Source organism: Azospirillum rugosum (assembly GCF_017876155.1).
GTDB classification, from domain to species: domain Bacteria; phylum Pseudomonadota; class Alphaproteobacteria; order Azospirillales; family Azospirillaceae; genus Azospirillum; species Azospirillum rugosum.
This window is the reverse complement of the sequence record NZ_JAGINP010000025.1, coordinates 1-56768: the sequence shown is the minus strand read 5'-3', so window position 1 is coordinate 56768 and position 56768 is coordinate 1. Positions and strand designations below refer to the sequence as shown.

Here is a 56768-nt window from a genome sequence, read left to right as displayed (position 1 = left end):
GAGGCCGCGCGGATCGTCCGCCGTTTCTCCGGCCTGGCAATGGCCGCGGTGGCCGTGCTGGTGCTCGCCGGCGCGGTGTTGAGCGTGCTCCAGTTGGCGGAGCCGCGCGCCATCGTCGACACCCCCTACGGCCAGATCTGGCTGGGCAAGATGGTCTGCGTGCTGGTGATGCTGGTGCTGGCCGCGGTGAACCGGCTGAGGCTGACGCCGGATTTGGCGCCGGGTTTGGAGGCCGCCGGCCCGGCCGCCGCGGCGCGGCTGCGCGGCAGCCTGTTCACGGAGATGGTGGCGGCGGCGCTGGTCCTGCTGTTCACCGCCGGGCTGGGAACGACCCCGCCGCCGCGCACGCGGGGTGAGGTCGCGGAGGCTGAATCCACCGGTTTTTCAACCGTGGTCACGGTGAAGGGGCGCCCGGCGCTGATCACCGTGACGCCGGCCCGGCCGGGGCCGAACCGCCTCGCCGTCCAGATAGAACAGGCGGACGGCACGCCGCTGGACGCGCAGGAGGTCTCCGCCGAACTCGCCCTGCCCTCGGCCGGGATCGAGCCGATCAGCCGAGTCCTGGGGAAAGCTGGGCCGGGGATTTACGCGGCGGACGGCGTGGAACTGCCACTGGCGGGCGAGTGGGCCGTGCGGGTGGACGCGCTGGTCAGCGATTTCGAAAAGGCGCTGTACCGGACGGAGGTGACGGTGCGGTGAGGTGGGGTGGGGGGTGGTCGCGTTGGGCCCCCACCCTAACCCTCCCCCACCTTCGGCGAGGGAGGGGACTGCCGCCGCTCTGCGACTAAAGCCCCTCCCCCCGCGAAGTGGGGGGAGGTTGGGAGGGGGGCCCAACGCAACCACTCCCCCAACACCCCCCTACTCCGGCAACACCACCGCGTCGTCCGCGCGGAAGGCGACGCGGGCGGGTTGGCCGGGGGTGAAGGGGGGCTCCGTGCCCACATGCGGGATCTGGACGGTGATGTCGCCCTCCAGGAAGGCGTTGATGAAGGCGCCTTCAAAGTCGCGGTGGGTGACGCGCGACTCCAGCACATTCTCCGCGCCCGTCCCGGCGGCGACCCGCTCCGGGCGGACGAACAGGGTGGCGCGGTCGCCGGGCCGGAGGTTGCGCGGGTTGCGGCCGACCAACCGGCCGTGGGGGGTGTCGAGCGCCGCGCGGTTACCGTCGGCGTCGGCCACCGTGCCGGTGAAGCGGTTGCTCTCCCCCACGAAGGAGGCGACGAAGGCCGTTTCCGGATGGTCGTAGACGCTGCGGCCGTCGCCCACCTGCTCCAGCACGCCCTTCGACATCACGCCGATGCGGTCGGACATGGTCAGGGCCTCGCCCTGGTCGTGGGTGATGTAGATGAAGGTGACGCCGGTGCGCTTCTGGAGGTCGCGCAGCTCCGCCCGCATGTGCTGGCGCAGCTTCAGGTCCAGCGCCGACAGCGGCTCGTCGAGCAGGAGCACGGCGGGCTCCACGGCCAGCGCGCGGGCGATGGCGATGCGCTGGCGCTGGCCGCCGGACAGTTCCGTCACCTTCTTGTCCGCCGTCTCCGGCAGGGCCACGAGGTCGAGGAGCTGCTGAACGCGCTTCTTGCGGTCGGCGGCGGGAATGCCGCGCACCTCCAGCCCGAAGCCGATGTTCTCCGCCACCGTCATCAGCGGGAACAGGGCGAGGTTCTGGAAGATCAGCGCGGTCGGGCGCTTGTTCGGGCCGATGCCGCGCATGTCGCGCCCGCCGATGCGGATCGCACCCTCCGTCGGCTCCATGAAGCCGGAGATCATGCGCAGGATCGTGGTCTTCCCGCAGCCGGACGGCCCCAGGAAGCTGAAGAACTCCCCGGCGCGGATGCCCAGGGAGACGTTGCGGACCGCGGTGACCGCGCCGAACCGCATGGTGACGGAGTCGAGCTGGACGTCCTGGCTCATGCCTGTCTCGAAATGCCCTCAAAGCTCCCTCCCCCGCCCCGGGGGAGGGTTGGGGTGGGGGTCGACCGAGGATCAAGGCGCTGATCCTTGTGCGACCCTCACCCGACGCCTGCGGCGTCACCCTCTCCCGGGACGGGAGAGGGTTGTTCGGCGTCACGCCGCCAGGAAGCGGTCCTGGTATTCGTTGCGGATGGAGACGTACCAGGCTTCCTGGATCGGCCACCACCACAGCTTCTGCAGCGCGTCGCCTGGGTAGGCGTCGGCGAAGAACTGCTTGTTGAGGTCGGTCAGGTGCGCCTCCGCCCCCACGGCGGTGCTGGAGATGCCGGAGTTGTTGGTGTAGAGCGCGCCGGCCTGCGGCGTGTAGAACCAGTTGATCCAGGCGTAGGCCTGCTCCAGGTTCTCCGCCTTCTTCGGGATGGCGAAGCCTTCCATCCAGGCGAGCGCGCCTTCCTTCGGCGCGATGAAGCGGACCGGCAGGCCTTCCTTGCGCAGCGCCACGGCCGTGCTGTCCCAGGTCTGGCCGATGACGCAGCCGTTGGTGCGGAAGGCGCCCTGGGCCTCGTTCTCGTTCGACCAGAACTGGCCGACCGCCTTCTTGTTCGCGGTCGCCACCTTCAGGATCGCGTCGAAGTTGGCGCGGGCCTTCGCCTCGTCCTTGAACTGCTCCCGGATGGGGTGGGGCAGCTTGCCCTGGCCTTCCAGCCACAGGCCGATGCCGATCAGCGAGGAGTGGCCGCGCACGGTGGCCTTGCCGGCGAATTCCGGCTTCCAGATGTCGCCGTAGCTGGCGGTGCCGTAGGCCAGCGGGGCCTTGTTCATGTCGTAGGCGATCGCCTCCGTCCCCCAGTCGGCCGGGGCGAAGTAGCGCTTGCCGCCGACCACGCCGCCCATGCCGGCGGAGCCCTCGACCGAGGACTTCAGGCAGCCGTCCCACTTGACCTTCGATTCGTCCAGCGGCTGCACGAGGTCGAACTCGACGTAGTTCGGCACGCGGTCCACCGTCGGGTGGATGATGTCGAAGCCGGCGCCGCCCGTGGCCTTCAGCTGGTTCAGCAGCTCGTCGTTGGTGCCGTATTCGGTCAGCGTCGCCTTGACGCCGGTCTTCTTCTCGAAGTCAGCCAGCATGTCCGGGCTGATGTAGCCGGCCCAGGAGAAGATCTTCAGCGACCCCGACGCGGCGCGGCCCTCGCGCAGGATGAAGGGACCGACCGACGCGACGCCCGCGGCGGCGGCGGCGCCTTGCAGCAGCAGGCGGCGGGTGAAGCCCTTGGCGGCGCGCTGGGTGGCGGCGCTCGACCGGATTTCCTTGCTTGTATTTTCCTTGCCTTCGGCCATGGCTCCCTCACTCCCTTTTCTTGTCCGGAGGGCAACTGTGCCGCGATCTTCGGCGGGCGTCCATGGCTCAAGCGGGAGCGGAGCCAAACTTCATCGTGCTGTAACGGGAGGTTGGGCCAAGTGGGTGTCTACATGACGTAGAAGCGCGCCTTCACCACCACGCCGCCGGTGCCGCAGACCACCGTGCGGTTGCGGCCGCTGTTCTTGGCGAAGTAGAGCGACTCGTCGGCGCGGGCCAGCAGGTCGGCGACCGACTCGGTGCCCTGCGCCGGGCACATGCCGATGCTGACGGTGAAGGAGAAGGGCACGCCCTCCGCCGTCGTCACCATCAGGTTGGAGGTCGCCAGCCGCACCTCCTCCGCCTTGGCTATGGCCGACTCTACGTCGCCGGCGGGCAGGACCATGCAGAACTCCTCCCCGCCCATGCGGCCGACGAAGCCGCCGGGCGGCACGTGGGCCGCGCAGGTCTCGGCGAAGCGCTTCAGCGCGAGGTCGCCGTTGGAATGGCCGTGGGTGTCGTTGATCGCCTTGAAATGGTCGATGTCGAAAAGCGCGATGGAGAAGGGGGAGCCGTCGTCACGGGCCAGGCGGTAGTCCTGCTCCAGCCGCTCCATGAAGCGGCGGCGGTTCAGCACGCCGGTCAGGTAGTCGGTGTTCAGCATCTCCGCCATCACCCGGTGGGTGCGGGTGATGCGCTCCCCCGCGCGCACGCGGGCGCGCAGCATGGGCATGTCGATGGGCTTGGTCAGGAACTCGTCCGCACCCGCGTCGAACGCCTCGATCCGGCGCTGGATGTCGTCGTCGGCGGTCATCAGGATGCAGAAGGTGCGGTGCTGGTCGTCCTCCGCCCGGATCAGCCAGCACAGCTCCAACCCGTCCATGCGCGGCATTTCCAGGTCGGTGATCAGGATGTGGATGTCGTTGCGGTGGTAGAGATCCAACGCCTCCTGGCCGTCGCGCGCGACCAGGACATGGTAGCCGGAGGCTTCGAGGTGGTCCTTCAGGATCTTCCGGACAACCGCGGAGTCATCGGCGATGAGGACGTTCGTCTCCATGGTTGCGTGAAAACCCCCGGGCCATCAACCGCTGCACCGGGTGTTTACCGCGAATTTGGCTAAAGTCCTACGCTTTTCGGCGGAGGCGGGTTGTGGAAGCCCGGGAGACGCTCAGCTTTCCAGCATGCGGCGCAGCAGTTCCACGTCCTCCGCGAAGGCGGGGTCGGTGGTCCGCAGCTCCTCCACCTTCTTCACGGCGTGCATGACGGTGGTGTGGTCGCGGCCGCCGAACTTGCGCCCGATCTCCGGCAAGGAGCGGGCGGTCAGCTGCTTGGCGAGGTACATGGCGACCTGCCGCGGCCGGGCGACGGCGCGGGCGCGGCGGGCCGAATGCATGTCGGCGACGCGGATGTTGAAGTGCTCCGCCACGCGCTTCTGGATCTCGTCGATGGTGACGCGGCGGTCGTTGGCGCGCAGCAGGTCGTGCAGCACCTCCTGCGTCGATTCCAGCGAGATGGCGCGGCCGACCAGCTCCGCGTGCGCGACGATGCGGTTCAGCGCCCCTTCCAGCTCGCGCACGTTGGAGGTGATCTTGTGCGCCAGGAACTCCAGCACCTTCAGCGGGATGGCCGCGTTCAGCGCGTCCGCCTTGGCCTGGAGGATGCCGAGCCGCAGCTCGTAGGTGGTTGGGTGGATGTCCGCCACGAGGCCCCAGCCGAGGCGGGAGCGCAGCCGCTCCTCCATGCCTTCCAGGTCCGACGGGCTCTTGTCGGCGGAGATGATGACCTGCCGGTTCTGGTCGACCAGCGCGTTGAAGGTGTGGAAGAACTCTTCCTGGGTGCTGTCCTTGCCGCTGATGAACTGGACGTCGTCGATCATCAGCACGTCCACCGAGCGGAACTGCTGCTTGAAGGCCATGGTGTCCTTGAAGCGCAGCGCCCGGATGAACTGGTACATGAACTTTTCTGCCGACAGGTAGATCACCTTGCGGTTCGGGTCGTTGCGGCGGATCTGCCAGGCGATGGCGTGCATCAGGTGGGTCTTGCCGAGCCCGACCCCGCCGTAGAGGAACAGCGGGTTGAAGGTGACCGAGGTCGCGTCGGCGACCCGGCGGGCGGCGGCGTGGGCCAGCTCGTTCGGCTTGCCCACCACGAAATTCTCAAACGTGAAGCGCGGGTCGAGCGGCGCGGAGATGTCCGTGCGGTCCTCCAGCACCGAGGCGACCGCCGTCGGCGACTCGTCGGAGAAGGCCGGCGACGGCGGGGCCGCCCCATAGGACCCGCTGGTGTAGGAGTTCGGCTGAACCAGGGCGGAGCTGAGCCGCGCCGGGGCGGGCGCCGCGTCGTTCCCCTCAATGTCCTCGCCATCGTCGTCCGCCGCGAGCGCGGCCGGCGCGTTGGCCGCGGCCACCACGACGTCGATGGACTGGACCTCCGGATTCTCGCCGGACCACAGGTTGCGGATGCGGTCGGCGTAGTGGGTCAGCACCCAGTCGCGCATGAAGCGCGTGGGCACCACGATGCGGACCTCGCCACCCCGGATGCCAGCGAAGGAGAGCGGCTGCAGCCAGCTGCGGTAGGCGATCTCGCCCACCTCGTCCTTGAGGCGGCCCCGGATGCGGGCCCACTGTTGATCCAACGACGCGCCGACCGACATGCTTTCCCTACCCCGCTCCTTTCCCCCGGACGGCCACCGCCGTCACGGCCACTGGTCGAACGGGGCCAAGCCAACCGTCGGACCCCCGCTTCCAAGCCACGATCGCTTGGCCCCAGTCGCCGGGCCCCACATTGCGGGCCAAGGCTGAAACCAACACACCCGAAACCCAAACGCCCATCAAGCGAAGACGAAACCGCTCCCCATCCGCGCCGTTGGCGCGTGTCATCCGCGCCACACGTGTCATATGCGCAACAGTCGGACCGGAATATCGGACCTGTCCGTCTCCGCAAGCCTCTGCGCGCAAGCCCCCTGGCAAGCCACAGAGCACGCCCCTGGGCACGCCTTGGGACGGAGCACCCGCCCGCGGCGCCGGTTTTCCGGCGCTCGTTTCCCCGAACCCTTCCGGCCGTTCCTTAAGGTAAGCTCCGCCGTACGGATTGTTCCTCTCCGGAAGACTCCAACGGTGGATGCCTCCTAACTGGACGGCAACACTATCCCTTCGGCGAAACCCGGAGGTCCGCCTTCCCAACGCCAAGTTTTAAGAAGAGGGCCGCTGTTGAAACGCCGGTTGACTCGCGGTCGACTCAGCGCCTTGCGGCATCGAACGTCTCCGTTCCTTGATGGACGGCAAAAGACTTTGCGATCGGCATCACCTCGCCATCCCCGACGGATCGAAAGTCTAATCAGACTCCCCATCCGAGGCAATGGGACAGAAAGCGAACGGTCCAAAATGCCACAATCGTTCGAGCAACAACCGCCGTTCGAACAATAACCCATGAATCGTCACCCAATGATTCCTGGCCAGTTCTGCCGGAAATCCGGGTGTAATTCATGGATTGCAGGCTCTGAAAACGCAAAAAGCCGCGCCCATACCTGGTGCGCGGCTTAATGACGCTGAGAGTACTCAGAGAGCCTTGATGCGGGCCGACAGGCGCGACAGCTTGCGCGACACCGTGTTCTTGTGCAGAACGCCCTTGGAGGCGCCGCGCATCAGTTCCGGCTGGGCGGCCTTGAAGGCCTCCGCGGCCTCAGCCTTGTTGCCGGTCTCGATCGCCGATTCGACCTTCTTCACGAAGGTGCGGATGCGGCTCACGCGGTTACGGTTGATCTCCGTACGACGCGCGGTTTGACGAATGCGCTTTTCAGCAGACTTATGATTGGCCATGAAAACCCTACTCCGGACGACACGCCTGTCCCAGTGCGAGGGGGCCTTATACGCTCCACCCGAATGAGAGTCAAGGCGCGCACCGACACTGTTTTCGCCCAAATGAAACGAGGCGAGATCTTGGTGGTGACATGCCCCTCCCCCGCTATATGCGGGGGAGGATGCGGCTCTAATCAGCGATGCTTCCAGTCCGGCTGGCGCTTCTCGGCGAAGGCGGCCATGCCTTCCTTCTGGTCTTCGGTGGCGAAGGTGGAGTGGAAGAGTCGCCGTTCGACCTTCACGCCCTCGGACAGCGTCGTCTCGTAAGCGGCGTTGACGGCGTCCTTGGCCATCATGACGACCGGGCGCGAGAGCTTGGCGATCTTTTCGGCGACGCGGACGGCCTCGTCCACCAGGTCGGCGGCCGGGATGACGCGGCTGACGAGGCCGGCGCGCTCGGCTTCCGCGGCGTCCATCAGGCGGCCGGTCAGGCACATCTCCATGGCCTTGGACTTGCCGACGAAGCGGGTCAGGCGCTGCGTGCCGCCGGCGCCGGGGATGGTGCCGATGGTGATCTCCGGCTGGCCGAACTTGGCGGTGTCCGCGGCCAGGATGAAGTCGGCCATCATGGCCAGCTCGCAGCCGCCGCCCAGCGCGTAGCCGGCGACCGCGGCGATGGTCGGCTTGCGGGTCTTGGCCAGCCGTTCCCACTTCGCGGTGATGAAGTTGGACTTGTAGACGTCCATGTAGGAGAAGCCCTGCATCTCCTTGATGTCGGCGCCGGCGGCGAAGGCCTTTTCCGACCCGGTCACCACGATGGCGCCGATGGCGTCGTCCGCCTCCAGCGCGTCGAGCGCCTGGCCCAGTTCGGTTACCAGCTGGTCGGACAGGGCGTTCAGCGCCTTCGGCCGGTTCAGCGTGATCAGCCCGACGGGGCCGCGGGTCTCCACGAGGATCGTTTCGTACGGCATGTTGCAGCTTGCTCCCGGTGTGTCTGCCCCTCCCGAACGGGGGCGTTATGATTGGTGTAGGTTGGGGTTCAGTGCGGCATCAGCGAGAAGCGCACGGTCGTGACGCCGGCCCGGCTTGATGCCTGGGCCTGGGCCGCGCCCGGTTCGACGAACTCCAGACGCAGTTCCTCCCCGTCGCGCAGGAAGCGCGTGCCGGCCGCCGCAGCCTGGGGGGCGGCTTTCCAGCCGAGCTGCGGCATGGTCTGGTTGTAGAAGGCCAGCACCGCCTTGCGGTCCACGCGCCCGGCCATCACCGATTGGGCGATGCGCCCGCCCGGCTTGTCGAAGACCAGCGGCTCCTCCTCCGCGGGGGCGAGGCCCGGCATCACCGGCACGTCGCCCATCCCTGTGAGGAAACGAGGGGATTCGGAAGCCCAGGCGGGCAGCGGATGTCCGGCCAGGCCCGCGATGGCGGGGCCGGCGAGGAGGAAGGCGGCGAGCGCCGCCCGGGCGGTGGCCGATGGAGCCGTCATGGACTCCACGTATATCAGCGCTGGCGCTGCGGACAATAGAAAGTCGAGCGCCCGGCCTGCACGATCCGCTGGATTCCGCCGGTCCTGGCCACATCGCACGTGCAGCCCGGGCAGGGCTGGCCCTCGCGGTCGTAGACCGAGAACTGGTGCTGGAAATAGCCCAGCTCCCCCGACGCCTGCCGGTAGTCGCGCAAGGAGGAGCCGCCGGCCGCGATGGCGCGGCCCAGCACCTCGCGGATGGCCGTCGCCAGCCGGTCCGCCTTGGCGCCGGTGACGGTGGCGGCGATGCGCGTCGGGCTGATCCGGCTGAGGAACAGCGCTTCCGACACATAGATGTTGCCGAGCCCCGCAACGACCGTCTGGTCGAGCAGTGCCGCCTTGATGCTGGTCATCCGGCCGGCCAGCCGTTCGGCCAGCACCGGGCCGGAGAACTCGTTGCCCAGCGGCTCCGGCCCCAGGCTGCGCAGCAACGGGTGCCCGGCCAGCGTTTCCGCCGTGGCGAGGTCCATCAGGCCGAAGCGGCGGGCGTCGTTGAAGGTGACCACCGTGCCGGCGTCGGTTTCCAGCACCACATGGTCGTGCGCGCCGTATTCGGCCGGCCGTTCCGGCGTGATGATCATCCGCCCGGACATGCCGAGATGGGCGATCAGCACCGTGCCGTCGTCCAGATGGACCAGGATGTATTTGGCGCGCCGGCGCACCGACTCGACGCGGCGGCCGGTCAGCCGCGCGCAGAAGTCCGGCGGGAACGGAAAGCGCAGGTTCGGCCGGCGCTGGAGCACCTGGACGAGCACCCGCCCTTCCAGATGGGGGGCGAGGCCGCGGCAGACGGTTTCGACTTCGGGAAGCTCGGGCATGGTCCGCAAGTGTGGGGAGGGTGAGGGGGTGACGCAAGTGGGGTGGGGTGTGGGGGTGGATGGGAAGTGGTTGAAGTTGGGCCCCCACCCTAACCCTCCCCCACTTCGCGGGGGAGGGGATTGCTCCTCCCCCCGTCGAAGATGGGGGGAGGTTGGGAGGGGGGCCCAGTGCGACCACTCTCCCGCCCCTCCCCACCCACTTGACACACGCCACCCGCCACTTGACACAATCGCTCCGTCACAGCGTCAAGCACGGCGCCCCAATCGCCCGCCGCCGGCTGGCGGAACAGGGTGGCGGAGGGGTACCAGGGGGAGTCCGGGCGGTCGCGCAGCCAGCGCCAGTCGGCGGCGTGGCCCAGCAGGACCCAGGCGGGGTGGCCCAGCGCGCCGGCCATGTGGGCGGTCACGTTGTCGATGGTGACCACCAGATCGGTGGCGGCGATCCGCGCGGCGAGGCCGTCCAGGTCGTCGCGCAGGTCGAGGCCTGGGGGGATGGCGATGTCGATGCCCTCCGCCGCCAGCGCCGCCACTTCGCCCGCCCAGTCGCCGTATTGCAGAACGACCATGCGCGCGCCGGCCGCATGCAGCGCCCGCGCCAGATCGGGCAGCGGAATGTTCCGGCTGCGGCCCCATTTCGGGTTGGTGGTGTGCCAGGCGATGCCGACCAGCGGCTTGCCCCTCTTGTCCGCTGGCCCGTCCGCGGCCCGCATCGCGGCCGTGCGTGCCGGATCCGCAACGAGGTAAGGATGCAGGCGCCGGAAGTCCGCGGCGTCGCGCAGCAGCAGGCGCGGCAGGCTGCCGGACGGGATTTGCGCGGCGATGTCCGGGGACGACAGGCGCGGGTCCGGCGGGGTGGTGCGCGCAACGACCTCCACCGCCGGCAGGGACCGGGCGAGCAGCGGGGCCAGACGCGCGTCGCACTCCAGCCGGCAGCGCACGCCGGCTTGCGTCAACAGGGGCAGCAGGGCGGCGAATTGCAGCTCGTCGCCGACGCCCTGCTCCCCCCAGACGAGCAGGCGCCCCTCCCCCAGCGGCTCGCCGGTCCAGGCGGGTTGCGGGAAGCGCGGCGGCTGGCCCGGCGCCTGAACCGCCCAACGGTCCTCCCAGGCGTCCCAGCCTTCGGCGAAGCGGCCCAGCGTCAGCAGGGCGGTGGCGCGCGCCAGCCGGGCGTCGGCCAGGTCGGGCGTCACGGCCAGCGCGGCGTCGGCCTGCTCCAGCGCCTCGGCCGGGCGGCCGGCGAGCATCAGGGCGTCGCCGAGGTTGTTCCGGATGGCGGACGAGGCCGGTTGCAGCGTGGCCGCGATCCGCAGCGCCGCCAGCGCGCCGTCCGCGGCGCCTTGGCCCTTCAGGACGCTGGCGCGGTTGTTCCACAGCTCCGCCCCCGCAGGGTCCAGGGCCAGCCCGCGTTCGTAGGCGTGATGCGCCCCGGCGAGACGACCGGCGACCTTGTGCCGGGTGCCGAGTCGGTCCCACAGGCTGGGCCGCGCCGGGTCGAGGCGCAGCGCGCGCCGCAGCGCCTGCTCCCCCGCCTCTCCCGGTTCGACGCCGAGCCGTTCGGCCAGGTCGCGCAGCAGCGCCGGGTCGCCGGGCGCCAGCAGGGCGGCGCGGCGCAGCTCGGCCAGCGCCGGCGCCGACTGCCCAAGCCAGTCCAGCGCCTGGGCGAGGTTGACGCGCAGGTCGGGGTCGAGCGGCTGGAGGTCGATGGCCGCGCGCAACGCCCGCTCCGCAAGGTCCGGCCGGGCGCCGTCCTTCAGCCGGCGCAGCGCGAAGCCGTTGAGCGGAACGACCCGCGTGGGATCGAGCCGCGCCGCGCGGATCAGGCAATCGGTGGCCGGCTCGACGCGGCCGAGCGCCTCCAGCAGGGTGCCGAGGTTGCTGTGGTAGTCGGGGACGGTCCCGTCGCCCTCGATCGCCCGCTCGATCAGGGCGCAGGCCTCCTCCAGCCGTTCCCCTTGCGCGAGCAGGAGGCCGCGCAGGTGCAGGGCCGGCGGGTGGCCGGGGACGGCGTCGAGGATGCGCTGGTACAGGGCGTCGGCCTCGGCCAGGCGCCCGGCCTGCTGGTGGTCGAAGGCGATGAGCAGAGCCTCCTGGACCGTCGCCATTCCCCTCCCCGCTTCCCTCGTCGCTGTGGGCCGATCCCCGGCGGGAACCCTGGCGAAGCCGGGCGCGGGGGTCAAGCCCGCGAAAAAAGCGCGTTTTGCCGCCCTGTCACGGTCACGCCCCGGCTGGCGCGCGCTCAGGCGCCGCGCTATGTTGCGCGCCATGACCGATCCGCACACCCCTCCCGACCCGAAGAATGCTTCCGCAAACGCTTCCACCCCCGCTTCCTCCCCTGGGGTGGGGCCGGAAGGGAACTGGTTCGGGTACAAGCCCGTGGACCCGGACGCCAAGTCCGGCCTGGTCCGCGCCGTGTTCGACAGCGTGGCCGGCCGTTACGACCTGATGAACGACCTGATGTCGGGCGGCATCCATCGGCTGTGGAAGGACACGCTGATGGAGATGGTCGCGCCGAAGGCCGACATGACGCTGCTGGACGTGGCGGGCGGCACCGGCGACATCGCCTTCCGCTTCCTGCAACGGGGCGGCGGGCGGGCCGTGGTGTGCGACATCACCGAGTCGATGGTCCGGGTCGGGCGCGACCGCTCCTTCGACCGCGGCATCCTGGCCGGCGTGGACTGGACGGTGGGCGACGCGGAAAAGCTGCCCATCGCCTCCCGATCGGTGGATGCCTACACCATTGCGTTCGGCCTGCGGAACGTTACGCGCATCGACGCCGCGCTTTCCGAGGCGCGTCGCGTGTTGAAGCCCGGCGGAAAGTTCTTCTGCCTGGAGTTCAGCCACGTGGTCCTGCCGGTGTTGCGCGAGGTCTACGACCTCTATTCCTTCAACGTCCTGCCCAAGCTCGGCCGCATGGTGGCCGGCGACGAGGACAGCTACCGCTATCTGGTGGAGAGCATCCGCCGCTTCCCCGAGCAGCAGGCGCTGGTCAAGCGGATCGAGGCGGCCGGCTTCGGCGCCGTGCGCGTGCGCAACCTGACGGGCGGCATCGCCGCGATCCATTCCGGCTGGCGGATCTGACCGGTGTTCCGGACCGTCCGCAACCTCGTCCGCCTGTTCGGCATCGCCCGCACGGTGGCCCGCTACAACGCGCTGCCGGAGACGCTGTCGGACCATTCGCCCGGCATCGCGATGTTCTGGCGCTGGGTCGGCAACCGGAAGGAACCGGGCCGCGTCGGCCAGCGCCTCGCCCGCGCGCTGGCGGAGCTGGGGCCGACCTACATCAAGCTGGGGCAGCTGCTCTCCACCCGCTCCGACCTGGTGGGGGAGCGGACGGCGCTTGACCTGGCGGAGCTGCAGGACAAGCTGCCGCCCTTCCCCGGCGCCAAGGCCCGCGCCATCGTGGAGGAGGAGCTGGGCGCCCCCATCGCGGCGCTGTTCCAGAGCTTCGACGAGACGCCGGTCGCCGCGGCCTCCATCGCGCAGGTGCACTTCGCGGTGACCGCCGACGGGCGCGAGGTGGCCGTGAAGGTGCTGCGGCCGGGCATCGAGCACGCCTTCGAGCGGGACATCGACCTGTTCTACTGGCTGGCCGAGCTGGCCGTCCTGGTCATGCCCAAGCTGAAGCGGCTGCGCCCGCGCGAGGTGGTGGACACCTTCGCCCGCACCTCCCGCCTGGAGATGGAGCTGCGGATGGAAGCCGCGGCGGCGTCGGAGCTGGCCGCCAACTTCAAGGGCGACCCGACCTTCAACGTGCCGGCCATCGACTGGGACCGCACCGCGCGGCGCGTCCTGACGCTGGAGCGCATCCGCGGCGTCAAGGTGGACGAGTACGACCGGCTGGAGGCGATGGGCTTCGACCGGGACGAGATCCTGGCCAAGGCGTCGGCCAGCTTCTTCAACCAGGTGTTCCGCGACGGCTTCTTCCACGCCGACCTGCACCCCGGCAACCTGTTCGTGGACGAGAACGGCAACATCGCCGCCGTCGATTTCGGCATCATGGGCCGGCTGGACCGGGCGACGCGGACCTACCTCGCCGACATGCTCATCGGCTTCCTGACTGGCGACTACCGCCGCGTGGCGCAGGTTCATTTCGACGCCGGATACGTCCCGCGCCACCAGTCGATCGAGGTCTTCACCCAGGCCTGCCGCGCCATCGGCGAGCCGTTGCAGAACAAGCCGCTGAACGAGATCTCCGTCGGGCGGCTGCTGGCGCAGCTGTTTGCGGTGACGGAACAGTTCGAGATGGAAACGCAGCCGCAGCTGCTGCTCCTCCAGAAGAGCATGCTGACCGCGGAGGGCGTGGGCCGCATCCTGAACCCCAAGATCAACATGTGGGAGCTGGCGCGCCCGCTGATCGAGGAGTGGATGCGCGAGAACCGCGGGCCGGAGGCGCAGATCCTCGACGACCTGGAGGCCGCCGTGGTGACCATCCGCCGCCTGCCGCACCTGGTGCGCCGGGCCGAGGAGGCCGCCACCCAGATCGCCGACGGGGGCTTGCGCCTGCACCCGAACTCCATCCTCTTCATGCTTGAACGCTGGGTGGAGCGGCGGCTGAGCGAGCGCATCGCGATCTGGGCGATCCTCGCGCTGCTGGCGGTCATCGCGGTGGAGCTGCTGTAGGCATTGGCCAAAATCGGAGGGGGTGCGACCGCTCGCCCCTCCCCCCTTGGGCGCGCTTGACCGGACGTTGCGGGAGCCGGACACTGAATGGTGTCGCAACCGGAAGCGGAGGCTGCCCATGGCCCGCGACGAATTCCAGGCGCTCCTCACCTACGTCCAGACCGACCAGCTTCACCCGCACCGCCCGCACAGCGGCGCGCTGGAGAAGCCGCCCCCCGTCGTCACCATCGCGCGCGACCACGGCGCGGGCGGCGACGTCATCGCGCCGAAGGTGGCGGCGGCGCTGGAGGTCCCCTGCTTCGACAAGGAAATTCTCGACGCCGTGGTGGCGGCGGCCAAGTCCGACCCCGCCCTGATGCGGCAGCTGGACGAAAAGCTGCCGGAGCGCGCCGGCATGTTCCTCTACGCCAGCCTGATGGGGCTGCACGACCCGCTGTCGGAGTACCAGCAGCTGCTGACCCGCGTGGTCAACGGCATCGCCTTCCGCGGCGGCGTGATCGTCGGGCGCGGCGCGCACCTGCTGCTGCGCGGGGCGCGGTGTTTCCGCGTGCGGATCGTCGGCTCCGACGAGGTCTGCGCCCGGCGGCTGGCCGGCGGCGACGCGGACAAGGTGGAGGCGATGCTGGCCGAGCTGCGCAAGGTCAACACCACCCGCGCCAAGTTCTTCAAGGAGACCTTCAAGGTCACCAACAACGACCCGCTGCAATACGACCTGATCGTCAACACCGACCACTTCGTCAGCCTGGACGCCGTGGCCGACCTGATCGTGCAGGGCTACCGGGCGCATGGGGAGCAGAGGTAAGGATTCTCGGGGGTGTGCTCCGTTTTCACGGATTGCGCGGATTTTTACACGGATTTCATGGATGATTTTGCTTGCTGATCGCCGGCTTTCTCGAATGGCCCGAGCGTCGGCACGCCAAATCAAAAAATCCCGAAAATCCGCGCCCAAATCCGCGAAATCCGTGAAGAATGAGCAGTTTCCTCACCGCTCCTCCACCCACCACGACTCGATGAGCGGGCCGTACAAAGGCGTCACCGCCGGGCGTTTCAGGCGGGACCAGCGGGCCATGCGGTCCACCGGGCTGTGGAACAGCGGCACCATGTAGTGCCCCCACAGCAGCACGCGGTCGAGCGCGCGGACGCGGGCGACGAGGTCGTCGCGGGTGCGGGCCTCGGCGATGGAGGCGGCGATGGCGTCCACCACCGGGTCGCGGATGCCGGCGAGGTTGCGGCTGCCGGGCTGGTCCGCGGCGGCCGAGCCATAGTAGTAGAGCTGCTCGTTGCCCGGCGAGAGGGTGGACACCCACCAGCGCACGGTCATGTCGAAATCGAAATTGTCCAGCCGCGCCTGGTACTGCGCGTTGTCCACCGCCCGCACCGACGCGGCGATGCCCAGCCGTTCCAGGGAGCGGGCGAACTCCAGCGCCACCCGCTCGTCGGCGGGGGTGCCCAGCAGGATCTCGAAGGCGAAGGGCTGGCCCGCCGCGTTCACCAGCCGCCCGTCGCGGACGCGCCAGCCCGCCTCCCCCAGCAGCCGCAGGGCCTCGCGCAGGTTGGCGCGGGCGCCGGCCGGGCCGGTCCCATCGCTCTGCGGCAGGGCGAAGGGCTGGGTGAAGAGCGACGGCGGCAGCCGGTCGCGGAAGGGCTCCAGGACGGCGAGTTCGCGGCCGGATGGCACCCCCACCGCCGCCAGTTCGGAGTTGGGATAGTGGCTCGCCGTGCGGAGCAGCGCGCCGTGGAACAGCGTCTTGCCGATCCAGGCGAAGTCGGTGGCGAGGCCCAGCGCTTGCCGGACGCGGACGTCCTGGAACAGCGGCCGGCGCGTGTTGAAGATCAGGCCGCGGGCGAACTCCGGCCGGTGGTGCGGCAGTTCCTCCAGGACGATGCGGCCGTCGCGCAGGGCCGGGCCGTCGTAGCCGGTGGCCCATTTGCCGGGGTCCGACTCGCGCCGCACGTCGCCCTCCCCCGCCTTGAAGGCCTCCAGCGCCACGGTGTCGTCGCGGTAATAGGTGAAATCCAGGGCGTCGACGTTGAACAGCCCGCGCCGGGTCGGCAGGTCGCGGCCCCAATAGTCGCGCACCCGCTCGTACACGATGCGCCGGCCGGCATCGACCAGGGCCACGCGGTAGGGGCCGCTGCCCATGGGCGGGTCCAGCGTCGTCCGCTCGAACTCCTTGCCCGCCCACCAGGCCTTCGAATGGATCGGCATCAGCCCCATCAGCAGCGGCATCTCGCGGTCGAGCGTGCCGTCGGGGTTGGGGGAAAAGGTGAAGCGCACGGTGCGGTCGTCCGGAGCCTCGGCGGTTGCGACCTTGGCGTAGAACTGGCGGCGGTTGGGCGTGCCGTGGACCCGCTGCACCTCCAGGGAAAAGAGAACGTCGGCGGCCGTCACCGGCGTGCCGTCGTGCCAGCGCGCGGCCGGGTTCAGGTGGAAGGTGGCCGCGCCGCGGTCCTCCGGCACCTCCAGGCTTTCGGCCAGCAGGCCGTAGAGGGAGAATGGCTCGTCCCAGGAGCGGACCAGCATCGTCTCGAACACGAAACCGAGCCCCAGGGCGGGAACCCCCTTCACCACATGCGGGTTCAGGGTGTCGAAGCCGCCGGTGACCGCCTGCCGCAGCACGCCCCCTTTGGGCGCGTCCGGGTTGACGTAGCCGAAATGAGCGAAGCCCGGCGGCAGGGCGAGGTCGCCGTGCATGGCGATCCCGTGCGTGACGATTCCATGATCGGGGTCCGAAGTGGTGTGACCACTCCCCCCAGACACCGTTTCGGCCTGGACCGGCAGGGAGACAATGGCGAGAAAAAGCAGCGAAAGAAGGGTTGGACGCATTCCATGAGGCTCGTCCCTTTGACGCACCCGCGCAAGTGTCTTTGACTTATGCCCGCTTCTGCCTAAACTCCGCGCGCGCGGCGTCGGGAGGTACGGCCGACGTCCTCAATCCAATCCCGCGCATTCCGCTATTGCAGTCGAAGGATAGTTTCCATGGATCTCAGCAAGGTTCCGGTCGGCAAGAACGCCCCGTGGGACGTGAACGTGGTCATCGAGATCCCGTTGCGCGGCGAGCCGGTGAAGTACGAGATCGACAAGGAGTCGGGCGCGATGTTCGTCGACCGCTTCCTGCACACGGCCATGTACTACCCCTGCAACTACGGCTTCATCCCGCACACCCTGTCCGGCGACGGCGACCCGGTGGACGTCTGCGTGGTCGGCCGCCATTCGGTCATCCCGGGCGCCGTCCTGCGCTCGCGCCCGATCGGCGTGCTGTACATGGAGGACGAGGGCGGCGAGGACGAGAAGCTGCTGGCCGTTCCGGTCGACAAGCTGCACCCGTTCTACAGCAACGTGAAGTCCTACAAGGACCTGCCGGAGATCACCACCGAGCAGATCGCCCACTTCTTCCAGCACTACAAGGACCTGGAGAAGGGCAAGTGGGTCAAGATCCTGCGCTGGGGCGACGAGCAGGAAGCCGCCAAGAAGATCCAGGAAGGCATGGAGCGCGCCGCCGCCGCCACCAAGGGCCAGCCGGGCCCCGTCGTCTGATCGGGCTTGGTTTGATCGACTTGTAAAGCAGGACGAGGTTGCATGGACCGGATCCGCGTCGTCGAGGGCGACATCACCCGCCAGACGGTGGACGCCATCGTCAACGCCGCCAACGCCGCCCTGAAGGCCGGCGGCGGCGTTGACGGGGCGATCCACCGCGCCGCGGGGCCGGACCTGCAACGCGAACTGGACGGGATCGGCGGTTGCCCCACGGGCGACTGCCGCCTGTCGCGGGGCTACAACCTGCCCGCCCCGCACATCATCCACTGCGTCGGGCCCGTGTGGCACGGCGGCGGTTCGGACGAGGAACGGCTTCTGGAGAGCTGCTACCGCTCGGCGCTGGCCTTGGCCCGCCGGCACGGGATCCGGACGCTCGCCTTCCCGGCCATCAGCACCGGCATCTACGGCTTCCCCAAGCAACGCGCCGCGGAGATCGCGGTGGCGGTGGTGCGGGATGAGTTGGCGATAGACGACGCGATCGAAGAGGTGCGGTTCGTGGTGTTCGATGCGGAGACGGCGGGGATTTACCGGGCGCTGGTGTAGGGGTTGGATTTTTGCGGGCGAACTGGTTTTACACGGATTTCGCGGATTTGAGCACGGATGATACAGATTTTTGTTTATTGATGTCTTCGTAGGTTGGGTGAAGCGCCAGCGCAACCCAACTCGCCACTCTAAAAGCATGCCGACATGGTGACGTTGGAAAGAGAAATCAGATCTTCTTTTGTGATCTGTTGAGACGCCTTCCCCAAAATGCCGTTACTATTAAGCTCACTCATTCTGTTTTTGCAAAAATTCCGAAAACTCTCGCCACCTGTCGTACTTTGTAATTTCTTGAACTCGGAATTCAAGAGTGCCCTGCTCGGCACAAGGCTTTCCCTAGAAATCCCGAACGTCTCCGACGTGAAGTCGTCGATGATCTCAATGCTGCGTTTGATGTTTGCCCGAATGCTCTCGTCGGAGTCCGGCTGGCAGGCATCGAGAAACACATCCAGAGACAAGACCATCGCCCGCATGCAGAGGATGTGCCCCAGATACGCCTCCCTGTTGGGAGCGTCATAATAAGCAAACGCGTTATTGGCGAAAAGCGCTACCATTATCACAGCCAGCGCGCGCAGCATCGCCCGGTTCACTCCAGTGGGTCCTACGACGCTTCATAAGCGGGCCTATGCGTCGGTGCAATCCGGTGAGACTGCGGCATTTGCGCATTGGCGTTCGGGTTGCAGAAGAAAGCTCCCGCGTTGGGCCCCCCTCCCAACCTCCCCCCACTTCGCGGGGGGAGGGGTTTGGTCACGGAGCGGCGGCAGTTCCCTCCCCTGCCGAAGGTGGGGGAGGGTTAGGGTGGGGGCCCAGTGCGACCACCTTCAGGGTCACTGGCAAACCAAAATCCGTGTCATCCGTGCGGAAATCCGTGAAATCCGTGGAAACCCTGTTGCCCGACAAGGATCGACACCCCGGACGTCACGACAGCGACGCTTCCACCGACGTCGCCGCCTCCTTCAAAATCTCCGCACTCCGCTTCAGCGCAGCCGCTTCCACGGCGGAGAAGTCCGGCATGATGGTGCTCAGCACGCCGGAGCGGCCGACCACGCGCGGCAGGGACAGGGCGACGTCCGGGACGCCCAGCACGTCGTCGTTCAGGACGGAGCAGGTCAGCACCGCCTGTTCGTTGCCGGCGATGGCCGCGACGATGCGGGACAGGCCGCCGCCGATGCCGAAGGCGGTGTGGCCCTTGCCGTCGATGATGCGGTAGGCGGCGCGGCGCACGCCCTCGTCGATGGCGGCGCGGTCCTCCGCCGTCAGCGGGTGGCCGAGCTGGTCGGCGCAGCGGTCCACGGGCACGCCGGCCACGGTGGCGCCGGACCAGAGCAGGACCTCCGAATCGCCGTGCTCCCCCACCACATGGGCGTGCACCGACTTCGGCGTGACGCAGAGCTTCGCCGCCAAGAGCGCGCGGAAGCGCGCGGTGTCCAGCACGGTGCCGGAGCCGATGACGCGCGAGCGCGGCAGGCCGGAGATGCGGGTCGCCACCTGCGTCATCACGTCCACCGGGTTGGTCGCCACCAGCAGGATCGCGTCGGGCGCCGCGGCCAGCGCCGCGGGGATCACCGCGCCGAAGACGGCGGCGTTGCGCTCCAGCAGTTGCAGGCGCGTCTCCCCCGGCCGCTGCGCGACGCCGGCCGACAGCACCACCACGCCCGCCCCGGCCAACTCGCTGTAGGGGCCGTTGCGCACCTGCACCGCGCGGGCGAAGGGCACTGCGTGGGCAATGTCCTGCGCCTGGGCCGCCGCCAGCTTTTCGTTGGCGTCCACCAGCACGACCTCGCTGGCCGAACCGCTCATCACCATGGCGAAGGCGGCGGTGGCCCCCACCGCGCCGGCCCCGACGACACCCACCTTCATGGCACCCGTCCCCCTCTTGCTCGTCCCGCGTGCCCCTTCAGGGTGGGGCCATCCGGTGCCGGACTCAAGGCCCCGCGTGCGGCGCTTGGAGCGGAGGCTCGACAGGGGCGCGACAAAGGGCGCCTGTACAAAGGTAATACCATCGAATATTTTGCAGCGCAGCATGAGCGGCGATCGGTCGCGTTCCCGCCGTTTGATTGCCATACTACCGCTGTTTGCTGGACTCCGTCGCAAGCCCCGTTCGCCTTAGGCGTGTTGAAGGCCCCGTCGGTCCACTCTTCGGCCCATCAGAGACCAAGCCCGGATCCGGTCATGACCGTTCGCAACCTCGACCACCTGTTCAAGCCCACCTCCATCGCGCTGATCGGGGCGACCCGCAAGGCCAACACCATCGGTGCCGTGGTGGCGCGCAACCTGTTCAACACCGGGTTCGACGGCCCGATCATGCCGGTGAACCCGTCGGAACGCGCGGTCGAGGGCGTGCTGACATACAAGACGGTGGACGACCTGCCGATCACGCCGGACCTGGCGGTGATCTGCACGCCGGCCAACACCGTGCCGGCCACCATCGAGGCGCTGGGCAAGCGCGGCACCAAGGCGGCCATCGTCATCTCCAGCGGCTTCAGCAAGGACCAGGTGCAGACGCTGCGCGAGGCGGCCAAGCCGCACCTGATGCGCGTGCTGGGGCCGAACAGCCTGGGCATCATGGTGCCGGGGCGCGGGCTGAACGCCAGCTTCGGCCACGTGACGCCGAAGAAGGGCGACGTGGCGCTGGTGGCGCAGTCGTCGATGGTCGTGACCTCCATCGCCGACTGGGCGACGGCGCGCGGCATCGGCTTCTCGCACCTGATCTCCATGGGCGACAAGGCCGACGTCGATTTCGGCGACCTGCTGGACTATCTGGCCGGCGACGCCACGGTGCGGGCCATCCTGCTGTACATCGAGAGCATCTCCGACGCGCGGAAGTTCATGTCGGCGGCGCGCTCCGCCGCCCGCCAGAAGCCGGTCATCGTCATCAAGGCCGGCCGCACGGAGGAGGCGCTGGAGGCGTCGGCCTCGCACACCGGGTCGCTGGCCGTGTCGGACGCCGTCTACGACGCCGCCTTCCGCCGCGCCGGCATCCTGCGCGTGACCGACCTGGACGAGCTGTTCGACGCGGTGGGGACGCTCGCCACCGGCGTGCCGATCACCGGCTCCCGCCTGGCCATCCTGACCAACGGCGGCGGCATGGGCGTGATGGCGACCGACAGCCTGATCCTGGCCGGCGGCCGGCTCGCCCAGTTCGCGCATGAGACGCAGGAGGCGCTGGAGAAGGCGCTGGGGGCCGGCTGCACCCTGCGCAACCCGCTGCGCATCGGCGGCGATTCCCCGCCCAAGCGCTACGCCGACGCGCTGAACGCCCTGTTGCAGGACCACGGCAACGACGCCGTGCTGGTGCTGAACTGCCCCACCGCGACGACCGACAGCCTGGCCGCCGCCCAGGCGGTGGTGGAGACGATGGTCGCCAACAAGGCGCGCAAGCACCCGGTGCTGACCAGCTGGGTCGGCGACCACACGGCGGTGGAGGCGCGCAAGCTGTTCGCCGCCAGCCGCATCCCCACCTACGACACGCCCAGCCACGCGGTGCGCGCCTTCCTGCATCTGGTGGAATACCGCCGGAACCAGGAGCTGCTGATGGAAACCCCGCCGTCGGTGCCGCAGGATTTCCAGCCCGACGACATCGGCGTGCGCAAGATCATCTCCCGCGCCATCGCCGAGCAGCGGGAGTGGCTGACCGAGTATGAGGCCAAGCGCGTGCTGGCGGCCTACGGCGTGCCGGTGGTGGACACCCGCTGCGCCGAGACGCCGGAGGAGGCCGCGCGCTGCGCCGCCATGATCGGCGGGCCGCTGGCGCTGAAGATCCTGTCGCCGGACGTCACCCACAAGTCGGACGTGGGCGGCGTGACCCTGCACCTGACCGACCCGGACGAGGTGCGGGCGGAGGCCGAGGCCATGCTGGCCCGCGTGCGCGAGGCCGTCCCCGGCGCGCGCATCGAGGGCTTCACCGTGCAGGAGATGGCCGTCCGCCCCGACGCCTACGAGCTGATCGTCGGCATGACGGAGAACGAGCTGTTCGGCCCCGTCCTGCTGTTCGGCGAGGGCGGCATCGGCGTGGAGGTGGTGGAGGACTATGCGCTGGCCTTGCCGCCGCTGAACATGAAGCTGGCGACGGAGCTGATGGGCCGCACGCGCATCTGGAAGCAGTTGCAGGGCTACCGCTCGCGCGCCGCCGTGGACCTGGAGGCGGTGGCGCTGACGCTGAACAAGGTGTCGCAGCTGATCGTCGACTTCCCGGAGATCGCCGAGCTGGACATCAACCCGCTGCTGGCCGACTCGGACGGCGTGATGGCGCTGGACGCGCGCATCAAGGTCGGCGTGCCGGCCCTGCCCGGCGCCCGGCGGCTGGCCATCCGCCCCTATCCGAAGGGGCTGGAGGACCGCATCACCATCAAGGACGGCCGCAACTTCTTCGTCCGCCCGATCCTGCCGGAGGACGAGCCGCTGGTGCACCACATGGTCGCCAACCAGACGCCGGAGGACCTGCGCCTGCGCTTCTTCGCGCCGCTGAAGCGCCTGTCGCACCAGGCCGCCGCCCGCCTGACCCAGATCGACTACGACCGCGAGATGGGGCTGGTCGCCGTCGGACCGGACCCGGAGACCGGCGAAACGATCATGTACGGCGTCGTCCGCATCACCGCCGACCCCGACAACCTGCGGGCCGAATACGCGGTGATGGTGCGCTCCGACATGAAGGGCCAGGGCCTCGGCTACCAGCTGATGAACAAGATCCTGGACTACGCGCGGTCGCGCGGCATCAAGGAGGTCTACGGCGAGGTGCTGCGCGAGAACACCAGCATGCTGGGCATGTGCCGGGCGCTGGGCTTCATCCGCAAGGAGAACCTGGACGAGCCGGGTGTGGTCGAGGTGCGCATCGAGCTGGGCGGCGGCATCGGCGGGGCGAAGTAGCCGCCCTTCTCTTGGAACCATGCGGGGAAAGGGCCATACTCATGGGCATGACCGAGCCGGCGCGCCGACCGATGACCGTGGAGGAGTTCCTCGTCTGGGACGACGGGACCGACACGCGCTATGAGCTGATCGGCGGAGAGCCGGTCGCCATGGCGCCGCCATCGGACGCGCACGCCCTGATCGCCGCCAACGTCGTTGTGGAGTTCGGGAAGCGCCTGCGCCCGCCCTGCCGTGCGCGGGTCGAGGCGGGAATCCGGCTGCCGGATCGCGACGACGCTTGGTTCCAGGCCGACGTGGCCGTCGGCTGCGGGCCCACCTCGACCAAACCGGGGACCGTCGATCCGGTCGTGATCGTCGAGATCCTGTCGCCCTCCACGGCCGAGCATGACCGTGGCCGCAAGCTGGCGGTCTACCGCGAGATCCCGTCGGTGCAGGAGATCCTGCTGCTCGACTCGACCCGCTGCCGCGCCGAACTGTGGCACCGCGAGGACGAGCAGAGCTGGGTGGTCCGCGACATCATCGGCGGCGGCACGCTGCGCTTCGCCTCCGTAGGCATCGAGATCCCGATGGCCGCCCTGTACGAGGGGATCCTCTAAAGGCACCTCGTAGGTCGGGTGGAGCGCAGCGCAACCCGACATCCCCGGCGTGGGAGGCCTGTTGGGTTGCGCTGCGCTCCACCCAACCTACGGTTTGGTCAGAGCAGCGTTTCGATCACGCGGTCGGGCGGGGCGTGGCCGTCGACGAAGGTCTTGATGTTGATGATGACCTTCTCGCCCATGTCGATGCGGCCCTCGATGGTGGCGGAGCCCATGTGCGGCAGCAGGACGACGTTGTCCAGCCGCAGCAGCTTCGGGTTCACCGCCGGCTCATGCTCGAACACGTCGAGGCCGGCGCCGGCGATCTCGCCCTTGGACAGCATCTTGGTCAGGGCCGTCTCGTCGATGACCTCGCCGCGCGAGGTGTTGACGATGTAGCAGTGCGGGCGCAGCAGCTTCAGCCGGCGTTCCGACAGCAGATGGTAGGTGGCCGGGGTGTGCGGGCAGTTGATGGACACCACGTCCATGCGCGCCAGCATCTGGTCCAGGCTCTCCCAGTAGGTCGCCTCCAGCTCCTTCTCCACGTCGGGGTAGACGCGGCGGCGGTTGTGGTAGTGGATCGACATGCCGAAGGCGCGCGCCCGGCGCGCCAGAGCCTGGCCGATGCGGCCCATGCCGAGGATGCCCAGCCGCTTGCCCCAGATGCGGTGGCCGAGCATCGTCGTCGGCCCCCAGCCCTTCCACTGGCCGGAGCGGACCAGCCGCTCCCCCTCCGCCAGGCGGCGGGCGACGGCCAGCAGCAGCGCCATGGTCATGTCGGCCGTGTCCTCGGTCAGGACGCCCGGCGTGTTGGTGACGGTGATGCCGCGGGCGCGGGCCGCCTTCAGGTCGATGTGGTCGACGCCCGTGCCGAAGGAGGCGATCAGGCGGAGCTGCGGCCCGGCTTTCTCGATGATGTCGCCGTCGATGCGGTCGGTCACCGTGGGGACCAGCACGTCGGCGACCTGCGCGGCCTCGATCAGCTGGGCGTGCGTCAGGGGCGCGTCGTCCGAGTTCAGCCGCGCGTCGAACAGCTCCATCATCCGCGTCTCGACGACGTCGGGCAGCTTGCGGGTCACGACGACGATCGGCTTCTTCTTTTCGGTCATCAGGCGTTGCCTCCCCCTGTCCGGGTCCCTGCCCGGATCATTTCCTGTCGTATCAAGCGGGTGGGACGCTGTCCAGATGGCAGTGACGATCCCGGTGAACAGAGTTGACCACGGGGTGTGACAAGGCGCGACAGGGTGGCCGAAGCGGTTCCTTGCCCTTGCCCCGGGCAACTACCCCTAACTATAGTGCCCCTGCCGTCGGTATCCGGAGCCTTGCCGGGGTCCCGGTGGCGCTTCCCTCGACCTTTTCCTGCACGGGGTTGCCGGTGCTGCCGACGACGTCTGCCCTCCGCCGCACGCTCGCCGTCCTGGCGCTGGCCGTCACCGTCCTTGGCAGTGGTCCAAGCGGCGTGACGGCCGCCGAGGGCCGCCGCGAGAAGGACCCGACCCACGCCTCCGGCCTGCCGATCCCGCGCTTCGTCTCGCTGCGCTCCGGCGAGGTGAACGCGCGCACCGGCCCCAACGTGCGCTACCCGATCGAATGGGTGTTCACGCGCAAGGAGATGCCGGTCGAGATCACCCAGGAATTCGACACCTGGCGCCGCATCCGCGACTGGGAAGGCAGCGAGGGCTGGGTGCACCAGAGCATGCTGTCCGGCAAGCGCAGCATCGTCGTCACCGGCGAGGTCCGCGCCGTCCGCAAGGAGCCGCGCAGCGACGCCACCGTGGTCGCCCGCGCCCAGCCCGGCGTGATCGGCTGGCTGCGCAAGTGCCAGGGCGACTGGTGCGAGGTGGACCTGAAGGGCTACCGCGGCTGGGTCCAGCGCGCCGAGTTCTGGGGCGCCTACAAGGACGAGAAGATCGAGTAGCCGCAACGGGAGCAATTTCACCACAGAGACACGGAGGCACAGAGAAAACGCTCTCTGTGCCTCCGCGTCTCTGTGGTGATCTTACCGCTCCCCGACGGGAAGGTTTTTCTAAGCGAAATCCCCCGCCAGCTCTGCCCGCACCGCGTCCGGCATGATCGCCATGTGGCCGTAGTTGGGGTGATGGATGCCGACGATCACCTGGGTGCCGGGGTCGCGGAAGGCGGCGACCTGGTCGGGCGTGAAGTCGAAATGCAGGAAGTGGACGGAGGAGGTCTTGCCGGCCTCGTTGGTGCGCTCCACGTCGCCTTCCGGGCGCCCCGTCACGGTGTGGCCGGCGAAGCGCAGCGTCATCGCCTCCTCCACCCCGCCCAGCCGGCCGAGTTCCAGGGCGCGGCGCGCGGGGTCGTCGATCTCGAACATCACCGTGGCGACCAGCTCCCGCCCCTTCGGGATCAGGGGGTTGTAGGCGCGCAACTCGTCGGCGATCTGCTCCTCCCCGCCCTTCTCGATGAACAGCATCTCGTGGATCTGCTGCCACATCGTGTCGTAGCTCTCGAAATAGAAGGTGGCATACGGGCCGACCGGCACGCGGCGGTTCTTCTTCACCGCCACCAGCGCCTTGCGGCGCGCGGCGCGCTCCCGGCCGTACTGGTCGAGCGTGATGATGTCGGCGCGGGTGATCTCGGTCTTGCGCGCGGTCATGGGAGTTTTCCTCACACGGTAATGCCGTAGGCGCGGGCGAAGATTTCGATGGGGTGCAGATGCTCCGGCAGCGGCCCTTCGCCGTTCAGCCGTTCCATGCCCTGCATGATGTGCGGGCCGGCGATGGGGCATTCCGACGCGAGGAAGGCCTTGCCCGCCTTGGACGCCTGGTTCGCCACCGGCTTGCCGACCTTCAGCGCGGTCGGGAAATTCTCCGTCAGGACGCCCCAGGAGCCGCCGTGGCCGGAGCAGCGCTCGATCACCTTCAGGTCGGCCTGCGGGATCAGGCGCAGCATCTCCGTCGCCTTCTGCCCCATGTTCTGGGCGCGGGCGTGGCAGGCGATGTGCAGCGCGACCCCGCCGGGGAGCGGCTGCAAGCCCTCCGCCAGTCCGTCCTTGCGGGCGATGTCCACGATGTATTCGCTGACGTCGTAGGTGGCCTGGGCCAAGTCCTCCACCGCCCGGCGGTGGGCTGAGTCCTTCGGCACGATCAGCGGCCATTCCATCTTCAGCATCAGGGCGCAGCTGGGCACCAGGGCGACCACGTCGTAGCCCTTCGCGATCCAGGGCGCCAGCGCGGTCGCCACGCGGGCGGCGTTGCGGTCCACCTTCTCCAGGTCGCCCTGCTCCAGCTGGGGCATGCCGCAGCAGGAGGGGTAGACGACCTCCGTCTCCACGCCGTTCTTGGCGAGGATCGCGCGCGCGGCCATGCCGATGGCCGGGTTGTTGTAGTTGGCGAAGCAGGTGGCGTAGAGCACCGCCTTGCGCTTGCCGTAGGCCGGGGCGGCGGTGTTGGCGGGCGCCGGTTCCGCCTTGGCGCGCATGGCGAAGGTCTTGCCGTGGAACTTCGGCAGGTGCGCCTCCCGATGGACGTCGGCGACCTTTTCCAGCAGCGGACGGGTCAGCGTGTTCTTCTCGTCCGAGGCCCAGTTGGCGAGCGGCGCGACGGCCCCCGCGAGCTTGCCGTTGCGGTCGGTCTGGGTCAGCTGCTTCAACGCGAAGGGCACGCCCGCCTTCTTCGCCTCCACCGCGCGGTAGCGGACCATCAGGTGCGGGAAGTCCAGCGCCCATTCGTGCGGCGGCACGTAGGGGCATTTGGTCATGAAGCACATGTCGCAGAGCGTGCAGGCGTCCACGACCGGCTTGAAGTCCTTGGACTCCACGCCGTGCACCTCGGCGTCGCCGGCATTGTCTACGAGGTCGAACAGGCGCGGAAAGCTGTCGCACAGATTGAAGCAGCGGCGGCAGCCGTGGCAGATCTCGAAGACCCGGCGCATTTCGGCGTCGAGCTTGGCCTCGTCATAGAAGTCCGGATTTCGCCAGTCGAGCGGATGCCGGACGGGCGCCTCCAGGCTGCCTTCGCGCATGGGCGTGATCCCTCCCTGGGAAGCCGGTTCGTTGCCGGCCGTTTTCGTTCGTTCGGTGTTCGCGCGTCGGAAAGGTGTCGCGGTGGCGGGGGATTCACCACAAAGACACTAAGACACAAAGAATTTCACTAAGACGTTCCGGCTTTTCGGGGCGCCCAAGCATGCCGAACGCCCTTTGTGACAATCTTTGTGTCCTTTGTGTCTTCGTGGTGAAAATCCCTCCCACCATCAGCACCCACCAACGGCGTTACAGCTGGTCCAGCGCCTTCTGGAAGCGGCCGGCGTGGCTCTTTTCGGCTTTGGCCAGCGTTTCGAACCAGTCCGCGACCTCGTCGAAGCCCTCGTCGCGGGCGGTGCGGGCCATGCCCGGGTACATGTCGGTGTATTCGTGGGTCTCGCCGGCGATGGCGGCCTTCAGGTTGGCCGAGGTTTCGCCGATCGGCAGGCCGGTGGCCGGGTCGCCGACCTCTTCCAGGAATTCCAGGTGGCCGTGGGCGTGGCCGGTCTCGCCCTCCGCCGTGGAGCGGAAGACGGCGGCGACGTCGTTGTAGCCTTCGACGTCGGCCTTCTGGGCGAAATAGAGGTAGCGGCGGTTGGCCTGGCTCTCGCCGGCGAAGGCGGCCTTCAGGTTTTCTTCGGTCTTGGTGCCCTTAAGCGACATGGCGGTTCCCTCCAGACGGTTTGTCTGGCCCGGTCGCGCGCGGGCATGTGGCCTCAGGCGGCCGAGCATAGCCTTTGGCTTATGCCACCGACGGGGGTGCCTCGTCAATGTTTTAGAACGGCTCTAAAACCATTGGCAGGGCTTTGGCGCCGAAATGATGATGAGAGGTGTTCGCGGTGCCCGGAACGTGCCTTACGCGGCCTCGCCGTCGTCCTCCGCCAGGCGGACGATGACGTCCACACGGGCCACCCGCGTGCCCTTCGGCGGCTGCGGCAGGTTCTGCACGACGATGTCGTCCGCCGCGATGTCCTCCAGCCGGCCGGTGCCTTCCAGGAAGAAGTGATGGTGGTCGGCGGTGTTGGTGTCGAAGTAGGACTTGCCGGACTCCACCACCACCTCGCGCAGCAGGCCGGCGGCGGTGAACTGGTTCAGCGTGTTGTAGACGGTGGCGAGCGACACGCGCAGGTCGGTGCCCATCGCCTCCGTGTGCAGCTGCTCCGCCGTCACATGCCGGTGTTCGCCCTCGAACAGCAGCCGGGCGAGGCCCAGGCGCTGGCGGGTCGGACGGAAGCCCGCGGTCTGCAGGCGGTCGAGGGCGCGCTTGTAAGGACGGATGCCGGTCATTCTGGTCTGCGTTCGTCGTGATCGGGCGTCGTGGTCGGGCGTTCGGCCACCAAAAACGAAACGGACTGCGACGAACCGCCGCAGTCCGATCACTTTAGAACGATTTCAGCTCGCGGAGCAAGGCGGTTGCGCGGAATGCCCGCGAAATACCGCCTTCATTGCCCGCTTGCCGCCTTGCGATCCTGCCGCCCGGCGGTCAGAAGCCGGTGGCGATCCGCTCGACCAGCTGCTTCACCGTGGGGATGAAGCCGTCCTTGTAGTAGGGGTCGCTGCCGAAGCGGAAGGCGTTGTGCCCGGCGAACATCAGCTGGTGCTCGCAGTCGTCGGTGTGGCTGACGGCCTGGAGCGTCTTCTGGATGCAGTAGGACCGCGGGTCGGCGCGCTTGCCGGTGGTGCCTTCCTCGTTCTGCGCCCAGTTGGAGAAGTTGCAGGCCGACAGGCAGCCCATGCAGTCCACCTGGTCGCGGTGGATGGTCTCCGCCTGCGCCGGGGTCACGAAGACGACCGTGCTGTCCGGGGTCTTCAGCCCGGTGGTGAAGCCCTCGGCGATCCAGCCCTCCGCCCGGACCTTGTCCGTCGCGGTGACGTAGACCGGACGGCCGCGGGGGCCCAGCGGCAGCTCCGCCGAATGCTCGCCCACCGGCTTCGGCAGGTAGGCGACCTGGCGTTCCGACCGGGCCATCAGGTCCATCAGGAACGGGTTCTTGACCGCGGAGGAGTAGAAGCCGGTCGGCGAGAAGCGGTTCAGGAAGACGTCGCCTTCCTTCAGCGTCAGCAGCCGGCGCTTCCACGCCATGGAGATCGGGCTTTCCTGGGTCAGCAGCGGGCGCGTGCCGAACTGGAAGGCGACCGGGCCCAGGTCGGGGTTGTCGATCCAGTCTTCCCAGTCCGACAGCCACCAGACGCCGCCCGCCATGACGATGGGCGTGTCGTTCAGGCCGAAGCTGTTCAGCATCTGGCGCAGGGCCAGGACGCGGGGGAACGGATCCTCCGGCTTCTGCGGGTCCTCGGAGTTGGACAGGCCGTTGTGGCCGCCGGCCAGCCACGGGTCCTCGTAGACCACGCCGCCCAGGTTGTCGCGGAACTTGTGGTAGGCGCGCAGCCACAGCGCGCGGAAGGCGCGCGCCGAGGAGACGATCGGGTAGTAGTGGACGCCGTGGCGCACCGCGATCTCGGCCACGCGGTAGGGCATGCCGGCGCCGCAGGTGACGCCGTGGATCAGGCCCTGGGAGCCTTCCAGCACGCCGTGCAGGATGTGCTCCGCCCCACCCATCTCCCACAGGACGTTCATGTGGATGCGGCCCTGGCCGTTCGACGCCTCGTGCGCGATGCGGGCCTGCGCGATGCCGCCTTCGATGCCGTAGCGGATCAGCTCGTCGTGGCGCTCCCGCCGGGTCTTGCCGTGGTAGACCTGCGGCAGGAGGTTGCCGTCCGCGTCGTAGCTGTCGGCGTTCACGCCGGAGAACGTCCCGATGCCCCCGGCCGCCGCCCAGGCGCCGGAGCTTTCCCCGTTGGAGACGGCAATTCCCTTGCCACCCTCGACGAGCGGCAGAACCTCCCGGCCAGACATCAGCAACGGCTTAAGCGCCTTCAACGAAACCTCCAAAACCGAACGAGCGCCCTCACGCCGGGCACCCAGGAAACATGACCTGCCGGACGACGAAAAACCCCGCCGGGAGGTCTACTCCCGACGGTCCTGCCGCCACGAGCGATCTATATATGAGGAAATTTCCGTGCGGACGAGCGGATTCGCGGAGTTAGAAAAAAATCTGCCACAGAGCCATTTCCCTATGCGTCATGTCGTTTTCTCATGGGTTAGGGATTTTCCTCCGCCGCGCCGTTGCCCAGGGACGCGGCGAGGCGGCCCGGCGCGTCGGTGAAGACGGCGGCGACACCCCAGCCGAACAGCGTTTGCGCGCGTTGCGGGTCGTTGACCGTGTAGGCCAGAACCGGCCGGCCGGTGGCGCGGTAGGCGGCGACGCTCTCCGCCGTCTGGCGGTCCTGGTGGACGTTGAGCGTGGCGGCCCCCACCCGGTCGGCGATGGCCGCCCAGTCGGCGGGCGGTTCCCACAGCAGGTAGCCGCGGGGGATGTCCGGCGCCAGATCGCGCGCCACCTCCAGGCAGGGCACCTCGAAGCTGGAGAGGAGCAGCGGCCGGTCGGGGGGCCACAGGCGCTTCAGCGTGGCGATGGCGATCTCCGCCGTGGGCACGTCCTGGCCGGGGTAGGGCTTGATCTCCAGGTTCAGGCCGAGGCCGAGGTCGGCGATCAGGGCCAGCGCCTCCTCCAGCGTCGGAACCGTTTCGCTGGCGAAACGGGGATCGAACCAGGAGCCGGCGTCGAGCCGCTTCAGCTCCGCCAGGGTCAGGTCGGGGACCGGGCCGAAGCCGCTGGTGGTGCGGTTCAGCGTGTCGTCGTGGATCAGCACCGGCTGGTGGTCGCGCGTCAGCATGACGTCCACCTCCACCCAGCGGGCGCCCTGGCGGGCGGCCTCGCGAAGGCTGGCGAGCGTGTTCTCCGGCGCGCTTTCCTTGGCGCCGCGGTGACCGATGAGGCGGGGAAGAGTCGACAGCATGGGGCCTGCGGGAGTAAGAGCGAGCCCCTACTATAGGATGGAATGCCCTTTCGGGAAGATGCGATGAAGGCTGCGCACAGCGTCTCCGATCTGGTGGATGCCGGGCTGATGACGCCCGAGGCGGGCGCGGCGGTCGCCGACGTGGCCGGCCGCTACGCCGTCGCGCTGACCCCGTACCTGCTGGAGAAACTGGAGGGTACGTCCCCCGGCGACCCGCTGTACGCCCAGTACGTGCCGAGCGCGGAGGAGGCGTACACCGCGCCGGAGGAGCGCGCCGACCCCATCGGCGACGTGGCGCGCAGCCCGGTGAAGGGCATCGTCCACCGCTACCCGGACCGGGTCCTGCTGAAGCCGCTGCACGCCTGCGCGGTCTATTGCCGCTTCTGCTTCCGCCGCGAGATGGTCGGCCCCGGCGGGGAGGCCCTGTCGCCGGACGAGCTGGACGCGGCGCTGGCGTACGTGCGGGAGCATCCAGAGGTGTGGGAGGTGGTGGTCACCGGCGGCGACCCCCTGCTGCTGTCGCCGCGCCGGCTGACCCACATCGTGCAGGCCCTGTCGGCCATCCCCCATGTCGGGGTGGTGCGGCTGCACACCCGCATCCCCGTCGCCGACCCGGCCCGCGTGACGGCGGAGCTGGTGGAGGCGCTGACCGCGCCGGACGTGGCGACCTGGATCGCCGTGCACGTCAACCACGCGGACGAGCTGACGGCGGAGGCGCGCGGCGCCGTGGCACGGCTGGTGGAGGCGGGCATTCCGCTGCTCGGCCAGACGGTGCTGCTGAAGGGCGTCAACGACGACGCGGCGGCGCTGGAGGCGCTGTTCCGCGGGTTGGTGCGCAACCGGATCAAACCTTATTACCTGCACCATCCCGACCTTGCCGCCGGCACCAGCCACTTCCGCCCGACGCTGGCCGAGGGGCGGGCGCTGGTGAAGGGGCTGCGCGGGCGCGTCTCCGGCCTCTGCCAGCCGACCTACGTGCTGGACATCCCCGGCGGGCACGGCAAGGCCCCCGCGGCGGAGGGCTGGGTGCGGCCGGACGAAGACGGCGGTTACACGGTGGAGGATTTCACCGGGGCGACGCACCGGTACCGGGGCTGACGCTCAGCCCAGATAGGCCGGCGTGCCGAACAGCGGGTCGGGGTTCAGCAGCACGCCATGCACCGCGACCACGGACGCGAAGCCGGTCCACAGCACCAGCGGCACCCAGCTTGCCGCGATCAGCCGGTCGTCCTTCCAGACGAAGGCGATGCTGAAACCCGCGATGATGAAGTAGGAGATGGTCCAGGCCGCCGCCAGGATCGGGCTGCCCAGCGTGAAATAGGCGAAGTTGAAGCTGCCGTAGAGAAGCCACAACGCCCCTTGCAACCCGATCAGCGAGCCGCGGTACTGGATCGTCCGCGGCGTGTTGAGCAGCCGCACGTCGCCCCACAGCTGGATCAGGCTGATGGTGAACCAGACCACCGGGAAGGCCCAGCCCGGCGGCTGGAGCGAGGATTTCTGGTAGCCGGGGAACGGGTCCCCTCCCCGTTCGAAGAAGCCGTAGAGGTTGGCGAGAACCCAGAAGATCAGCGCGTGCCACCAGCGCACCCGGAACGGCAGGCGGCCGGGGTCGGTGGGTGCGAAAGACGGATCGGGCGTTTGGCCAGGGGCGGCGTTCCAGCTCATGCCCAACCAGATGGAATGGCCGCGCTTGCGATCAAGCGCGACACGACGCCGCCGTCAGGAACATGCGACGCCCTCCGGCGGTTTCCTTGGCTCCAGGATGACCGGAGGATCGGACGATGCGGTGGCAAGGCGGCCGGGAGAGCGAGAATGTGGAAGACCGCCGCGGCGAATCGGGCGGCTTCACGCGCGGCGGCTTCGGTGGTGGCCTTGGCGGCGGCCGCATCCCGATCGGGCGCGGCGGGATGGGCATCGGCGGGCTGGCCATCCTGCTGGTCGTCTCGCTTCTGCTGGGCGTCAACCCGCTGGACCTGATCGAGGGCAACGCTCCGCAGCAACAGCAGGACCAGCGTTATGAGCAGTCCCAGGCCCCGCGCAACGGCGCTGACGACGAGCTGAAGCGCTTCGTCTCCGTCGTGCTGGCCGACACGGAGGATGTCTGGCAGGCGCAGTTCCAGCAGATGGGCCGTACCTATCAGGACCCGAAGCTGGTGCTGTTCTCCGGCGTGGTCGATTCCGGATGCGGAACGGCGCAGTCGGCCATGGGGCCCTTCTACTGCCCGCTGGACCAGAAGCTGTACATCGACCTCAGCTTCTACCGCGACCTGCGCGACCGCTTCCGCGCGCCGGGCGACTTCGCCCAGGCCTATGTGATCGCGCACGAGGTCGGGCACCATGTGCAGAACCTGCTGGGCATCTCCGACCGGGTGCAGCAGGCCCAGCAGAGCGCCGGCAACCGCGCCGACGCCAACGCCCTGTCGGTGCGGCTGGAGCTTCAGGCCGACTGCCTTGCCGGCGTCTGGGCCAACCAGGCGAACCGCCAGAAACAGATCATCGAGCCCGGCGACGTGGACGAGGCCCTGAACGCCGCCAGCGCCATCGGCGACGACCGCCTTCAGAAGCAATCGCGCGGCACGGTGGCGCCGGACAGCTTCACCCACGGCAGCTCCGCCCAGAGGGTCCGCTGGTTCCGCACGGGGTTCGACTCCGGCCAGCTGCGCTCCTGCGACACCTTCGCGGCGGATCGGCTGTGACGGGTTTCAAATTGGACCCATAGGAAGATGCGATTCCGGACCTCGCAAGGGACCAATTGGTCGTGCCATATGGCCTCACCGATTGACGTCCCTTGCCCGAGGCCCCGCCGATGTCCGACGCCGCCACCCAGCCCGACAGCTACCCCGTCACCGACCGCAGCCGGGTGAAGCGCCTGCACGAGCGCGGCCGCTATGACCACGCGGCCGTGCACGCCATCCTCGACGCGGCGATGGTCGCGCACATCGCCTACGTCATCGACGGCCAGCCCTTCTGCACCCCGACCGCCTTCTGGCGCGAGGGCACGCACCTGTACTGGCACGGCTCCGCCGCCAGCCGGATGCTGCGCGCGCAGAAGCCGGGGCTGCCGGTCTGCCTGACCGTGACGCACCTCGACAGCCTCGTGCTCGCCCGCTGCGGCTTCAACCACTCCGTGGACTACCGGTCGGCGATGTGCTTCGGCACCGCCCACATTATCGAGGATCTGGAAGCCAAGGCCCGCGCGCTGGACGCCATGATCGACCGCTTCTACCCCGGCCGCAACGCCGAGCTGCGCCCCAGCACCGCGCAGGAGATCAAGGCGACCATGGTCGTCGGCATGGAGATCGAGGAGGCCAGCGCCAAGATCCGCAGCAAGGGCGTCGGCGACGAGGAGGAGGACTACGCCCTGCCCATCTACGCCGCCCGCATCCCCGTGACCCAGGTCATCGGCGCGCCCGAGCCCTGCCCGCGTCTGGTGGACGGCGTGGCCTTCCCGGAGGGCCTGAAGGGCTTCACGGCGGGCCGGCGGCTGGACGAGGTGATGGTCGAGAGCCACCGGACGACGTTCGGGGTAGAGTGAGGCCGCGACCACCGACCGAAGCCGTAAGGACCGCATCATGGACATTCCCGCCCTGCCCTTCACCATCACCGACTGGAGCAAGGTCGAGCCGACCGAGCACCCCGGCGAAACCGGGACGGCCACGTGGCGCACCTTTCAGATCGGTGATCTGCGCGTGCGGTCCGTGGAGTATTCGCCGGGCTATCTGGCCGACCACTGGTGCGACCGCGGCCATGTGCTGTACGTGCTGGAGGGCGAGTTGGACACCGAACTGCGCGACGGTCGCACCTTCAAGCTTCTGCCGGGCATGAGCTACCAAGTCTCCAACTTCGGCGACGCCGCCCACCGGTCCTCGACCCGGACGGGCGCCAAGCTGTTCATCGTGGACTGAAGCGGCCCGGACGTCACATCGGCTTGCGGGTGGTCGGCCGGACCGGGTTGCTCGACTCGCGCCTACAAAAAATGCCCGAAGATCGCTCTTCGGGCATTTTCCGTTTCAGCGAAGGAGGCGGTGCATCACTGCGCGGCCGGGGCGTCCTTCTTGGTCAGGTCTTCGCCGGTGGCTTGGTCGACCTGCTTCATGGACAGCTTGACCTTGCCGCGGTCGTCGAAGCCGATGACCTTGACCTTTACCGAGTCGCCCTGCGACACGACGTCCGACACCTTGCCGACGCGCTGCTGCGCCAGTTCGGAGATGTGGACGAGGCCGTCGCGGGAGCCCAGGAAGTTCACGAAGGCGCCGAAATCGACGACCTTCACGACCTTGCCGGTGTAGACGACGTTCAGCTCCGGCTCGGCGACGATGCCCTTGATCCAGTCGATGGCGGCCTGGGCGGCCTTGTTGTCGACGGCGGCGACCTTCACCGTGCCGTCGTCCTCGATGTCGATCTTGGCGCCGGTCTGCTCCACGATCTCGCGGATCACCTTGCCGCCGGAGCCGATCACGTCGCGGATCTTCTCCTTCGGGATGTTGATCACGGTGATGCGCGGGGCGTTCTGGTTCACCGCCTCGCGGGCGCCGGTCAGGGCCTTGGCCATCTCGCCCAGGATGTGCAGGCGGCCGTCCTTGGCCTGGCCCAGGGCGATCTTCATGATCTCCTCGGTGATCGAGGTGATCTTGATGTCCATCTGGAGCGCGGTGACGCCCTTGTCGGTGCCGGCCACCTTGAAGTCCATGTCGCCCAGGTGATCCTCGTCACCCAGGATGTCGGACAGCACGGCGAAGCCCGTGTCTTCCTTGATCAGGCCCATGGCGATGCCGGCCACCGGGCGCGCCAGCGGGGCGCCGGCGTCCATCAGCGACAGGGACGTGCCGCAGACCGTCGCCATCGACGACGAACCGTTGGACTCCGTGACTTCCGACACCACGCGCAGCGTGTAGGGGAACTCTTCCTTCTTCGGCAGCAGCGGGTGGATGGCGCGCCAGGCCAGCTTGCCGTGGCCGATCTCGCGGCGGCCCGGCGAGCCCATGCGGCCGGCTTCACCGACCGAGTACGGCGGGAAGTTGTAGTGGAGCATGAAATGCTCCCGGTACTCGCCTTCCAGCGCGTCGATGATCTGCTCGTCCTGGCTGGTGCCCAGCGTGGTGACGACCAGCGCCTGGGTCTCGCCGCGGGTGAACAGGGCCGAGCCGTGGGCGCGCGGCAGCACGCCGACCTCCGACACGATCGGGCGGACCGTCTTGGTGTCGCGGCCGTCGATGCGGCGGCCGGTCTTCAGGACGGCGCCGCGCAGGATGTCGGCCTCCAGCTCCTTGAACTCGGTCGCGATGGCCTGGGACTCGAAGGACTCGGCCAGAGCCTCCAGCGCCTTCGCCTTGGCGTTGCCGATCTTCTCGTAGCGGGACTGCTTCACCGTCTCGGTGTAGGCGGCCTCCACGTCGGCGCCAACCGTCTCGCGCAGCTTCGCCTTCAGGGATGCCCGGTCATAGGCCGGCTCCGGCAGGTCCCACGGCTCCTTGGCGCACTCTTCGGCCAGGTCGATGATGGCGTCGATGACCGGCTGGAAGCTCTTGTGGCCGAACATGACGGCGCCGAGCATGACCTCCTCGGTCAGCTCCTTGGCTTCCGATTCGACCATCAGCACGCCTTCCTGGGTGCCGGCGACCACGAGGTCGAGGTCGGAGCCGTCGACGCGGTCCATGGTCGGGTTCAGCACATACTGGCCGTCGACGTAGCCGACGCGCGCAGCACCGATCGGGCCCAGGAACGGAATGCCGGAGATGGTCAGGGCGGCCGAGGTGCCGACCATGGCGACGATGTCCGGATCGTTCTCCAGGTCATGGCTCAGCACGGTGCAGATGACCTGCGTCTCGTTGCGGAAGCCGTCGGCGAAGAGCGGGCGGATGGGACGGTCGATCAGGCGGCTGACCAGCGTCTCCTTTTCCGTCGGGCGGCCTTCGCGCTTGAAGAAGCCGCCGGGGATCTTGCCGGCCGCGAAGGACTTTTCCTGGTAGTTGACCGTCAGCGGGAAGAAATCGACGCCGGGCTTCGGCGACTTGGCGCCGACGACCGTGCACAGGACCGTGGTCTCACCATAGGTGACCAGGACCGCGCCATCGGCCTGACGGGCGATCTTGCCCGTCTCGAACGTCAGCTTGCGCCCACCCCATTCGATTTCTTTGCGGTAAACCTTGAACATTGCGTCTTCCTTCCATCCGACACCTAGGCCCGCCGGATTGCTGGCCTAAGCCGGGGCCACCAGTCGTTCGACCCCGCATGAAGCCCCGAGCAGGGGCTAAAACGACAAACGGCCAGTCCCGGAAGGTCCGGGGCCGGCCGTCTGATCAAAACATACCTTCGCCAACAGCCGAACGCCCCGACCCGCGCGACGGTCCCACCCTCAAGCTTGGGTGGCGCACCAGGAAATGGTGCGGCGGACCGAGGGCGGATCGGAGCGTGTGTTCGGTCACCAGGACGGACGCCTCAACGCTTAGCGGCGCAGGCCCAGACGCTCGATGAGCGTGGCGTAGCGGCTGTTGTCCTTCTTCTTGAGATAGTCAAGAAGACGGCGGCGCTGGCCGACCATGACCAGCAGACCACGGCGGGAGTGGAAGTCCTTCTTGTGGCCCTGCAGGTGCTCGGTCAGGTTCCGGATGCGCTCGGACAGGATCGCGACCTGGACCTCGGGCGAGCCGGTGTCGGCCTCACCGCGGGAATATTCCTTGATCAGTTCCTGCTTGCGATCGGGGGTGATCGACATCGGGGTCTCCGTATCTTAAAGGTTGAGGACGCGCACCGGACGGACTTCCGCCCCCTCCACCCGCGCCAGCGCCACCGGCTTGCCGCCGAAAAGCGCAATGACGGTGCCATCCCCACCAACATCGCCGCGGATCGCCGTAAGGCGCTCGCGGTCCTGCCGGGTGAGGAGGGCCACCGTCTGGCCGTGTTTCAGTCGGTGCGCTTCCGCGTCCGTCAGGGCCAGCGCCGGGATGTCGTCCAGCGCGGTCTCGATCGGCAGCAGAAGTCTTTCGACGGCCGCACCTTGCTCCATCGCGACCAGATCGTCCAGGGAAATCGCCCGCTCCAGGTTGAAAGACCCAACGCGCAGGCGGCGCAACGTCGCGATGTGCCCCACCGTCCCCAATCGCTCGGCGAGGTCGCGGGCGATGGAGCGCACGTAGGTGCCCTTCCCGCAATCCACCTCCAGCACCGCATGGTCGGCGTCCGGGATCTCGACCAGTTCCAGCCGGTCGATGCGCACGGTGCGGGCGGCCAAGTCCACGGCGTCGCCCCCACGGGCGATGTCGTAGGCGCGCTCGCCGTCCACCTTGATGGCGCAGAACTGCGGCGGGATCTGCTCGATGTGGCCGAGGAAGGCGGGAAGCGCCGCGCGGATCGCGTCCGCGTCCGGGCGGACGTCGGATGTCTCCACCACCGCGCCCTCGCGGTCGTCGGTGGTCGTGCGGGCGCCCCACCGGACGGTGAAGCGGTAGGTCTTCTCGCCGTCCATGGCGTAGGAGACGGTCTTGGTCGCCTCCCCCAGCGCGATGGGCAGGATGCCGGTGGCCAGCGGGTCCAGCGTGCCGCCGTGCCCGGCCTTCTCGGCGTTCAGGTGGCGGCGCACCTTGGACAGCGCCTGGGTGGACGTCAGGCCTTCCGGCTTGTCGAGCACGATCCAGCCATGGATCGCCTCCCCCCTACGCTTACGAGCCACGCTTGCCCCCGCGCGGCGCGTCGTCCTCATCCTCCTCGTCTTCGTCCCCATCCTCGTCCTTGTCCGGGGCATCCTCGTCGTCGAGGTCGTCCTCGTCCCAGGAATCATCCTCGTCGTCCTCGTCCTCATCGTCGCCGTTGACGTGGGCGAGGCTGGTGTAGCCCACGTCGCGGGCGACGGCCGGGCTGTGCAGGATGTTGTCGATGTGGCTGGCGTAGTCGAAGGAGGTGTCAGCCTCGAAGCTCAGCGTCGGGGCGTAGCGCAGGTTGATGGCGCGCGCGATCTGGCCGCGCAGGAACGGGCCCGCCCGGCGCAGCGCCGCCAGCGTCTCGTCCATGTGGCCGCCGCCCAGCGGCGTGACGAAGGCGGTGGCGTTGCGCAGGTCCGGGCTGATCCGCACCTCGGTCACGGTGACGTTCAGATCCGCCAGTTCGGGGTCGTGGAAATCGCCGCGCTGGAGCAGTTCCGCAAGCGCGTGGCGCAGTTCCTCGCCGACGCGCAGTTGCCGCTGGGACGGGGGCTTGCCGGCTGCGTCGTGTTTTTTTCTCATGGTGTCGATCCCGAAAAAGCGGTGCGGGAGGGATCTGGCCTCCCACGAAAACAGGACAAGGGCGCACGGGCGCCCTTGTCCGAAGTCTGTCTGAAAACGGCCGGGTCCGGAGGACCGGCCCGAAGGACCGGCCCAGAGGACCAAGGCGTGGCGGCGAGCTTACAGCTCGCGCGCCACCTCCTCGATCTCGAAGGCCTCGATGATATCGCCGGCCAGGATGTTGTCGTAGTTCTCGAATGCCATGCCGCACTCGTAACCCTCGCGCACTTCCTTGACCTCGTCCTTGAAGCGCTTGAGCGTCTTGAGCGTGCCCTCGTGGATGACGACGTTGTCGCGCAGCAGGCGGCAACCGGCGCCACGCTTGACCGTGCCCTGGGTGACCATACAGCCGGCGACCTTGCCGACCTTGGTGATGTTGAACACCTCGCGGATCTCGGCGTAGCCGATGAAGCGCTCGCGGAGCGTCGGCGACAGCATGCCGGTCAGCGCCGCCTTCACGTCGTCGATCACGTTGTAGATGATCGAGTAGTAGCGGATCTCGACGCTGTCGCGCTTGGCCATGTCGCGGGCCTGCGGGTTGGCGCGGACGTTGAAGCCGATGACCATCGCGTTGGACGCGTTCGCCAGCGTGATGTCGGACTCGTTGATCGCACCCACCGACGCGTGCAGCACGCGGACCTTGACCTCGGTGTTCTCGGCCGTGAGCTTCTCCAGGGCGTTGGAGATCGCCTCGATCGAGCCCTGCACGTCGCCCTTGATGACGACCGGCAGTTCCTTGGCCTCGCCGGCCTGGATGCGGCTGAACATGTCCTGCAGCGAACCGCGGGCCGAGGCCGCCACCGCCGCCTCGCGCTTCTTGCGCTGGCGGAACTCGGCGATCTCGCGGGCGCGGGCTTCCGACTCGACGACGGTGAAATCGTCGCCGGCGAGCGGCGTGCCGTTGAGGCCGAGCACCTCGACCGGGCTGGCCGGGCTGGCTTCCTCGACGCTCTGGCCGCGGTCGTTGACGAGCGCGCGGACGCGGCCCCACTCCGACCCGGTGACGAACACGTCGCCGACCTTCAGCGTGCCGCGCTGGACCAGCACGGTGGCGACCGAACCGCGGCCGCGCTCCAGCTTGGCCTCGACCACCACGCCTTCGGCGGTGCGGTCGGGGTTGGCCTTCAGCTCCAGGATTTCGGCCTGCAGGAGGATGGCCTCCTCCAGCTTGTCCAGGTTGCGCTTGGCCTTGGCCGACACTTCCACGGTCTGGATGTCGCCGCCCAACTCTTCCACCACCAGCTCGTGCTGGAGCAGTTCCTGGCGGACACGCTCCGGCTTGGCGTCGGGCAGGTCGATCTTGTTGATGGCGACGATGATCGGAACCTTCGCGGCCTTCGCGTGGTGGATGGCCTCGATGGTCTGCGGCATGACGCCGTCGTTCGCGGCGACGACCAGCACCACCACGTCCGTGACGTTGGCGCCGCGGGCGCGCATCTCGGTGAAGGCGGCGTGGCCCGGCGTGTCGATGAAGGTGATCTTCGCGCCGGATTCCAGCTGCACCTGATAGGCGCCGATGTGCTGGGTGATGCCGCCGGCCTCGCGGCTGACCACGTCGGTCTGGCGCAGGGCGTCCAGAAGCGAGGTCTTGCCGTGGTCGACGTGGCCCATGATGGTGACGACCGGGGGCCGCGGCACCAGGACCGCCGCCGCATCGTCGTTGCCGCGCAGGCCCACCTCGACGTCGGCCTCCGACACGCGGCGCACGCGGTGGCCGAACTCGGCGATGACCAGCTCCGCGGTGTCGGCGTCGATGGTCTGGTTGATGGTGGCCATCACGCCCATGCGCATCAGCTGCTTGATCACGTCGGCGCCGCGTTCCGCCATGCGGTTCGCCAGCTCCTGGACGGTGATCACCTCGGGCAGGACGACGTCGCGAGTCACTTTCTGGGTCTCCTGGCGGCTCATCTGACGGAGCCGCTCGCGCTCGCGGGCACGGCGGACGGCGGCCAGCGAGCGCGTGCGCTCACCACCCTCGTCGCTCAGGGCTTGCGAGACGGTCATCTTGGAACCCTTGCGGCGGTCGGCGCCCGGAGCGGCCTTGCGCGCCGGGGCGGGGGCTGGAGCCTTCTTGTTGCCCGGCTTGCCGCGCGCACCGCCGCGGTCCTCCTCCTCATCGCCGAAGCGGCCGGGAACGGCGCCGGCCGGGGCCGGACCGCGCGGAGCCTGGGCGTCCGCACCCGGGGCCGGGCGGGCACCGGGACCACCCGCCGCGGGGCGGGCGCCGGGGCCACCGGCCGCCGGACGGGCACCGGGGCCGCCGGCCGGGCGGGCACCCTGGCCGTCGCGCCGCTGCTGCGGCTCGGCGTCGCGGCGCTTGGCCTCTTCGGCCTCCTTGCGCTTGGCTTCCTCTTCCTGGCGCCGGCGCTCGGCCTCCGCGGCCTGGGCGCGCTCCGCCTCCTCGATCCCCCGCAGCTCCGCAAGCTCGCGCTCGCGCAGCGTCTCGGGGTCGAGCACCTGCGGCTCTTCCTCGATCACCTGGGTGTCGGCGTTGGCGGCGGCCTCCGCCGCCTCGGCGGCACGGGCGGCCTCGGCCTCCGCCGCAAGCGCGGCGAGTTCGGCCTCCACCTCGGCGCGGCGGCGCTCCTCCTGGGCGGCGCCCTGGAGGGCGCGGATGCGCGCCTCGCGTTCCTGGTTGGTCAGCTGGCGGACGGCACCGCCGCCGCCGCGCTGGCGCTGGCCCGGCCCGCCGCGGACGGGGATGCCCTGCGCGGCCTGACGCGCGGCGGCGCCGCCGTCGGCCACGCCCGGCAGGGCGCCCTTCTCCACGGCCCGCTTACGCTTGACCTCCACGGTCACGGGCTTCGACCTGCCATGGGAGAAGCTCTGCCGGACCTGGGTCTCGACCGGCTTCTTCAGCTCCAGCTTCCCTTTGCCGGAGCCGGAGAGGTGCAAGACTTTCTTGTGGTCCTGGTCGTTGCTGTCGGTCATCGGTTCCCGAATGGTCAGACGTTGCTTCCGCGGCCGGCCGGCGCAGTGCCGGCGACAAAGCCCTTGATACCCTTGAGACGCGCCGAGTCACGGGCCAAGGATTCGGCCAGTTTCCCGCGCGCCACCACCGCATGCACCGCGGCTTCCCTCCCCAGCGCGGCGGCCATCGCCGCCGAGTCGAAGAGGTCGACCACCGGCATATCCGGCGCCAGCGCTGTGATCTTGCCCCGCTGGTCGGGCGATCCGTCGCTGGCCTCGACCAGGAGACGGGGCGGTCCGGCGCGTGCGACCTGGTTGGTCTTCAGCGCCTCGCGCACCTTTTCGTAGCCGGCCAGAGCCTGCCCGGCCCGGCGCGCCAGCCCGAAGGCATCCAGGCACCGCCGTTCCAGCAACCGCTCCAGCCGCTCCGCCAGATCGGGCGGAACGCGCACCGCGCGCCGCGCCGCCTTGGCGAACAGGTTCTTGCCCACCGCCCTGGCCAGCGCCGACGACTCGGCCGTCAGCCACAAGCCACGGCCGGGAAGCCGCTCCTCCAGGTCGGGGACGATCTCACCGTCCGGCGCGACCACGAAGCGGATCATCCCGTCCTTGGGTTGCACCGTGCCCGTGGCGACGCAGCGGCGCAGCGGACCCTGTTCCAGGTCCGCGGGCTCCTGCGGCTCACACGGCGGCAGCCCTTCCGGGTCTTGTCCAATCGCTTCGTTCAGTCCAACCATCCGTACCGATACAGTCCCAAACCTGACTTACCCAACCGTGCCGGCTCATCCCTGTGCCGGCTGGCCGTCGGCGGGCGGCTGCGCCGCCTGCGGCGCACCCTCCTCGCCATCGAACCAGTGGGCACGGGCGGCCATGATGATCTCGTTGGCCTCGTCTTCCGACGGGCCGTCCTTGCCGAGGATGTCGCGCAGCTCGTCCGCGGCGAGGTCGGCGAGGTCGTCCATGGTCTTGACGCCGTTCTCGCCCAGCTTGACCAGCTGCGTCGGCGTGAAGCCGGTCACTTCCGCGACCGCATCCTCGACGCCGAGCGTCTGGCGCTTCTCCGTCATGCGGACGTCCTGCTCCTCCAGGAAGTTCAGGGCGCGCTGCTTCAGCTCCTCCGCCACGTCCTCGTCGAAGCCTTCGATCTCGGCCAGCTCCTCGGTTTCGACGTAGGCGATCTCCTCCACGGAGGAGAAGCCCTCGGCGACCAGGAGATGGGCGATCACGTCGTCCACGTCCAGCGCGTCCATGAAGAGCTGCGAGCGGGTGCGGAATTCCTCGGAGCGGCGCTCCGACTCCTCCTGCTCGGTCAGGATGTCGATGTCCCAGCCGGTGAGCTGGGTGGCGAGCCGCACGTTCTGGCCGCGGCGGCCGATGGCCAGCGACAGCTGGTCGTCCGGCACCACCACCTCGATGCGGCTGTTCTCCTCGTCCATCACGACCTTGGCGACCTCGGCCGGAGCCAGGGCGTTGACGATGAAGGTCGCCGGCTCCTGGTTCCACTGGATGATGTCGATCTTCTCGCCCTGCAGCTCGCCCACCACGGCCTGGACGCGGCTGCCGCGCATGCCGACGCAGGCGCCGACCGGGTCGATGGAGCTGTCGTGGCTGATCACCGCGATCTTGGCGCGGCTGCCCGGATCGCGGGCGACCGCCTTGATCTCGATGATGCCGTCGTAGATCTCCGGCACTTCCTGCTTGAACAGGTTGGCCATGAACATCGGATGCGTGCGCGACAGGAAGATCTGCGGGCCGCGCGCTTCCTCGCGGACGTCGTAGATGTAGGCGCGCACGCGGTCGCCGTTCTTGAAATGCTCGCGCGGCAGCAGCTCATCGCGGCGCAGGATCGCCTCGGCCCGGCCGAGGTCCACCGTGACGTTGCCGTACTCGACGCGCTTGACCAGACCGTTGACGATCTCGCCGATGCGGTCCTTGTACTCGTTGAACTGGCGCTTGCGCTCCGCGTCGCGGACCTTCTGGACGATGACCTGCTTGGCGGTCTGCGCGGCGATGCGGCCGAAATCGATGGGCGGCAGCGGGTCGACCAGGAAATCGCCGACCTGGGCGCCGGGCTTGCGGCGCTGGGCATAAGCGAGCGTGACCTGGGTCGCCTCGTTCTCCACCGTCTCGACCACCTCCAGGTGGCGGGTCAGGTGGATGTCGCCGGTCTTGCGGTCGATGCGGGCGCGGATGTCGTGCTCGTGGCCGTACTTGGAGCGACCGGCCTTCTGAATCGCCTGTTCCATCGCCTCCAGGACCTCGTCCCGGTCGATGTTCTTTTCGCGGGCGACCGCGTCAGCGACTTGCAGCAGTTCCATCCGTCACACTTCCTGGACTGGCGTTTGTTCTTGCGGGTCGAACCCGGACCGGGCCGTCAACCCTGCTCCTGGCTGGCGCGGATCAGTTCATCCGTCAAAACCAGCTTGGCGCGCAGGATGTTGTCGAACTCCAGGCGGGCGGCTCCCTGTTCCGTTTCGATGCACACGAGGCCGTCCTCGACGCCCTTCAGCATGCCCTTGAAGCGCTTGCGGTTATCGACGGCGAGCCGGGTCTCCAGCTTGGCCTCGAAACCGGCGAAGCGTTCGAAATCCTTCAACCGGGTCAGCGGCCGGTCGATGCCGGGCGAGCTGACCTCCAGCGTGTAGGCGCTTTTGATCGGATCCTCGACGTCGAGAACCGCGGAGATGGCGCGGCTGATGTCGGCGCAGTCCTCGACCGTCATGGGCGCGCCGTCGGCGCGTTCGGCCATGACCTGCAGAACCATGCGCTGCCCACCGGTCAACTGCACACGCACGACCTCGTAGCCCATGGCCTCGACGGACGGCGTGATGATCTGCTCGATACGACCGGTTGCTTCCATTCCACCTGACCCGCCCTCGCGGTCTCCCCGGACCGGTGCCCTGGGACCAAACCGAGGATTCGACACGCTGATAAAAAAATAAGTGGGCCTAAGCCCACCCGCAAAGCGTCCCGCCGGCCCGGTTTCCCGAGCCGCCGATCCGTATGGGTTCATGCGGTGAATATAGACATTCCGGAGCAAGCCGCAAGCGCTTTTCCGACACGGCCTATGCAAGGCGGTCTGGTGGGGGCCGCGCCGGTGGTGGCGACCCCCGATCCCGACCCGGCATTCAAGGACCCTGTTACCCCCGCGGCTTGCGGATGAAGCGCAGGAAGACCGGCTTGCGGCCGGCCTCGATGGCCTTTTCCTCGTAGCGGGTCGGCGGCCAGTCCTCGCTGCGGTGGCGCCAGTCGGACGGGCCGCGGGCGGTCCACTCGAAGTCCGGGTGCTTGACCGTGTGCTCCAGCATCCAGCGCACCAGCCCCATGTCGTCGCTGGCCAGGCGCAGCTCCGCCCCGTCCTTCAGGACGCGGGACAGGCGCGGCAGGTTTGCCGGGCCGATGAAGCGGCGTTCCCAATGGCGCTTCTTCGGCCAGGGATCGGCGAACAGGACGAAGGCGCGGCCGATGGAGGCGTCCGGCAGGGCGTCGAGCAGCGGGCGGGCGTCGTCCGGCAGGACCCGGACGTTGTCCTGCACGCCTTCGTCGTCCACCAGCTTCAGCAGGCCGGCCACGCCGTTGATGAAGGGCTCCGCCCCGATCACGCCGACGTCGCGGTTGTTGGCGGCCTGCCAGGCCATGTGGTGGCCGCTGCCGAAGCCGACCTCCAGCCAGACGTCGCGCACCGGGTTCGGGAACAGGGCGTGGGGGTCGATGCGCTCGTCCGGCTGGATCGCCGGGATTTGCAGCGCGGGCAGAAGCGTGTCGAGCAGTTCGGTCTTGCGCTTGCGCAGCGGACGGCCCTTGCGCCGCCCGTACAGCCGCTTGGACGCGTCCGGAAGAGAGTCGGTCATGATGAAAGCGGGGTCCTGAAACGGGTGCAGGGGCCGAAAAGGCCCCTGCACTCCAAACCAAACCGGTCGATCTTAGAAGAACGCCGTGCGGAGGTCGCCAACGAGGTCGGTCTTCTCCCAGGCGAAGCCGCCGTCGGGCTCGGCGTCGCGGCCGAAGTGGCCGTAGGCGGCGGTGCGCGCGTAGATCGGCTTGTTCAGGCCGAGGTGCGTGCGGATGCCGCGGGGCGACAGGTCCACCAGCTTCTGCAGCACGGCGGAGAGCTGGTCCTCGTCGACCTGGCCGGTGCCGTGGGTGTCGACGTAGACCGACAGCGGCTTGGACACGCCGATGGCGTAGGACAGCTGGATCGTGCAGCGCTCGGCCAAGCCGGCGGCCACCACGTTCTTGGCGAGATACCGCGCGGCGTAGGCGGCCGAGCGGTCGACCTTGGTCGGATCCTTGCCGGAGAAGGCGCCGCCGCCGTGCGGGGCCGCGCCGCCATAGGTGTCGACGATGATCTTGCGGCCCGTCAGGCCGGCGTCGCCGTCCGGCCCGCCGATGACGAAGCGCCCGGTCGGGTTGACGTAGAAATGCGCCTCGTCGCACATCCAGCCCTGCGGCAGGACGTTGAGCACGTGCGGGCGGACGATCTCGCGCACCTCGTCCTGGGTCAGGCCGTCGGCGTGCTGGGTGGAGACGACGACGGCGGTGGCGCGCACCGGCCGGCCGTTCTCGTACTGCAGGGTCACTTGGCTCTTGGCGTCGGGGCCGAGCTGCGGGGCGGCGCCGGAGTGGCGCGCCTCGGCCAGCGACTTCAGGATGGCGTGGGAGTAGTAGATCGGCGCCGGCATCAGCGCCGGGGTCTCGTTGCAGGCGTAGCCGAACATGATGCCCTGGTCGCCGGCGCCCTCGTCCTTCTCGCCGGCGGCGTCAACGCCCACCGCGATGTCGGCCGACTGGGAATGGACGAAGCACTTGACGTCCATCTTCTCCCAGTGGAAGCCGTCCTGCTCGTAGCCGATGTCCTTCACCGCGGCGCGGGCGACCTGCACCAGCATGTCCGGCGTGATGCTCTCCGGCCCGCGCACCTCGCCGGCCAGCACCACCTGGTTGGTCGTGGCCAGAGTCTCCACCGCCACGCGGGCGTAGGGGTCGTGCGACAGGTACAGGTCGACGATCGCGTCGGAAATGCGGTCGCACACCTTGTCCGGATGACCCTCGGACACGGACTCGCTGGTGAAGACGTAGTTGAGCTTGGCCACGGCGAACCTCGGCAATGGACGGGAGTGCTTTTCACACAAGAAGCTTGGGATCGGTCATTGCGCTTTATTGGATAGCCGATCCTCGACCGTATTTGGCAAGAATTGCCGCGTGGGTCAAGCAATCTCCCTTTGCCGAACGTCTTTGGCCCCGCCGGCCGGCAATCCGGCGCGGGAGTCGCGGGTTCGCAAAAAGCAAACCGGGGGGTGCGGCCGGCAAGCCGCTCCCCCCAATTCTTCAGATCCGTGTCGGGGCCATCGCCCGGGCCGTCACTCGGCGGCTTCGACCATGCCCGAGTTGGCGACCGCCTTGGTCAGCTCGAACAGGCGCTTGCGCACCGACGGGTCGTTGATGCGGTAGTAGGCGCGCACCAACTCCAGCGTCTCGCGCTTGGCCATGGGATCCGGCTCGTAACCGCCCGAGGAACGCTCCTCGACGGCGCCGCCGGCCACATCGTCATCGTCCACCGGCGCAGCGGCCGCCTCGGCCGGCATGTCGTCGAAGAAGAAGGACACCGGCACGTCGAGGACGCGGCTGAGATCGAACAGGCGGGAGGCGCCGATGCGGTTGGCGCCGCGCTCGTACTTCTGCACCTGCTGGAAGGTCAGGCCGATGGCCTCACCGAGCTTTTCCTGGCTCATGCCCAGAAGGGTCCGGCGCAACCGGACGCGGGAACCGACGTGAACGTCAATCGGGTTCGGCTTTCCCGTCTTGGGACGGCCGGCTGACGCCCGGCGGCCCCGCGTTGCTGTTGCTGGCATTCTCTAATTCCCTGAAACAGTTGTGCAACCTTGATACGACATATCCATGTATGCAGTCAAGGGCGCCCCGCCGCTCCTGATGCGCGTGATTGAAAAAGATTGTTGGTTGCGCTAGCGGCGTTGTCGAGCGGACAGGCCGACGGCGAAGCAGATCAGGAGCAGTACTCCGAACACCCCGTCGCCCATCCAACCGTAAAGTGTGGGCATTGGAAGGGCTTTCGGCAAGGCTGTATCGACCACACCCCTGTGACCAAGTGCGAGCATTGCTGCTATGCGTCCATGAGCGTCCACGACGCCCGAGATGCCGGTGTTCGCCACGCGCACGAGGGGCAGCCCCTCCTCCACCGCGCGGGTCTGCGCGATGGCGAAATGCTGGTGCGGCCCGGCGGTGTTGCCGTACCACGCGTCGTTGGTGAGGTTCAGCAGCCATTGCGGCCGATGGTCGCGGTCGATCACGGCGTTCGGGAAGATGACCTCGTAGCAGATCAGGGGGCTGACCGGCGGCAGGCCCTTGAGGTCCAGCGTCACCGGTCCCGGCCCCGCCGAGAACTCCGCCCCGTTGCCGGCGATGGCCCCGACCGGCAGCCAGCGGCGCAGCGGCATGTACTCGCCGAAGGGGACGAGGTGGAACTTGTCGAAGCTGCCCGCGATCGCGCCGCTGCCGTCCACCGCCACCATGCTGTTGTAGTAGCGCTGCTCGCCCTCGGCATCCACGGCGGCGCGCGGGGCGCCGGTGATCAGCAGCCCGCCGGGCGGCGTCACGGATCCCAGCGCCTGCCGGACGCGGGCGTCCTGCTCGATGAACAGGGGCACGGCGGTCTCCGCCCAGATGACGTGGGTGGGCGGCCCGGCCGAGGGTGATGCCGGCTCGGCGGCCGACAGGTCCATCTGTTGCTGGACGTTCCGCACGCGCTCGCCCGGCGCCCATTTCAGGCGCTGGTCGATGGCCGGCTGGACGAGCCGCAGGCGGACGCCCGGCACCGTCTCGTCGGACGCACCGGCCAGCCGCATCCCGCCCCAGGCGCCCAGCGCGGCGAAGAGCGCCAGCCCGGCGGCGACGGCGCCCCAGCCGCGGCGGCGGTCCGCCGGGGATGACGGTGCGGAGCCGCCCAGCACCGCCGGCAGCGCCGCGACCAGCGCGGTCAGCAGGCTGAGGCCGTAGATGCCGAACAGGGAGACGCTCTGCAGCACCGGCAGGAAGCCGGTCCAGCCATAGCCGATGAGGTTCCACGGGAAACCGGTGAAGATGTGCCCGCGCAGCCACTCGAACAGCGCCCAGGACGCGGCGAACAGGAACACCCGCGCCAGCCCCGTCGCCCGCAGCTTCCACACGAGCAGAGTCGTGAAGCCGCTGAACATCGCCATCAGGATGGGCAGCCCCGCGGCGGACAGCGGCAGCGCCCACCAGAAGCGGCCGATGTCGGTGAACAGCGCGGCGCTGATCCAATAAAGGCCGAGCAGATGGTGGGCGAAGCCGAAGAACCAACCGACCGCGAAGGCCTGCCGCCCCGTCCGCGCCCCATCGAGCAGCCAGAGCAGGCCCGGGAAGGCGACCAGCAGCACCGGCACGGCGTCGGCCGGCGGCAAGGCCAGCGTCGCCAGCCCGCCGAACAGCGCGGCCACGGCCAGCCGCCGCCACCCGGCAAGCCCGGCAAGGCGCACGGAAAGGCGGCCCAGCGGGGCTGGGGTGGTCAGGGTGTCGGTGATGGACAAGGGGCGAACTCCGGGATGTCACTGAGGACGGGGGAGGTTAGGAGGCGGTCGGGACAGAGGTGGTTGCGTTGGGCCCCCCTCCCAGCCTCCCCCCACTTCGCGGGGGGAGGGGTTAAGCGCGCGAACGGCGGCAGTCCCCTCCCCCGTCGAAGATGGGGGAGGGTTAGGGTGGGGGCCCAATGCTGCGACCCCGCTTCAGAACGATGTCACCCCACCTCGGCCAGGGCGGAGCTGTTGGCGGGGGCGTTGCGGACGCGCAGGCGCTTGATGCGGCGGGGGTCGGCCTCGACGATCTCGAACTCCAGGCCGGAGGGGTGGGTCAGCATCTCCCCGCGGCCCGGCACGCGGCCGGCGAGCGAGACGACGAGCCCGCCGAGCGTGTCGATGTCCTCGCGCTCCTCCTCCGTCAGGAAGGTGCCGACACGCTCCTCGAAATCCTCGATGGAGACGCGGGCGTCGGCGATGATGCTGCCGTCGGGGCGTTCCACGAGGCGGGGCGAGGCCTCCTCGTCGTGCTCGTCCTCGATCTCGCCGACGATCTCCTCGACGAGATCCTCGATGGTGACGAGGCCGTCGATGCCGCCGAACTCGTCGACCACCAGCGCCATGTGCTGGCGCTTCTGGCGCATCTGCACCAGCAGGTCGACCACCGGCATGCTGGGCGCCACGATGGTCAGGTCGCGGACGATGTCCGCCAGCGCCACCGCCTTCCCCTGCGCCAGCGCGGCGAGCACGTCCTTGATGTGCACCATGCCGACGACGTCGTCGAGCGTCTCGCGGTACACCGGCATGCGGGAATGGGCGTCTTCCGCCATGCGCTGGACGAGGGCGGGGAACGGCGTGTCCACCTCCACCGCCACGATGTCGGCGCGCGGCACCATTACGTCGTCGACGGTGCGGTCGCGGAGCTTGAGGATGTTGGCGAGCAGGGCGCGCTCGCCCGCCCCCAACGATTCCTCGCCGGTGTCCTGGTCCTCGATCAGTTCCTCGATCGTGGCGCGCAGGGTGGCGTCGTCGCGCCCCCCGAGGACGGTCCGGAGCCACCCGCGAAACAGGTGACCCAGGGAGTGCTGGTCTTCGGCCCCGTCTTCACGGGGCGTTCGACTGTCGGAAATTTCGCTCATCGGTCCGGCGGTTGTTCGTCCAGGTTCGGCTCCCCGGGCGGAGAGCGCGTGGCGGCGTACGGGTCGGCGATTCCCAGGGTCTCCAGCACCTCGGTTTCGAGCTGCTCCATCTCCTCGGCCTCGTCGTCCGTCTCGTGATCATACCCGAGAAGATGAAGAACGCCATGCACCACAAGGTGGGTCATGTGATCCGAAGGCGTCTTTCCCTGCTCGGCGGCCTCGCGGGCGACGGTCTCCCAGGCCAGGATGACGTCGCCCAGCATGACCGGGGCGTCCTCGCCCAACTCCGGCTCCTCGGCCTCGGTCAGGGCGAAGGACAGAACGTTGGTCGGCTTGTCCTTGCCGCGGTAGTCGCGGTTCAGCCGGTGCACCAGCGCGTCGTCGGCGAGCACGACGGACAGCTCCGCCGGCCCCTCCTCCTCGTCGTAGCTGGCGGCCAGCGCAGCCAACGCCGCGCGCTCGCACAGCCATTCGGCGTCGTCGGCCCAGGCGCCTGCTTCACGTGAAACGGCGACGTCGACGGCCATCACGGCGCCCCCTCCCCCGCGGGGTCGGACGCGGCGCCGTCGCCATTCCCATTGCGGGGGGCGGCCGGGCGGCGCGCAGCCTTGGTCTGGCTGTCGAAGCGGTCGTAGGCGCGGATGATGCGGGCGACCAGCGGGTGGCGCACCACGTCCACGTCGGTGAAATGGACGAAGCGGATGCCGTCCACCCCCTGCAGGATGTCCAGCGCCTCGCGCAGGCCGGACTTGGTGCCGGCCGGCAGGTCGGTCTGCGAGATGTCGCCGGTCACCGCCATGCGGCCGCCCTCGCCCAGGCGGGTGAGAAACATCTTCATCTGCATGGGCGTGGTGTTCTGCGCCTCGTCCAGGATGACGAAGGCGTTGCCGAGCGTGCGGCCGCGCATGAAGGCCAGCGGCGCGATCTCGATCTCGCCGGATTCCAGCCGTTTCTTCACCTGCTCCGCCGGCAGCATGTCGTGCAGCGCGTCGTAGAGCGGACGCAGGTAAGGATCGACCTTCTCCTTCAGGTCGCCGGGCAGGAAGCCCAGCCGCTCCCCCGCCTCCACGGCGGGGCGCGACAGGATGATGCGGTCCACCTGGCCGGTGGTCAGCATCGCCACCGCCTGCGCCACGGCGAGGTAGGTCTTGCCGGTGCCCGCGGGGCCCAGGCCGAAGACCATCTCGCTCTCGGCGAGCGCCTGGAGGTAGGTCGCCTGCATGGGCGAGCGTGGGGTGATCGCCCCCTTGCGGCGGGTCCGCACCGCGACCTCCCCGCGGCTGAGCGTCGCCAGCGTCTGGTCGCGGAGCGCGCCGCCGGTGCCGGTGGCCATGCGCACGGCCGCGTCCACCTCGCCGGTGCCGACGGCCATGCCGCGCTTCAGCCGCTCGTAGAGCGCGTCGAGCGCGGACCGGGCGGTCTCGGCGGATTCCGCCGGACCGGCGATGGTCAGCGTGTTGCCGCGGGAGATCAGGGAGACTCCCAACTGGTTCTCGATGCGGGCGAGGTGGCGGTCATGCTCCCCGTACAGCATCGGCAGGAGCCGGTTGTCGTCGAAGTTCAGATCGATTCGCTGATCGGGCAAGCCGTTCAAACGGTCGCCTCCAGGGTTTGGGTCCCGTTTCGGCCGATTTGACCGGTCGGGGACGAGGTGTATTCGCCGGTCGCCACGGTGCCGGCCAGGCTGTTCGGGTGGGCGGCGTCGATCCGCACCTCCACGATCCGTCCCAACAGCCGATCGTTGGCTTCGGCATGCACCGACTGCATGTAGGGGCTCTTGCCCAGCAGCTGCCCGCCGCGCTTGCCGACGCGGTCGAACAGCACCGGCACCGTCTGGCCGACGAAGCTCTGGTTGAAGGCCTGCTGCTGCGCGTTCAGCAGCTGCTGGAGTGCCGCCAGCCGGGCGTCCTTCACATCCTCCGGCACCTGGGCGGTCTCCAGGGCGGCGGGGGTGCCGGGGCGCGGGCTGTATTTGAACGAGTAAGCCTGGGCGTAGCCGACGTCGGTCACCAGCCGCAGCGTCTCTGCGAAGTCCGCGTCGCTCTCGCCGGGGAAGCCGACGATGAAGTCGCCCGACAGGGCGAGATCCGGCTTGGCCGCGCGCAGGCGGTCGACGATGCGCCGGTAGTCGTCGGCCGTGTGCTTGCGGTTCATCGCCGCCAGCACGCGGTCGGAGCCCGCCTGCACCGGCAGGTGCAGGTAGGGCATCAGCTGCGGCACCTCCGCATGGGCGCGGATCAGGTCGTCGTCCATGTCCCGCGGGTGGGAGGTGGTGTAGCGGATGCGCTCCAGCCCGTCGATCTCCGCCAGTTCGCGGACCAGCCGGCCGAGGCCCCAGGTCGCGCCGTCCGGCCCGTCGCCGTGCCAGGCGTTGACGTTCTGGCCCAGCAGGTTGATCTCCCGCGTGCCGCCGGCGACGAGGCGCCGGGCCTCCGCCAGGATCTGCGCGCCGGTGCGCGAGAACTCCGCGCCGCGGGTGTAGGGGACGACGCAGAAGGTGCAGAACTTGTCGCAGCCCTCCTGCACGGCAAGGAAGGCGGCCACGCCCTGGGCGGCGCTTTCGTCCGGCAGGAAGTCGAACTTGGACTCCACGGGGAAGTCGGTGTTCAGCACGCTGCCCGCCCGGCGGCTGGCCTTCGCCACCATCTCCGGCAGGGTGTGGTAGGTCTGCGGGCCGAAGACGATGTCCACGTAGGGGGCGCGGGCGACGATCTCCTCCCCCTCCGCCTGGGCGACGCAGCCGGCCACCGCGACGATCATGCGGCCGTCGCCGGCCTCCGCCTTGATGTCCTTCAGCTGGCGCAGGCGACCGAGTTCCGAGAAGACCTTCTCGGATGCCTTTTCGCGGATGTGGCAGGTGTTGAGGATCACCATGTCGGCGCCGTCCGGCTCGTCCACCGGCCGGTAACCCAGGGGTGCCAGGACATCCGCCATGCGGGCGGAGTCGTAGACGTTCATCTGGCAGCCCCAGGTCTTGATGAAGAGCTTCTTACTCAACGATCCCTTCCGCCCCAAAACAAAAAGGCGCGCCGACCCGCGCAGGCCCGGCGCGCGACCCGCCGCGCCGCGGCATCGCTTCCGGCCTATATGGTAGCACGAGTGCGCCAAAACGAGTCAACCGCGGCCGCAAATGAAGTTCCCTCTCCCCTCTGGGGAGAGGGTTAGGGTGAGGGGGTTGCGCTTTTGCCGGACGTACCAAGGTGGCGGGGCCCCCTCACCCTGCCCTCTCCCCAGAGGGGAGAGGGTTGAACGCCACATGCGACCGCCCTGCCCCGGAGAAAGGAGAATCAATGCCCCTGCGGCGGGGTGTGCTTGCCCGAGACGGCGCGTTCCACGCCCTGGGCGACGGCGCGCTGGCAGTGGTCGGCCAGTGCCTTGCGGCTGGAGAAGCCCTCGATGGTCACGGGCGGGTGGAATTCCACCTCCACCGTCATGCGGCCGAGCGTGAAGACCGTCCACAGGTGCGGGGCGAGGTCCATGTCGCCGTACCAGGCGTAGCAGGGCCGGAAGGCGATGCCCATGGGGACGCCGTCCAGCCGGGTCGGCGCGATGCTGACCGGCTGCACGGTCAGCGGCGTGCCGCCGATGCGCCGGGCGGCCACCGCGAACAGCGCCGTCTTGAAGGGCAGCGTGCGGTTGCCGTCGCTGGACGTGCCTTCCGGGAACAGGATCAGGTTGTCGCCGGCGTCCAGCCGCGCGCCCAGCTCGTCGCGCTGCTTCTCCACGCCGCTTCGGGCCTTGCGCTCCACGAAGACGGTCTGCTGCAGCTTGGCCAGCGCGCCGAAGAAGGGCCAGCCGGCCACCTCGCTCTTGGCGACGAAGGAGCCCGGGATGACCGAGCCCAGCACCGTGATGTCCAGGTAGGAGGAATGGTTGGAGACGAACAGCACCGGCCCCGGCTGCGCGCGTTCCCCGCGCACCACCACCTCGAAGCCCAGGATGCGGGCGCAGACGCCGTGGTAGAGCAGCGGCAGGCGGTAACGCAGCGGCAGCTTCAGCGCCACCGCCAGCGCCTGCACCGGGACCAGCAGCAGCGTCCAGGCGAGATACAGCGCCAGGCGCAACGCGCCCCGGATCGGCGAGCCCAGCGGGCGGGCGCCCGTCTCCTCAACCTCTGCCGTCATGGCCGGCTCACGCGGTCTGACCGAAATGACCACGCCGCTCGTAGTGCTTGGAGTATTTGTCGGTGATCAGGTCGGTCTTCACCACGATGGACACGTCCGTCGTGTTGAACTGATGGTCGATCACCGCCCCGTCGCCGATGAAGCCGCCCAGCCGCAGGTAGCCCTTGATCAGCGGCGGCAGCACGGTCAGCGCCCGCTTCGGGTCGATCCCCTCCCGCGGCAGCAGGTCCATGCTGACATGCCGTTCCGGCAGTGCCACCGGGCGCAGCTCCGGCGGGGCGAGGTGGTGGTGGTACAGGTAGGCCAGCGGCTCCGCCAGGGCGGCCGGATCGGTGCCCGGCAGGCTGGCGCAGCCGAACATCAGCGCGATGTCGTGGTGGAAGACATAGGCCGCGATGCCGCGCCACAGCAGCTGCATGCTGCCGCGCGTGCGGTAGGCGGCGTCCACGCAGGACCGGCCCAGTTCCAGGATCTCGCCGGGAAGGTTCACCAGCCGGCTGATGTCGTATTCGTCGCTGGAGTAGAAGCGCCCGGCCTTCGCCGCCGCCGAGCGGCGGATCAGCCGGTAGGTGCCGACCACGCTTTCCGGGCCGTCGCCGCGCGCGTGGTCGATGACCAGCAGATGGTCGCACAGCGTGTCGAAGTCGTCGAAATCGCGGTGGCGCGCCGCCATGTCGGGGGTCGGGATCGCCGACATCTCCTCGTAGAAGACGCGGTAGCGGAGCGCCTGCGCCCAGTCGACCTCGGCGGCGCTTTCCGCCAGCCTGACTTCCAGGGAACCCATGCGCAGTTCGGAGGAACTGTCCTGGTCCATGCTCGTATCAGCCATTCGACGGTTCGCAGGCGTAGTGAAAGGGGGCGTGACGGTTGAGCGGTGTGAAGCTGCGCCAAACGGCGGCGTTTTTCAATCGGCGACGCGTCCGGCCCATGCCGGTTGCCGGCGCTCCAGGGGGAGCCCGGCCCGATCCCATGGCACCGATCGCTCGTTAGGGATAGCACAAATGGCGGGTTGCCGGTCAACGGCATCATCGCGGGAACCGCGAGGGCATCATCGCGCGAACCGCGAGGGCATCATCGCGGGAACCGCGTGTACGCCCCATGGTCGGCGGACCAGCCCTGCCCCGTCCCGGCCATTGGGAGACTCCCAAGGGTCGGATGACGAAAGCAAAGGAAACGGTATGGAATTCGAAGTATTCGGGACCGGCCAATTATCCGGAACGGCCGCCCGGTCCGCGGTGCGCGGACCGCAGGAACCGGTTTCCGGAACGGACCGCCGGAGCGGCGGTCCGCCGGAAGACAACGCTCAAGCCTTCGCGGCCTTAGCAGGACGCGGAAAAAGGCTGGGCTCAGCCGGCTGGTCGTGATTCTCTCCGGTCGTGGAGAAAGCGGCCGGCGAGGGAACGATGCGGGGATCGGAC

51 protein-coding genes (1 of these 51 running past the window's edge) are annotated in these 56768 nt (G+C 68.9%); 13 read left to right on the top strand and 38 right to left on the bottom strand.

Features of this window, described 5'->3' with window-relative positions; translation table 11 throughout:
* Positions 1-699 carry the final stretch of a copper resistance CopC/CopD family protein gene (locus J2851_RS28260; protein WP_209770543.1) on the top strand. It extends 975 nt beyond the left edge of the window, so only the last 699 of its 1674 coding nucleotides appear in the window; its start codon lies off the left edge, out of view; it ends in the stop codon at positions 697-699.
* 159 nt (positions 700-858) lie between these two features.
* Here the strand turns inward: J2851_RS28260 and J2851_RS28255 are convergent, their stop codons facing one another.
* The 9 genes from J2851_RS28255 to J2851_RS28215 form a co-directional block, all read right to left on the bottom strand.
* Entirely contained in the window at positions 859-1911 is a 1053-nt protein-coding gene (locus J2851_RS28255) for an ABC transporter ATP-binding protein (RefSeq protein ID WP_209770542.1), read from the bottom strand.
* 153 nt (positions 1912-2064) lie between these two features.
* Positions 2065-3249 carry an extracellular solute-binding protein gene (locus tag J2851_RS28250; protein ID WP_209770541.1) on the bottom strand — a complete coding sequence of 395 codons (1185 nt, stop codon included), beginning with the start codon at positions 3247-3249 and terminating at the stop codon, positions 2065-2067.
* A 128-nt stretch (positions 3250-3377) separates the two neighbouring features.
* Positions 3378-4304, bottom strand: a complete 927-nt coding sequence (locus J2851_RS28245) for a GGDEF domain-containing response regulator (protein ID WP_209770539.1) — start codon at positions 4302-4304, stop codon at positions 3378-3380.
* Between the two features lie 111 nt (positions 4305-4415).
* Positions 4416-5900, bottom strand: a complete 1485-nt coding sequence (gene dnaA, locus J2851_RS28240) for a chromosomal replication initiator protein DnaA (RefSeq protein WP_209770537.1) — start codon at positions 5898-5900, stop codon at positions 4416-4418.
* A 904-nt stretch (positions 5901-6804) separates the two neighbouring features.
* On the bottom strand, positions 6805-7065 hold the full coding sequence (rpsT, locus tag J2851_RS28235; RefSeq protein WP_209770535.1) for a 30S ribosomal protein S20: 261 nt from the start codon (positions 7063-7065) through the stop codon (positions 6805-6807).
* Positions 7066-7238: 173 nt separating this feature from the next.
* On the bottom strand, positions 7239-8015 hold the full coding sequence (locus J2851_RS28230; protein ID WP_209770533.1) for an enoyl-CoA hydratase: 777 nt from the start codon (positions 8013-8015) through the stop codon (positions 7239-7241).
* 68 nt (positions 8016-8083) lie between these two features.
* Positions 8084-8527, bottom strand: coding sequence for a hypothetical protein (locus J2851_RS28225; RefSeq protein WP_209770532.1), 444 nt, complete (start codon positions 8525-8527; stop codon positions 8084-8086).
* 14 nt (positions 8528-8541) lie between these two features.
* Positions 8542-9384: a bifunctional DNA-formamidopyrimidine glycosylase/DNA-(apurinic or apyrimidinic site) lyase gene (gene mutM / locus J2851_RS28220; RefSeq protein ID WP_209770531.1), complete on the bottom strand. Its 843-nt coding sequence runs from the start codon at positions 9382-9384 to the stop codon at positions 8542-8544.
* 89 nt (positions 9385-9473) lie between these two features.
* Complete coding sequence (locus tag J2851_RS28215; protein ID WP_209770530.1) at positions 9474-11486, bottom strand: tetratricopeptide repeat protein; 2013 nt, start codon at positions 11484-11486, stop codon at positions 9474-9476.
* Positions 11487-11634: 148 nt separating this feature from the next.
* On the opposite strand from J2851_RS28215, the gene J2851_RS28210 reads away from it, so the two are divergent.
* The 3 genes from J2851_RS28210 (at position 11635) to J2851_RS28200 (ending at position 14806) form a co-directional block, all read left to right on the top strand.
* Positions 11635-12462 (top strand): class I SAM-dependent methyltransferase, encoded by an 828-nt coding sequence (locus J2851_RS28210; protein ID WP_209770529.1) that lies wholly within the window; start codon positions 11635-11637, stop codon positions 12460-12462.
* Between the two features lie 3 nt (positions 12463-12465).
* Positions 12466-14004 (top strand): 2-polyprenylphenol 6-hydroxylase, encoded by a 1539-nt coding sequence (gene ubiB / locus J2851_RS28205; RefSeq protein ID WP_209770528.1) that lies wholly within the window; start codon positions 12466-12468, stop codon positions 14002-14004.
* 118 nt (positions 14005-14122) lie between these two features.
* The gene (locus J2851_RS28200; RefSeq protein WP_209770527.1) at positions 14123-14806 is read left to right on the top strand and encodes a cytidylate kinase-like family protein; all 684 of its coding nucleotides are present in this window, start codon (positions 14123-14125) and stop codon (positions 14804-14806) included.
* 180 nt (positions 14807-14986) lie between these two features.
* Here J2851_RS28200 and J2851_RS28195 read toward each other — a convergent pair whose 3' ends face one another.
* A complete protein-coding gene (locus J2851_RS28195; RefSeq protein ID WP_209770525.1) occupies positions 14987-16831 on the bottom strand; it encodes an extracellular solute-binding protein in 1845 nt (614 codons plus the stop codon).
* Positions 16832-16984: 153 nt separating this feature from the next.
* On the opposite strand from J2851_RS28195, the gene ppa reads away from it, so the two are divergent.
* Positions 16985-17542, top strand: a complete 558-nt coding sequence (ppa, locus tag J2851_RS28190) for an inorganic diphosphatase (protein WP_209770523.1) — start codon at positions 16985-16987, stop codon at positions 17540-17542.
* A gap of 42 nt (positions 17543-17584) precedes the next feature.
* Positions 17585-18085, top strand: a complete 501-nt coding sequence (locus J2851_RS28185) for an O-acetyl-ADP-ribose deacetylase (RefSeq protein ID WP_209770522.1) — start codon at positions 17585-17587, stop codon at positions 18083-18085.
* Between the two features lie 128 nt (positions 18086-18213).
* Here J2851_RS28185 and J2851_RS28180 read toward each other — a convergent pair whose 3' ends face one another.
* Positions 18214-18660, bottom strand: coding sequence for a hypothetical protein (locus tag J2851_RS28180; RefSeq protein ID WP_209770521.1), 447 nt, complete (start codon positions 18658-18660; stop codon positions 18214-18216).
* A 340-nt stretch (positions 18661-19000) separates the two neighbouring features.
* Positions 19001-19942 (bottom strand): L-lactate dehydrogenase, encoded by a 942-nt coding sequence (locus tag J2851_RS28175; RefSeq protein WP_209770520.1) that lies wholly within the window; start codon positions 19940-19942, stop codon positions 19001-19003.
* A 312-nt stretch (positions 19943-20254) separates the two neighbouring features.
* Between J2851_RS28175 and J2851_RS28170 the strand changes: the two genes are divergently transcribed.
* Together J2851_RS28170 and J2851_RS28165 are read left to right on the top strand one after the other, a co-directional pair.
* Positions 20255-22948 carry a bifunctional acetate--CoA ligase family protein/GNAT family N-acetyltransferase gene (locus tag J2851_RS28170; protein ID WP_209770519.1) on the top strand — a complete coding sequence of 898 codons (2694 nt, stop codon included), beginning with the start codon at positions 20255-20257 and terminating at the stop codon, positions 22946-22948.
* Positions 22949-22989: 41 nt separating this feature from the next.
* Positions 22990-23544 carry a Uma2 family endonuclease gene (locus J2851_RS28165; protein ID WP_209770518.1) on the top strand — a complete coding sequence of 185 codons (555 nt, stop codon included), beginning with the start codon at positions 22990-22992 and terminating at the stop codon, positions 23542-23544.
* A gap of 98 nt (positions 23545-23642) precedes the next feature.
* Here J2851_RS28165 and J2851_RS28160 read toward each other — a convergent pair whose 3' ends face one another.
* Entirely contained in the window at positions 23643-24632 is a 990-nt protein-coding gene (locus tag J2851_RS28160) for a 2-hydroxyacid dehydrogenase (protein WP_209770517.1), read from the bottom strand.
* A 227-nt stretch (positions 24633-24859) separates the two neighbouring features.
* Here J2851_RS28160 and J2851_RS28155 point away from each other — a divergent pair, with 227 nt between their 5' ends.
* Entirely contained in the window at positions 24860-25441 is a 582-nt protein-coding gene (locus J2851_RS28155) for an SH3 domain-containing protein (protein WP_307420730.1), read from the top strand.
* A gap of 108 nt (positions 25442-25549) precedes the next feature.
* On the opposite strand, the gene J2851_RS28150 is transcribed toward J2851_RS28155, so the two are convergent.
* The 6 genes from J2851_RS28150 to J2851_RS28125 all read right to left on the bottom strand — a co-directional run bounded on the left by J2851_RS28150 (position 25550) and on the right by J2851_RS28125 (position 31369).
* Positions 25550-26143: a DUF3501 family protein gene (locus tag J2851_RS28150; RefSeq protein ID WP_209770516.1), complete on the bottom strand. Its 594-nt coding sequence runs from the start codon at positions 26141-26143 to the stop codon at positions 25550-25552.
* Positions 26144-26154: 11 nt separating this feature from the next.
* Entirely contained in the window at positions 26155-27510 is a 1356-nt protein-coding gene (locus J2851_RS28145) for a heterodisulfide reductase-related iron-sulfur binding cluster (RefSeq protein WP_209770514.1), read from the bottom strand.
* A gap of 247 nt (positions 27511-27757) precedes the next feature.
* Positions 27758-28171: a rubrerythrin family protein gene (locus tag J2851_RS28140; RefSeq protein ID WP_209770512.1), complete on the bottom strand. Its 414-nt coding sequence runs from the start codon at positions 28169-28171 to the stop codon at positions 27758-27760.
* 192 nt (positions 28172-28363) lie between these two features.
* Complete coding sequence (gene irrA, locus J2851_RS28135; protein WP_209770511.1) at positions 28364-28795, bottom strand: iron response transcriptional regulator IrrA; 432 nt, start codon at positions 28793-28795, stop codon at positions 28364-28366.
* Between the two features lie 196 nt (positions 28796-28991).
* Positions 28992-30389 (bottom strand): NAD(P)H-dependent flavin oxidoreductase, encoded by a 1398-nt coding sequence (locus tag J2851_RS28130; protein ID WP_209770509.1) that lies wholly within the window; start codon positions 30387-30389, stop codon positions 28992-28994.
* A 221-nt stretch (positions 30390-30610) separates the two neighbouring features.
* Positions 30611-31369, bottom strand: coding sequence for a glycerophosphoryl diester phosphodiesterase (locus J2851_RS28125; RefSeq protein ID WP_209770507.1), 759 nt, complete (start codon positions 31367-31369; stop codon positions 30611-30613).
* Positions 31370-31432: 63 nt separating this feature from the next.
* On the opposite strand from J2851_RS28125, the gene J2851_RS28120 reads away from it, so the two are divergent.
* Positions 31433-32467, top strand: a complete 1035-nt coding sequence (locus J2851_RS28120; RefSeq protein WP_209770505.1) for a lysine-2,3-aminomutase-like protein — start codon at positions 31433-31435, stop codon at positions 32465-32467.
* A 3-nt stretch (positions 32468-32470) separates the two neighbouring features.
* Here the strand turns inward: J2851_RS28120 and J2851_RS28115 are convergent, their stop codons facing one another.
* Positions 32471-33034, bottom strand: a complete 564-nt coding sequence (locus J2851_RS28115) for a TspO/MBR family protein (RefSeq protein WP_209770503.1) — start codon at positions 33032-33034, stop codon at positions 32471-32473.
* 116 nt (positions 33035-33150) lie between these two features.
* Between J2851_RS28115 and ypfJ the strand changes: the two genes are divergently transcribed.
* From ypfJ to J2851_RS28100, 3 genes are all read left to right on the top strand, one after another.
* A complete protein-coding gene (ypfJ, locus tag J2851_RS28110; protein ID WP_209770501.1) occupies positions 33151-34065 on the top strand; it encodes a KPN_02809 family neutral zinc metallopeptidase in 915 nt (304 codons plus the stop codon).
* A 110-nt stretch (positions 34066-34175) separates the two neighbouring features.
* Positions 34176-34904: a pyridoxamine 5'-phosphate oxidase family protein gene (locus J2851_RS28105; protein WP_209770500.1), complete on the top strand. Its 729-nt coding sequence runs from the start codon at positions 34176-34178 to the stop codon at positions 34902-34904.
* 37 nt (positions 34905-34941) lie between these two features.
* Entirely contained in the window at positions 34942-35274 is a 333-nt protein-coding gene (locus J2851_RS28100) for a DHCW motif cupin fold protein (RefSeq protein WP_209770498.1), read from the top strand.
* Positions 35275-35399: 125 nt separating this feature from the next.
* Here J2851_RS28100 and pnp read toward each other — a convergent pair whose 3' ends face one another.
* From pnp to J2851_RS28010, 18 genes are all read right to left on the bottom strand, one after another.
* Entirely contained in the window at positions 35400-37523 is a 2124-nt protein-coding gene (gene pnp, locus J2851_RS28095; protein WP_209770496.1) for a polyribonucleotide nucleotidyltransferase, read from the bottom strand.
* 291 nt (positions 37524-37814) lie between these two features.
* Positions 37815-38084: a 30S ribosomal protein S15 gene (gene rpsO, locus J2851_RS28090; RefSeq protein WP_209770494.1), complete on the bottom strand. Its 270-nt coding sequence runs from the start codon at positions 38082-38084 to the stop codon at positions 37815-37817.
* Between the two features lie 15 nt (positions 38085-38099).
* On the bottom strand, positions 38100-39038 hold the full coding sequence (gene truB / locus J2851_RS28085; protein ID WP_209770492.1) for a tRNA pseudouridine(55) synthase TruB: 939 nt from the start codon (positions 39036-39038) through the stop codon (positions 38100-38102).
* On the bottom strand, positions 39028-39588 hold the full coding sequence (rbfA, locus tag J2851_RS28080) for a 30S ribosome-binding factor RbfA (RefSeq protein ID WP_209770491.1): 561 nt from the start codon (positions 39586-39588) through the stop codon (positions 39028-39030). The genes truB and rbfA overlap by 11 nt, the downstream gene beginning before the upstream one ends.
* Positions 39589-39747: 159 nt before the next feature.
* Complete coding sequence (gene infB, locus J2851_RS28075) at positions 39748-42558, bottom strand: translation initiation factor IF-2 (protein WP_209770489.1); 2811 nt, start codon at positions 42556-42558, stop codon at positions 39748-39750.
* Positions 42559-42572: 14 nt separating this feature from the next.
* Positions 42573-43274, bottom strand: a complete 702-nt coding sequence (locus tag J2851_RS28070; RefSeq protein ID WP_209770487.1) for an RNA-binding protein — start codon at positions 43272-43274, stop codon at positions 42573-42575.
* 45 nt (positions 43275-43319) lie between these two features.
* A complete protein-coding gene (gene nusA / locus J2851_RS28065) occupies positions 43320-44855 on the bottom strand; it encodes a transcription termination factor NusA (RefSeq protein ID WP_209770485.1) in 1536 nt (511 codons plus the stop codon).
* Positions 44856-44911: 56 nt separating this feature from the next.
* Positions 44912-45397 (bottom strand): ribosome maturation factor RimP, encoded by a 486-nt coding sequence (gene rimP / locus J2851_RS28060; protein ID WP_209770484.1) that lies wholly within the window; start codon positions 45395-45397, stop codon positions 44912-44914.
* A gap of 280 nt (positions 45398-45677) precedes the next feature.
* The gene (gene trmB, locus J2851_RS28055; RefSeq protein WP_209770483.1) at positions 45678-46388 is read right to left on the bottom strand and encodes a tRNA (guanine(46)-N(7))-methyltransferase TrmB; all 711 of its coding nucleotides are present in this window, start codon (positions 46386-46388) and stop codon (positions 45678-45680) included.
* A 72-nt stretch (positions 46389-46460) separates the two neighbouring features.
* A complete protein-coding gene (metK, locus tag J2851_RS28050) occupies positions 46461-47630 on the bottom strand; it encodes a methionine adenosyltransferase (RefSeq protein WP_209770482.1) in 1170 nt (389 codons plus the stop codon).
* A 267-nt stretch (positions 47631-47897) separates the two neighbouring features.
* Positions 47898-48389 (bottom strand): helix-turn-helix domain-containing protein, encoded by a 492-nt coding sequence (locus J2851_RS28045; protein WP_209770481.1) that lies wholly within the window; start codon positions 48387-48389, stop codon positions 47898-47900.
* Between the two features lie 111 nt (positions 48390-48500).
* Positions 48501-50102, bottom strand: coding sequence for an apolipoprotein N-acyltransferase (gene lnt / locus J2851_RS28040; protein WP_209770480.1), 1602 nt, complete (start codon positions 50100-50102; stop codon positions 48501-48503).
* Positions 50103-50308: 206 nt separating this feature from the next.
* Positions 50309-51226 carry a hemolysin family protein gene (locus J2851_RS28035; RefSeq protein ID WP_209770479.1) on the bottom strand — a complete coding sequence of 306 codons (918 nt, stop codon included), beginning with the start codon at positions 51224-51226 and terminating at the stop codon, positions 50309-50311.
* Positions 51223-51753, bottom strand: coding sequence for an rRNA maturation RNase YbeY (gene ybeY / locus J2851_RS28030; RefSeq protein ID WP_209770478.1), 531 nt, complete (start codon positions 51751-51753; stop codon positions 51223-51225). Before ybeY ends, J2851_RS28035 begins: the two co-directional genes overlap by 4 nt.
* Entirely contained in the window at positions 51753-52760 is a 1008-nt protein-coding gene (locus tag J2851_RS28025; RefSeq protein ID WP_246500991.1) for a PhoH family protein, read from the bottom strand. The genes ybeY and J2851_RS28025 overlap by 1 nt, the downstream gene beginning before the upstream one ends.
* Before the next feature lie 56 nt (positions 52761-52816).
* Positions 52817-54223, bottom strand: a complete 1407-nt coding sequence (gene miaB, locus J2851_RS28020) for a tRNA (N6-isopentenyl adenosine(37)-C2)-methylthiotransferase MiaB (protein ID WP_209770477.1) — start codon at positions 54221-54223, stop codon at positions 52817-52819.
* Between the two features lie 290 nt (positions 54224-54513).
* Positions 54514-55350 carry a lysophospholipid acyltransferase family protein gene (locus J2851_RS28015; protein ID WP_209770476.1) on the bottom strand — a complete coding sequence of 279 codons (837 nt, stop codon included), beginning with the start codon at positions 55348-55350 and terminating at the stop codon, positions 54514-54516.
* 7 nt (positions 55351-55357) lie between these two features.
* The gene (locus J2851_RS28010; RefSeq protein ID WP_209770475.1) at positions 55358-56179 is read right to left on the bottom strand and encodes a GNAT family N-acetyltransferase; all 822 of its coding nucleotides are present in this window, start codon (positions 56177-56179) and stop codon (positions 55358-55360) included.
* Positions 56180-56768 lie beyond the last annotated feature (589 nt).

Excerpts from the sequence above, each read along its gene's own strand:
- J2851_RS28255 (WP_209770542.1), bottom strand. The coding sequence starts at position 1,911 with ATGAGCCAGGACGTCCAGCTCGACTCCGTCACCATGCGGTTCGGCGCG.
- J2851_RS28250 (WP_209770541.1), bottom strand. The coding sequence starts at position 3,249 with ATGGCCGAAGGCAAGGAAAATACAAGCAAGGAAATCCGGTCGAGCGCC.
- J2851_RS28245 (WP_209770539.1), bottom strand. The coding sequence starts at position 4,304 with ATGGAGACGAACGTCCTCATCGCCGATGACTCCGCGGTTGTCCGGAAG.
- dnaA (WP_209770537.1), bottom strand. The coding sequence starts at position 5,900 with ATGTCGGTCGGCGCGTCGTTGGATCAACAGTGGGCCCGCATCCGGGGC.
- rpsT (WP_209770535.1), bottom strand. The coding sequence starts at position 7,065 with ATGGCCAATCATAAGTCTGCTGAAAAGCGCATTCGTCAAACCGCGCGT.
- J2851_RS28230 (WP_209770533.1), bottom strand. The coding sequence starts at position 8,015 with ATGCCGTACGAAACGATCCTCGTGGAGACCCGCGGCCCCGTCGGGCTG.
- J2851_RS28225 (WP_209770532.1), bottom strand. The coding sequence starts at position 8,527 with ATGACGGCTCCATCGGCCACCGCCCGGGCGGCGCTCGCCGCCTTCCTC.
- mutM (WP_209770531.1), bottom strand. The coding sequence starts at position 9,384 with ATGCCCGAGCTTCCCGAAGTCGAAACCGTCTGCCGCGGCCTCGCCCCC.
- J2851_RS28215 (WP_209770530.1), bottom strand. The coding sequence starts at position 11,486 with ATGGCGACGGTCCAGGAGGCTCTGCTCATCGCCTTCGACCACCAGCAG.
- J2851_RS28210 (WP_209770529.1), top strand. The coding sequence starts at position 11,635 with ATGTTGCGCGCCATGACCGATCCGCACACCCCTCCCGACCCGAAGAAT.
- J2851_RS28200 (WP_209770527.1), top strand. The coding sequence starts at position 14,123 with ATGGCCCGCGACGAATTCCAGGCGCTCCTCACCTACGTCCAGACCGAC.
- J2851_RS28195 (WP_209770525.1), bottom strand. The coding sequence starts at position 16,831 with ATGCGTCCAACCCTTCTTTCGCTGCTTTTTCTCGCCATTGTCTCCCTG.
- ppa (WP_209770523.1), top strand. The coding sequence starts at position 16,985 with ATGGATCTCAGCAAGGTTCCGGTCGGCAAGAACGCCCCGTGGGACGTG.
- J2851_RS28185 (WP_209770522.1), top strand. The coding sequence starts at position 17,585 with ATGGACCGGATCCGCGTCGTCGAGGGCGACATCACCCGCCAGACGGTG.
- J2851_RS28180 (WP_209770521.1), bottom strand. The coding sequence starts at position 18,660 with ATGCTGCGCGCGCTGGCTGTGATAATGGTAGCGCTTTTCGCCAATAAC.
- J2851_RS28175 (WP_209770520.1), bottom strand. The coding sequence starts at position 19,942 with ATGAAGGTGGGTGTCGTCGGGGCCGGCGCGGTGGGGGCCACCGCCGCC.
- J2851_RS28170 (WP_209770519.1), top strand. The coding sequence starts at position 20,255 with ATGACCGTTCGCAACCTCGACCACCTGTTCAAGCCCACCTCCATCGCG.
- J2851_RS28165 (WP_209770518.1), top strand. The coding sequence starts at position 22,990 with ATGGGCATGACCGAGCCGGCGCGCCGACCGATGACCGTGGAGGAGTTC.
- J2851_RS28160 (WP_209770517.1), bottom strand. The coding sequence starts at position 24,632 with ATGACCGAAAAGAAGAAGCCGATCGTCGTCGTGACCCGCAAGCTGCCC.
- J2851_RS28150 (WP_209770516.1), bottom strand. The coding sequence starts at position 26,143 with ATGACCGCGCGCAAGACCGAGATCACCCGCGCCGACATCATCACGCTC.
- J2851_RS28145 (WP_209770514.1), bottom strand. The coding sequence starts at position 27,510 with ATGCGCGAAGGCAGCCTGGAGGCGCCCGTCCGGCATCCGCTCGACTGG.
- J2851_RS28140 (WP_209770512.1), bottom strand. The coding sequence starts at position 28,171 with ATGTCGCTTAAGGGCACCAAGACCGAAGAAAACCTGAAGGCCGCCTTC.
- irrA (WP_209770511.1), bottom strand. The coding sequence starts at position 28,795 with ATGACCGGCATCCGTCCTTACAAGCGCGCCCTCGACCGCCTGCAGACC.
- J2851_RS28125 (WP_209770507.1), bottom strand. The coding sequence starts at position 31,369 with ATGCTGTCGACTCTTCCCCGCCTCATCGGTCACCGCGGCGCCAAGGAA.
- J2851_RS28120 (WP_209770505.1), top strand. The coding sequence starts at position 31,433 with ATGAAGGCTGCGCACAGCGTCTCCGATCTGGTGGATGCCGGGCTGATG.
- J2851_RS28115 (WP_209770503.1), bottom strand. The coding sequence starts at position 33,034 with ATGAGCTGGAACGCCGCCCCTGGCCAAACGCCCGATCCGTCTTTCGCA.
- ypfJ (WP_209770501.1), top strand. The coding sequence starts at position 33,151 with ATGCGGTGGCAAGGCGGCCGGGAGAGCGAGAATGTGGAAGACCGCCGC.
- J2851_RS28105 (WP_209770500.1), top strand. The coding sequence starts at position 34,176 with ATGTCCGACGCCGCCACCCAGCCCGACAGCTACCCCGTCACCGACCGC.
- J2851_RS28100 (WP_209770498.1), top strand. The coding sequence starts at position 34,942 with ATGGACATTCCCGCCCTGCCCTTCACCATCACCGACTGGAGCAAGGTC.
- pnp (WP_209770496.1), bottom strand. The coding sequence starts at position 37,523 with ATGTTCAAGGTTTACCGCAAAGAAATCGAATGGGGTGGGCGCAAGCTG.
- rpsO (WP_209770494.1), bottom strand. The coding sequence starts at position 38,084 with ATGTCGATCACCCCCGATCGCAAGCAGGAACTGATCAAGGAATATTCC.
- rbfA (WP_209770491.1), bottom strand. The coding sequence starts at position 39,588 with ATGAGAAAAAAACACGACGCAGCCGGCAAGCCCCCGTCCCAGCGGCAA.
- infB (WP_209770489.1), bottom strand. The coding sequence starts at position 42,558 with ATGACCGACAGCAACGACCAGGACCACAAGAAAGTCTTGCACCTCTCC.
- J2851_RS28070 (WP_209770487.1), bottom strand. The coding sequence starts at position 43,274 with ATGGTTGGACTGAACGAAGCGATTGGACAAGACCCGGAAGGGCTGCCG.
- nusA (WP_209770485.1), bottom strand. The coding sequence starts at position 44,855 with ATGGAACTGCTGCAAGTCGCTGACGCGGTCGCCCGCGAAAAGAACATC.
- rimP (WP_209770484.1), bottom strand. The coding sequence starts at position 45,397 with ATGGAAGCAACCGGTCGTATCGAGCAGATCATCACGCCGTCCGTCGAG.
- trmB (WP_209770483.1), bottom strand. The coding sequence starts at position 46,388 with ATGACCGACTCTCTTCCGGACGCGTCCAAGCGGCTGTACGGGCGGCGC.
- J2851_RS28045 (WP_209770481.1), bottom strand. The coding sequence starts at position 48,389 with ATGCCAGCAACAGCAACGCGGGGCCGCCGGGCGTCAGCCGGCCGTCCC.
- J2851_RS28035 (WP_209770479.1), bottom strand. The coding sequence starts at position 51,226 with ATGAGCGAAATTTCCGACAGTCGAACGCCCCGTGAAGACGGGGCCGAA.
- ybeY (WP_209770478.1), bottom strand. The coding sequence starts at position 51,753 with ATGGCCGTCGACGTCGCCGTTTCACGTGAAGCAGGCGCCTGGGCCGAC.
- J2851_RS28025 (WP_246500991.1), bottom strand. The coding sequence starts at position 52,760 with ATGCTGTACGGGGAGCATGACCGCCACCTCGCCCGCATCGAGAACCAG.
- J2851_RS28015 (WP_209770476.1), bottom strand. The coding sequence starts at position 55,350 with ATGACGGCAGAGGTTGAGGAGACGGGCGCCCGCCCGCTGGGCTCGCCG.
- J2851_RS28010 (WP_209770475.1), bottom strand. The coding sequence starts at position 56,179 with ATGGCTGATACGAGCATGGACCAGGACAGTTCCTCCGAACTGCGCATG.